At 48.0% G+C, this 54,062-nt stretch carries 74 protein-coding genes, 2 tRNA genes and 1 pseudogene (2 of these 77 only partly in view); 9 read left to right on the top strand and 68 right to left on the bottom strand.

The window, feature by feature from the left end; genetic code table 11:
• The 51 genes and pseudogenes from AB9H23_RS01190 to AB9H23_RS00940 form a co-directional block, all read right to left on the bottom strand.
• Positions 1-1,335 carry the 5' portion of an RNase J family beta-CASP ribonuclease gene (locus AB9H23_RS01190; protein WP_321211691.1) on the bottom strand. The gene continues 18 nt to the left of window position 1, outside the view, so only the first 1,335 of its 1,353 coding nucleotides appear in the window; its start codon is at positions 1,333-1,335; its stop codon lies beyond the left edge, outside the window.
• A 4-nt stretch (positions 1,336-1,339) separates the two neighbouring features.
• Entirely contained in the window at positions 1,340-2,386 is a 1,047-nt protein-coding gene (gene fni / locus AB9H23_RS01185; protein WP_370005040.1) for a type 2 isopentenyl-diphosphate Delta-isomerase, read from the bottom strand.
• A gap of 160 nt (positions 2,387-2,546) precedes the next feature.
• Complete coding sequence (locus AB9H23_RS01180) at positions 2,547-3,341, bottom strand: isopentenyl phosphate kinase (RefSeq protein WP_370005038.1); 795 nt, start codon at positions 3,339-3,341, stop codon at positions 2,547-2,549.
• A gap of 29 nt (positions 3,342-3,370) precedes the next feature.
• Complete coding sequence (mvk, locus tag AB9H23_RS01175; RefSeq protein ID WP_370005037.1) at positions 3,371-4,288, bottom strand: mevalonate kinase; 918 nt, start codon at positions 4,286-4,288, stop codon at positions 3,371-3,373.
• 10 nt (positions 4,289-4,298) lie between these two features.
• On the bottom strand, positions 4,299-5,141 hold the full coding sequence (locus AB9H23_RS01170; protein ID WP_370005035.1) for an MEMO1 family protein: 843 nt from the start codon (positions 5,139-5,141) through the stop codon (positions 4,299-4,301).
• Positions 5,142-5,150: 9 nt separating this feature from the next.
• The gene (gene rpsB / locus AB9H23_RS01165) at positions 5,151-5,747 is read right to left on the bottom strand and encodes a 30S ribosomal protein S2 (protein WP_013295352.1); all 597 of its coding nucleotides are present in this window, start codon (positions 5,745-5,747) and stop codon (positions 5,151-5,153) included.
• A gap of 24 nt (positions 5,748-5,771) precedes the next feature.
• Positions 5,772-7,022 (bottom strand): phosphopyruvate hydratase, encoded by a 1,251-nt coding sequence (gene eno / locus AB9H23_RS01160; RefSeq protein ID WP_160323334.1) that lies wholly within the window; start codon positions 7,020-7,022, stop codon positions 5,772-5,774.
• A 51-nt stretch (positions 7,023-7,073) separates the two neighbouring features.
• Positions 7,074-7,253: a DNA-directed RNA polymerase subunit K gene (locus AB9H23_RS01155; RefSeq protein WP_013295350.1), complete on the bottom strand. Its 180-nt coding sequence runs from the start codon at positions 7,251-7,253 to the stop codon at positions 7,074-7,076.
• Positions 7,254-7,303: 50 nt separating this feature from the next.
• Positions 7,304-7,426, bottom strand: a tRNA-Pro gene (locus tag AB9H23_RS01150).
• Complete coding sequence (locus AB9H23_RS01145) at positions 7,427-7,594, bottom strand: DNA-directed RNA polymerase subunit N (RefSeq protein WP_370005032.1); 168 nt, start codon at positions 7,592-7,594, stop codon at positions 7,427-7,429.
• 59 nt (positions 7,595-7,653) lie between these two features.
• A complete protein-coding gene (locus AB9H23_RS01140) occupies positions 7,654-8,055 on the bottom strand; it encodes a 30S ribosomal protein S9 (RefSeq protein WP_300479401.1) in 402 nt (133 codons plus the stop codon).
• Between the two features lie 16 nt (positions 8,056-8,071).
• A complete protein-coding gene (locus AB9H23_RS01135; protein ID WP_013295347.1) occupies positions 8,072-8,494 on the bottom strand; it encodes a 50S ribosomal protein L13 in 423 nt (140 codons plus the stop codon).
• 11 nt (positions 8,495-8,505) lie between these two features.
• The gene (locus AB9H23_RS01130) at positions 8,506-8,871 is read right to left on the bottom strand and encodes a 50S ribosomal protein L18e (RefSeq protein WP_013295346.1); all 366 of its coding nucleotides are present in this window, start codon (positions 8,869-8,871) and stop codon (positions 8,506-8,508) included.
• A 3-nt stretch (positions 8,872-8,874) separates the two neighbouring features.
• Positions 8,875-9,669, bottom strand: coding sequence for a DNA-directed RNA polymerase subunit D (locus tag AB9H23_RS01125; protein ID WP_370005029.1), 795 nt, complete (start codon positions 9,667-9,669; stop codon positions 8,875-8,877).
• 1 nt (position 9,670) lies between these two features.
• Positions 9,671-10,063 carry a 30S ribosomal protein S11 gene (locus AB9H23_RS01120; protein ID WP_013295344.1) on the bottom strand — a complete coding sequence of 131 codons (393 nt, stop codon included), beginning with the start codon at positions 10,061-10,063 and terminating at the stop codon, positions 9,671-9,673.
• Between the two features lie 17 nt (positions 10,064-10,080).
• A complete protein-coding gene (rpsD, locus tag AB9H23_RS01115; RefSeq protein WP_013295343.1) occupies positions 10,081-10,596 on the bottom strand; it encodes a 30S ribosomal protein S4 in 516 nt (171 codons plus the stop codon).
• 16 nt (positions 10,597-10,612) lie between these two features.
• Entirely contained in the window at positions 10,613-11,062 is a 450-nt protein-coding gene (locus AB9H23_RS01110; RefSeq protein WP_013295342.1) for a 30S ribosomal protein S13, read from the bottom strand.
• An 89-nt stretch (positions 11,063-11,151) separates the two neighbouring features.
• A tRNA-Ser gene (locus tag AB9H23_RS01105) sits at positions 11,152-11,236 on the bottom strand.
• A gap of 83 nt (positions 11,237-11,319) precedes the next feature.
• A complete protein-coding gene (locus tag AB9H23_RS01100; protein WP_370005026.1) occupies positions 11,320-12,288 on the bottom strand; it encodes an RNA-guided pseudouridylation complex pseudouridine synthase subunit Cbf5 in 969 nt (322 codons plus the stop codon).
• A gap of 30 nt (positions 12,289-12,318) precedes the next feature.
• A complete protein-coding gene (locus AB9H23_RS01095; protein ID WP_370005024.1) occupies positions 12,319-12,546 on the bottom strand; it encodes a 50S ribosomal protein L14e in 228 nt (75 codons plus the stop codon).
• The gene (gene cmk, locus AB9H23_RS01090; protein ID WP_370005022.1) at positions 12,546-13,064 is read right to left on the bottom strand and encodes a (d)CMP kinase; all 519 of its coding nucleotides are present in this window, start codon (positions 13,062-13,064) and stop codon (positions 12,546-12,548) included. The genes AB9H23_RS01095 and cmk overlap by 1 nt, the downstream gene beginning before the upstream one ends.
• A complete protein-coding gene (locus tag AB9H23_RS01085) occupies positions 13,064-13,330 on the bottom strand; it encodes a 50S ribosomal protein L34e (RefSeq protein ID WP_013295338.1) in 267 nt (88 codons plus the stop codon). Before AB9H23_RS01085 ends, cmk begins: the two co-directional genes overlap by 1 nt.
• Before the next feature lie 18 nt (positions 13,331-13,348).
• On the bottom strand, positions 13,349-13,915 hold the full coding sequence (locus AB9H23_RS01080) for an EMC3/TMCO1 family protein (protein WP_013295337.1): 567 nt from the start codon (positions 13,913-13,915) through the stop codon (positions 13,349-13,351).
• An 18-nt stretch (positions 13,916-13,933) separates the two neighbouring features.
• Complete coding sequence (locus AB9H23_RS01075; protein ID WP_013295336.1) at positions 13,934-14,491, bottom strand: adenylate kinase; 558 nt, start codon at positions 14,489-14,491, stop codon at positions 13,934-13,936.
• 30 nt (positions 14,492-14,521) lie between these two features.
• Entirely contained in the window at positions 14,522-15,892 is a 1,371-nt protein-coding gene (secY, locus tag AB9H23_RS01070; RefSeq protein WP_083772482.1) for a preprotein translocase subunit SecY, read from the bottom strand.
• 17 nt (positions 15,893-15,909) lie between these two features.
• Entirely contained in the window at positions 15,910-16,350 is a 441-nt protein-coding gene (locus AB9H23_RS01065) for an uL15m family ribosomal protein (RefSeq protein WP_013295334.1), read from the bottom strand.
• A gap of 15 nt (positions 16,351-16,365) precedes the next feature.
• Positions 16,366-16,824, bottom strand: a complete 459-nt coding sequence (gene rpmD, locus AB9H23_RS01060; protein WP_013295333.1) for a 50S ribosomal protein L30 — start codon at positions 16,822-16,824, stop codon at positions 16,366-16,368.
• 12 nt (positions 16,825-16,836) lie between these two features.
• The gene (gene rpsE / locus AB9H23_RS01055) at positions 16,837-17,481 is read right to left on the bottom strand and encodes a 30S ribosomal protein S5 (RefSeq protein WP_013295332.1); all 645 of its coding nucleotides are present in this window, start codon (positions 17,479-17,481) and stop codon (positions 16,837-16,839) included.
• A gap of 2 nt (positions 17,482-17,483) precedes the next feature.
• A complete protein-coding gene (locus tag AB9H23_RS01050) occupies positions 17,484-18,062 on the bottom strand; it encodes a 50S ribosomal protein L18 (RefSeq protein WP_013295331.1) in 579 nt (192 codons plus the stop codon).
• A gap of 11 nt (positions 18,063-18,073) precedes the next feature.
• Positions 18,074-18,520 carry a 50S ribosomal protein L19e gene (locus AB9H23_RS01045; protein ID WP_013295330.1) on the bottom strand — a complete coding sequence of 149 codons (447 nt, stop codon included), beginning with the start codon at positions 18,518-18,520 and terminating at the stop codon, positions 18,074-18,076.
• 108 nt (positions 18,521-18,628) lie between these two features.
• On the bottom strand, positions 18,629-18,955 hold the full coding sequence (locus AB9H23_RS01040) for a 50S ribosomal protein L32e (RefSeq protein WP_013295329.1): 327 nt from the start codon (positions 18,953-18,955) through the stop codon (positions 18,629-18,631).
• A gap of 13 nt (positions 18,956-18,968) precedes the next feature.
• Positions 18,969-19,502 carry a 50S ribosomal protein L6 gene (locus tag AB9H23_RS01035; RefSeq protein WP_321211676.1) on the bottom strand — a complete coding sequence of 178 codons (534 nt, stop codon included), beginning with the start codon at positions 19,500-19,502 and terminating at the stop codon, positions 18,969-18,971.
• A gap of 8 nt (positions 19,503-19,510) precedes the next feature.
• Positions 19,511-19,903 carry a 30S ribosomal protein S8 gene (locus tag AB9H23_RS01030; protein ID WP_013295327.1) on the bottom strand — a complete coding sequence of 131 codons (393 nt, stop codon included), beginning with the start codon at positions 19,901-19,903 and terminating at the stop codon, positions 19,511-19,513.
• Positions 19,904-19,917: 14 nt separating this feature from the next.
• Positions 19,918-20,070 carry a 30S ribosomal protein S14 gene (locus AB9H23_RS01025; protein WP_010875659.1) on the bottom strand — a complete coding sequence of 51 codons (153 nt, stop codon included), beginning with the start codon at positions 20,068-20,070 and terminating at the stop codon, positions 19,918-19,920.
• Positions 20,071-20,072: 2 nt separating this feature from the next.
• Positions 20,073-20,579, bottom strand: a complete 507-nt coding sequence (locus AB9H23_RS01020; protein WP_013295325.1) for a 50S ribosomal protein L5 — start codon at positions 20,577-20,579, stop codon at positions 20,073-20,075.
• Positions 20,580-21,307: pseudogene (locus tag AB9H23_RS01015) on the bottom strand (30S ribosomal protein S4e). It abuts the gene before it with no gap.
• Positions 21,308-21,309: 2 nt separating this feature from the next.
• Positions 21,310-21,663, bottom strand: a complete 354-nt coding sequence (gene rplX / locus AB9H23_RS01010) for a 50S ribosomal protein L24 (RefSeq protein ID WP_013295323.1) — start codon at positions 21,661-21,663, stop codon at positions 21,310-21,312.
• Positions 21,664-21,672: 9 nt separating this feature from the next.
• On the bottom strand, positions 21,673-22,071 hold the full coding sequence (locus tag AB9H23_RS01005) for a 50S ribosomal protein L14 (protein ID WP_013295322.1): 399 nt from the start codon (positions 22,069-22,071) through the stop codon (positions 21,673-21,675).
• Between the two features lies 1 nt (position 22,072).
• Complete coding sequence (locus tag AB9H23_RS01000) at positions 22,073-22,393, bottom strand: 30S ribosomal protein S17 (RefSeq protein ID WP_010875654.1); 321 nt, start codon at positions 22,391-22,393, stop codon at positions 22,073-22,075.
• A 10-nt stretch (positions 22,394-22,403) separates the two neighbouring features.
• Entirely contained in the window at positions 22,404-22,685 is a 282-nt protein-coding gene (rnp1, locus tag AB9H23_RS00995) for a ribonuclease P protein component 1 (protein ID WP_370005016.1), read from the bottom strand.
• A 9-nt stretch (positions 22,686-22,694) separates the two neighbouring features.
• The gene (yciH, locus tag AB9H23_RS00990) at positions 22,695-23,000 is read right to left on the bottom strand and encodes a stress response translation initiation inhibitor YciH (protein WP_010875652.1); all 306 of its coding nucleotides are present in this window, start codon (positions 22,998-23,000) and stop codon (positions 22,695-22,697) included.
• A gap of 12 nt (positions 23,001-23,012) precedes the next feature.
• Positions 23,013-23,207 carry a 50S ribosomal protein L29 gene (rpmC, locus tag AB9H23_RS00985; RefSeq protein ID WP_013295320.1) on the bottom strand — a complete coding sequence of 65 codons (195 nt, stop codon included), beginning with the start codon at positions 23,205-23,207 and terminating at the stop codon, positions 23,013-23,015.
• 46 nt (positions 23,208-23,253) lie between these two features.
• On the bottom strand, positions 23,254-24,090 hold the full coding sequence (locus AB9H23_RS00980) for a 30S ribosomal protein S3 (protein WP_370005013.1): 837 nt from the start codon (positions 24,088-24,090) through the stop codon (positions 23,254-23,256).
• Between the two features lie 3 nt (positions 24,091-24,093).
• A complete protein-coding gene (gene rplV / locus AB9H23_RS00975; RefSeq protein WP_370005011.1) occupies positions 24,094-24,555 on the bottom strand; it encodes a 50S ribosomal protein L22 in 462 nt (153 codons plus the stop codon).
• A 12-nt stretch (positions 24,556-24,567) separates the two neighbouring features.
• Positions 24,568-24,978 carry a 30S ribosomal protein S19 gene (gene rpsS, locus AB9H23_RS00970; protein ID WP_074358568.1) on the bottom strand — a complete coding sequence of 137 codons (411 nt, stop codon included), beginning with the start codon at positions 24,976-24,978 and terminating at the stop codon, positions 24,568-24,570.
• Between the two features lie 17 nt (positions 24,979-24,995).
• Entirely contained in the window at positions 24,996-25,721 is a 726-nt protein-coding gene (locus AB9H23_RS00965) for a 50S ribosomal protein L2 (RefSeq protein ID WP_013295316.1), read from the bottom strand.
• A gap of 21 nt (positions 25,722-25,742) precedes the next feature.
• A complete protein-coding gene (locus AB9H23_RS00960) occupies positions 25,743-26,003 on the bottom strand; it encodes a 50S ribosomal protein L23 (RefSeq protein WP_048060727.1) in 261 nt (86 codons plus the stop codon).
• Between the two features lie 21 nt (positions 26,004-26,024).
• Positions 26,025-26,789, bottom strand: a complete 765-nt coding sequence (gene rpl4p, locus AB9H23_RS00955) for a 50S ribosomal protein L4 (RefSeq protein WP_370005008.1) — start codon at positions 26,787-26,789, stop codon at positions 26,025-26,027.
• Between the two features lie 12 nt (positions 26,790-26,801).
• Complete coding sequence (gene rpl3p, locus AB9H23_RS00950) at positions 26,802-27,815, bottom strand: 50S ribosomal protein L3 (protein WP_370005006.1); 1,014 nt, start codon at positions 27,813-27,815, stop codon at positions 26,802-26,804.
• A gap of 29 nt (positions 27,816-27,844) precedes the next feature.
• Positions 27,845-28,645, bottom strand: a complete 801-nt coding sequence (locus AB9H23_RS00945) for a putative RNA uridine N3 methyltransferase (protein ID WP_370005004.1) — start codon at positions 28,643-28,645, stop codon at positions 27,845-27,847.
• Between the two features lie 318 nt (positions 28,646-28,963).
• A complete protein-coding gene (locus tag AB9H23_RS00940) occupies positions 28,964-29,596 on the bottom strand; it encodes an METTL5 family protein (protein WP_370005002.1) in 633 nt (210 codons plus the stop codon).
• Between the two features lie 83 nt (positions 29,597-29,679).
• On the opposite strand from AB9H23_RS00940, the gene AB9H23_RS00935 reads away from it, so the two are divergent.
• Positions 29,680-31,155, top strand: a complete 1,476-nt coding sequence (locus tag AB9H23_RS00935) for an acetyl-CoA carboxylase biotin carboxylase subunit (protein ID WP_321211667.1) — start codon at positions 29,680-29,682, stop codon at positions 31,153-31,155.
• 4 nt (positions 31,156-31,159) lie between these two features.
• Complete coding sequence (locus tag AB9H23_RS00930) at positions 31,160-31,945, top strand: biotin--[acetyl-CoA-carboxylase] ligase (RefSeq protein WP_321211666.1); 786 nt, start codon at positions 31,160-31,162, stop codon at positions 31,943-31,945.
• A gap of 50 nt (positions 31,946-31,995) precedes the next feature.
• On the opposite strand, the gene rtcA is transcribed toward AB9H23_RS00930, so the two are convergent.
• The 6 genes from rtcA to AB9H23_RS00900 form a co-directional block, all read right to left on the bottom strand.
• Positions 31,996-33,000 (bottom strand): RNA 3'-terminal phosphate cyclase, encoded by a 1,005-nt coding sequence (gene rtcA, locus AB9H23_RS00925; protein ID WP_321212129.1) that lies wholly within the window; start codon positions 32,998-33,000, stop codon positions 31,996-31,998.
• Between the two features lie 151 nt (positions 33,001-33,151).
• Entirely contained in the window at positions 33,152-34,288 is a 1,137-nt protein-coding gene (locus AB9H23_RS00920) for a TIGR03576 family pyridoxal phosphate-dependent enzyme (RefSeq protein WP_370005000.1), read from the bottom strand.
• A 12-nt stretch (positions 34,289-34,300) separates the two neighbouring features.
• Positions 34,301-34,822 carry a TIGR00288 family NYN domain-containing protein gene (locus tag AB9H23_RS00915; protein ID WP_048176451.1) on the bottom strand — a complete coding sequence of 174 codons (522 nt, stop codon included), beginning with the start codon at positions 34,820-34,822 and terminating at the stop codon, positions 34,301-34,303.
• 110 nt (positions 34,823-34,932) lie between these two features.
• A complete protein-coding gene (locus tag AB9H23_RS00910; RefSeq protein ID WP_048176449.1) occupies positions 34,933-35,259 on the bottom strand; it encodes a hypothetical protein in 327 nt (108 codons plus the stop codon).
• Positions 35,260-35,370: 111 nt separating this feature from the next.
• Positions 35,371-36,159 (bottom strand): DUF6282 family protein, encoded by a 789-nt coding sequence (locus tag AB9H23_RS00905; protein WP_370005882.1) that lies wholly within the window; start codon positions 36,157-36,159, stop codon positions 35,371-35,373.
• A 5-nt stretch (positions 36,160-36,164) separates the two neighbouring features.
• Positions 36,165-36,761 carry a FumA C-terminus/TtdB family hydratase beta subunit gene (locus AB9H23_RS00900; RefSeq protein ID WP_321211663.1) on the bottom strand — a complete coding sequence of 199 codons (597 nt, stop codon included), beginning with the start codon at positions 36,759-36,761 and terminating at the stop codon, positions 36,165-36,167.
• A 180-nt stretch (positions 36,762-36,941) separates the two neighbouring features.
• Here AB9H23_RS00900 and AB9H23_RS00895 point away from each other — a divergent pair, with 180 nt between their 5' ends.
• Positions 36,942-38,759, top strand: a complete 1,818-nt coding sequence (locus AB9H23_RS00895) for a DUF2070 family protein (protein WP_321211662.1) — start codon at positions 36,942-36,944, stop codon at positions 38,757-38,759.
• A gap of 104 nt (positions 38,760-38,863) precedes the next feature.
• On the opposite strand, the gene AB9H23_RS00890 is transcribed toward AB9H23_RS00895, so the two are convergent.
• Positions 38,864-39,139 (bottom strand): hypothetical protein, encoded by a 276-nt coding sequence (locus tag AB9H23_RS00890; protein ID WP_370004998.1) that lies wholly within the window; start codon positions 39,137-39,139, stop codon positions 38,864-38,866.
• 150 nt (positions 39,140-39,289) lie between these two features.
• On the opposite strand from AB9H23_RS00890, the gene rqcH reads away from it, so the two are divergent.
• Entirely contained in the window at positions 39,290-41,251 is a 1,962-nt protein-coding gene (gene rqcH, locus AB9H23_RS00885) for a ribosome rescue protein RqcH (RefSeq protein WP_370004996.1), read from the top strand.
• Between the two features lies 1 nt (position 41,252).
• Here rqcH and AB9H23_RS00880 read toward each other — a convergent pair whose 3' ends face one another.
• From AB9H23_RS00880 to AB9H23_RS00860, 5 genes are read right to left on the bottom strand one after another with little or no spacing between them, the layout of a single operon-like run.
• Positions 41,253-41,540, bottom strand: a complete 288-nt coding sequence (locus AB9H23_RS00880) for a Zn-ribbon domain-containing protein (RefSeq protein WP_048176442.1) — start codon at positions 41,538-41,540, stop codon at positions 41,253-41,255.
• Entirely contained in the window at positions 41,524-41,892 is a 369-nt protein-coding gene (locus AB9H23_RS00875; RefSeq protein ID WP_013295298.1) for a DUF2073 domain-containing protein, read from the bottom strand. Before AB9H23_RS00875 ends, AB9H23_RS00880 begins: the two co-directional genes overlap by 17 nt.
• A gap of 9 nt (positions 41,893-41,901) precedes the next feature.
• On the bottom strand, positions 41,902-42,522 hold the full coding sequence (locus AB9H23_RS00870) for an Era-like GTP-binding protein (RefSeq protein ID WP_048176708.1): 621 nt from the start codon (positions 42,520-42,522) through the stop codon (positions 41,902-41,904).
• 19 nt (positions 42,523-42,541) lie between these two features.
• Complete coding sequence (locus AB9H23_RS00865; protein ID WP_321211660.1) at positions 42,542-43,234, bottom strand: metal-dependent hydrolase; 693 nt, start codon at positions 43,232-43,234, stop codon at positions 42,542-42,544.
• Complete coding sequence (locus AB9H23_RS00860) at positions 43,234-44,604, bottom strand: hypothetical protein (RefSeq protein ID WP_370004993.1); 1,371 nt, start codon at positions 44,602-44,604, stop codon at positions 43,234-43,236. Before AB9H23_RS00860 ends, AB9H23_RS00865 begins: the two co-directional genes overlap by 1 nt.
• 146 nt (positions 44,605-44,750) lie before the next feature.
• On the opposite strand from AB9H23_RS00860, the gene AB9H23_RS00855 reads away from it, so the two are divergent.
• Positions 44,751-44,930: a class III signal peptide-containing protein gene (locus tag AB9H23_RS00855; protein WP_147671064.1), complete on the top strand. Its 180-nt coding sequence runs from the start codon at positions 44,751-44,753 to the stop codon at positions 44,928-44,930.
• A gap of 16 nt (positions 44,931-44,946) precedes the next feature.
• Here the strand turns inward: AB9H23_RS00855 and AB9H23_RS00850 are convergent, their stop codons facing one another.
• Complete coding sequence (locus AB9H23_RS00850) at positions 44,947-45,495, bottom strand: hypothetical protein (protein WP_370004991.1); 549 nt, start codon at positions 45,493-45,495, stop codon at positions 44,947-44,949.
• 160 nt (positions 45,496-45,655) lie between these two features.
• Here AB9H23_RS00850 and AB9H23_RS00845 point away from each other — a divergent pair, with 160 nt between their 5' ends.
• Both AB9H23_RS00845 and AB9H23_RS00840 read left to right on the top strand, forming a co-directional pair.
• Complete coding sequence (locus AB9H23_RS00845; RefSeq protein ID WP_370004989.1) at positions 45,656-45,841, top strand: Flp family type IVb pilin; 186 nt, start codon at positions 45,656-45,658, stop codon at positions 45,839-45,841.
• Between the two features lie 15 nt (positions 45,842-45,856).
• Complete coding sequence (locus AB9H23_RS00840; protein ID WP_231855303.1) at positions 45,857-46,027, top strand: class III signal peptide-containing protein; 171 nt, start codon at positions 45,857-45,859, stop codon at positions 46,025-46,027.
• 75 nt (positions 46,028-46,102) lie between these two features.
• On the opposite strand, the gene AB9H23_RS00835 is transcribed toward AB9H23_RS00840, so the two are convergent.
• From AB9H23_RS00835 to AB9H23_RS00820, 4 genes are read right to left on the bottom strand one after another with little or no spacing between them, the layout of a single operon-like run.
• A complete protein-coding gene (locus AB9H23_RS00835) occupies positions 46,103-48,223 on the bottom strand; it encodes an STT3 domain-containing protein (protein ID WP_048176432.1) in 2,121 nt (706 codons plus the stop codon).
• A 32-nt stretch (positions 48,224-48,255) separates the two neighbouring features.
• A complete protein-coding gene (locus AB9H23_RS00830) occupies positions 48,256-50,367 on the bottom strand; it encodes an STT3 domain-containing protein (protein WP_370004987.1) in 2,112 nt (703 codons plus the stop codon).
• A gap of 3 nt (positions 50,368-50,370) precedes the next feature.
• Complete coding sequence (gene yjjX / locus AB9H23_RS00825) at positions 50,371-50,898, bottom strand: inosine/xanthosine triphosphatase (protein WP_370004985.1); 528 nt, start codon at positions 50,896-50,898, stop codon at positions 50,371-50,373.
• Positions 50,899-50,913: 15 nt separating this feature from the next.
• On the bottom strand, positions 50,914-51,414 hold the full coding sequence (locus tag AB9H23_RS00820) for a phosphopantetheine adenylyltransferase (RefSeq protein WP_370004983.1): 501 nt from the start codon (positions 51,412-51,414) through the stop codon (positions 50,914-50,916).
• 113 nt (positions 51,415-51,527) lie between these two features.
• Here AB9H23_RS00820 and AB9H23_RS00815 point away from each other — a divergent pair, with 113 nt between their 5' ends.
• A complete protein-coding gene (locus tag AB9H23_RS00815) occupies positions 51,528-53,096 on the top strand; it encodes a radical SAM protein (RefSeq protein WP_370004981.1) in 1,569 nt (522 codons plus the stop codon).
• Positions 53,051-54,062, top strand: partial view of a pyridoxal phosphate-dependent aminotransferase gene (locus AB9H23_RS00810; protein WP_370004979.1) — the 5' portion only. Its footprint extends 149 nt past the window's final position; only the first 1,012 of its 1,161 coding nucleotides appear in the window; its start codon is at positions 53,051-53,053; its stop codon lies beyond the right edge, outside the window. Before AB9H23_RS00815 ends, AB9H23_RS00810 begins: the two co-directional genes overlap by 46 nt.

Here is a 54,062-nt window from a genome sequence, read left to right as displayed (position 1 = left end):
AAATACCTGTGCCTGTCCATTCCTCAAGATGTGTATGTCGTTACCCAGCTTGTAGCCCTCCTCCTCTGCTATCTCGGCGTAGGCCGAGAGCATGCTGAGGTCTCCGTGGGCTGGTATTATGTGCATGGGGTTGAGCATCCTTATGAAGTCCCTGTGGTCCTCCCTACCTGCATGCCCTGATACGTGTGCATTTGTGTAGATCCTTGCACCGCTTGATGCCAGGCGACGCTCCATGAGGTTCCTGTTTGCAACGTTCATGGGGTTGGGTATGACAGGGGCTGATATCACCACATTGTCACCCCTCTTTATCCGGAACTGGGTCTTTGCATTGGCTATCCTGGGCAGCAGAGCATCGGGTTCCCCCTGGTGACCTGTTGTGATGAGGAGGTAATCCTCACGCTTTGCCTCTGCACGTGCAAGGGCCCTGTTAACAGCCTTGGGGCTTCCATATATGCTGGCATTCTCCGGGAGTTTGAGTATGCCCATGGCCTCTGCGAGTCCACAGTATCTCTCCATTGACCTTCCAAGGAGGAGCATCTGCCTGTCGCTCTTTGATGCTATGTCACTTATGGCCTGTATACGCTCCATGTGGGAGGAGAATGTGGTCACTATCATCCCGTTCCTCTCCTCAAGGGGGTTCTTCATTATATCCTCAAGGACTATCCTTGCAACCTTCTCTGAGTGTGTCTTGACCTCCTGCTTCTCGTTGGCCCTGGTTGTTTCAACTATCATTGCAAGGACGCCCTTCCTTCCAAGCTCCCTGAGGCGGTGGTAGTCCGGTGGTGGTGATATCTTCTGGTGGTCGTCGAATTTGAAGTCAAGTGCATAGACTATTATACCCTCTGGTGTGTGGAGTGCTGCTATAACTGACTGTGGTATACTGTGGGTTGACTGTATGAACTCCAGTGTTATCCCAGGGGATATCTGGCACTTCTCCCCTGCATTGAGGACCTGGAGTGTGTTGAGGACATTGAACTTCCTTTCTGCCTTTATGGTCCTCTCTATGAGTGCTATTGTGTAGGGTGTTGCTATTATGGGGGCCTGGTACCTGTGGGCCAGCTTTGCAACTGCCCCTATGTGGTCCAGGTGGCCGTGTGTGAACACTATTGCCCTGACCTTTCCATCAACGTCCTTCATGAGTGTATCATCGGGTATGACACCCCTCTCTATGAGGTCCAGGCTGTGCATCCTTGCAATGTCTGTGTCCTCATGTATGTGAACCCTGTCAAGGTGAATCCCCATGTCAAATATTACAACATCATCCCCCACCTTAACGGCGGACATGTTCTTACCTACTTCCTCGTATCCGCCGATCGCTATTACTTCTACGCTCAAATTATTACCTCCTGGCGTATTTTATTGTTTCAAAGCCCCTTTCATTTAGCCATTCTCTTGTTCGGCCCATTATTATGACCTGTGAATTTTTAAGATCGTCAAGTGTTTCTGCACCTGCAAGGTACATAGCGGTTTTAAGTGCCTCGTTGAACCTTTCAATTACCCTTATAACAGCCCTGTAACCCTGGCCTGCAGCTTCAAGTACCGGGAGTGCTATTCCAGCCATTGTTGCACCTAGGGCTATGGCCTTTGCAGCGTCAAGTCCGCTTCGTATACCCCCTGATGCAATCACCGGTACATTTACTGACTCTGCAACCTCCACGGTGCTTGCAGCGGTGGGTATTCCCCAGTCCCAGAACAGTTCACCCAGGTATCTGTCGTCTGCACGGTAGGTTTCAACTGCGGCCCAGCTGGTTCCGCCTGCACCTGCAACGTCTATGGCCGCCACCCCACATGCTTCAAGTTTTATGGCGTCCTCCGAGGATATGCCTGCACCTGTCTCCTTGACCATTACAGGGACATCCATGGACTTCACAATTGATGATATGGATTCGAGGGCCCCTGTTGAGTCCACGTCGCCTCCTGGCTGTATTGACTCCTGGAGGGGGTTGAGGTGCACTGCAAGTGCATCTGCATCTATCATCTCAACAGCCCTCTCTGCATATTCGATGTGGGAGCTTCCAATGTTTCCCACTAGCATCGCTGATGGGGCCTCTTTCCTTGCTATGGCGTAGGTCTCCTCAACCTCAGGGTGTTCAATACCTGCCCTCTGGCTTCCAAGTCCAAGTGCAATTCCAAGTTCCTCTGCGGCCCTTGCAAGTTCCCTGTTTATTTTGAGGACTGCCGGGTGCCCGCCTGTAATTGCACTTATCATTATGGGTGATGAAAGCTCTTTACCCAGGAAATCCAGGCCTATATCTATCTTTTCCCTGTTTATCTCAGGTATGGCCCTGTGAACTATTTCAATTTCCTCGAAGCCTGTGCTCTTCCTGTACTCCACGTCACAGCTTGTGCACAGGATTAAATGCTCCAGTTTTCTATCCGAAATCATTTTAACGCCCTTCAAATTCCCTTAATTGATAATCCTGAACTATCAGGTTATGATCGTGTCTTATTCCTTAATTGATGATCTGAATCGTTATGATCTGGCCTTCAAATTTTCCCTTAAGTGTAACCCTGAACTATCAGGTTATGATCGTGATATGAATGATTTATTTTCTGATCCTGGTGCCCCTCACAGCCTCTCCACGGAGGGCCCTCAGGATATTTCCAGGTACACCTGCATTTATTATCTCTGATTCTATACCCCTCTCTGCGAGTACAAGGAGTTCCCTCACCTTACCAACCATTCCACCTGTAACGTCAGTATTAACTGTCCCATCAAGGGATTCGAGGTCATCAAGGGATCCTATGACATCAAGAAGCCTTGCATCAGGGTATTTCTTTGGGTTCCTGGTGTAAACTCCGTCCACATCCGTTCCCAGTATGACCCTCTCTGGCCCTAGCCTGATGGAGAAGTGGTTTATGAGCTGGTCACCTGATATCACAGAGAACCTAACGCTGGTGTTTAAGTCAAGGACCACATCACCGTAACTTACAGGGACCATCCCCTCCTCCAGGTAGGATTCTATCATTGAAAGATCAGCATCCCGGATGCGGCCATTTTCTGCCCTCAGGAATGCTGATGGGGGCATGGAGACCGCCGGTATTCCCTCATCAAGGAGCGCATCACAGATGTGTGTGTTGAGTTTCCTGACCCAGTTCTGTGTGAGTGCGGATCCAAATCTCCGCTTTCTGAATTCCTCCTCATCCTTTATTTCAGATCCTATCCTGTATTTTCCTGCGAATGGGTGGCCGAATGACCCGGCCCCATGTATTATCATAAGTGATGATGGTGAAGCGTCTGCAATCTCTGAGGCTATCCTCTGAAGGTTTTCTGAATCTATTTCAGGTTCCTCAGAGTCCTTTCTGGTAATTACACTTCCACCTACCTTGAGAATGATCATCAAGATGCCCCTTTAAGTGATAAGAAGTTTTACCTGATCAGGCCCTCTTCTGAAAACCTGGCCTTCATTGCATTCCAGTTCCTGTTAAGGGCCTCAGCAACATCTTCTGCGCAGCCAGGGCAGTATGCTATTATGCTCCCGCCTCCCCCAGCACCTGTGATTTTGGAGCCGGCTGCACCTGCACTTCTGGCCTCATAGACCATCATTGAAAGTTCCCCTGTGGACACGCCCATGGCGTCAAGGAGCCCCTGGTTTATGTTCATGAGGTCCCCTATGGGTTCCGGGCTGTTACTCAGGAGTGCCCTGTAGGCCCTGAGGGTTATCATCTCAACCGCATCCATGATTCCATCCATGACATCCGGGAACCTGCTTCGGAGCTCCGCGACTCCTGCAACCATCTCTGCAGTGTCACCTGAATGGTCCAGGTGCGCTATTACAAGATCATGAAGCCGCGCATTAACCTTTTCCACATTCCTCTGACTGTCAAGGTACACCAGACCGCCATATGTGCTCACTGTGGTGTCAAGGGGACTTGCGGCTCCCTGGACCTCTAGTTCAACCCTGTGGGCCCTCGCAGCGGTATCCTCAGGTTCTGATTCCCTTCCATGGTATTCATCAAGGGCCCCTATGAGTGCAACTGTGAGTGCTGCTGATGAGCCAAGGCCCGACCCCACCGGTATCTCCATTTCGATCTGGATACTGAGTGGTGACCCGTCATGGTAGAGTTTGAGGGTTTTCCCAACGTAGTCAAGAATACCTCCCCTTGGGCTGGATTCGGACCTGAAATCAACTCCCAGGGATGGTATGGTAACCCGGTTTTCAGATGAATCCCCAAGGGTTACGGTCACCCTTCTATCTATTGCAGCTGCAATCGCCGGTTTCCCATATACAACGGCATGTTCACCAAAAAGAATGGCCTTGGCAGGTGCTGATGCCCGTGACTTCAAGGTTTCACCTTCAGCCTCTCAGGACAAGGGAGGCATAGCCCACAACTGAACTCTGGTCCCCTGTTATATCACCACTCGTGGCATACTTCAGGAGCCTGCACTCACTGGCTCCGAGCATCCTGGATGCTGTGATGCTGGCGGCAACTGGCCCGTAACCGCACATGGTTGCATTGAGTTCTGTGATAACACCGTACATACCTGTATCATCCATTTCGGTTATCCTCTCAATTATCCTGCTGTCAATTGATCCGGCAACATCGGCGGGGCTGTAGTGGGTGAAGTCGGTGCTTGCAATGACAACCGCGTCCCTTTCTGTCCTCTCAATAGCTGCAGCCACTGCATGTCCAACGTCTGTGGCTGTCTCCTGGTCCTGCATCCACATGGTGATGGGGACTATCCTGAATTTATCTGTGAAGTACTGGATGAATGGTACATGGACCTCACAGCTGTGCTCTCCGAGGTGGGCTGTCCCATCAATATCAATGATACCGGATTCCCTTACAATGACCTCTGCAAGTTCACTGTCAATATCCACGACACCGAGGGGTGTTTCCCATGCTCCCCTCTGCATCAGTGAGACGCCTGACCCCATGCCTGTGTGGTTGGGGCAGATTATCACGAATGTTTCAGGTATACCGTCTGATACCAGCTCATGGTAGGCGTGGGCTGCCACAGGTCCTGAGTACATGTAACCTGCGTGGGGGGCGATCACCCCCTTTATTTTCCTGGCGGAACCCCTGACTGGCAGGCCACCTGGCCCCAGTTCATGGTTGAAGCACCACTCAATTCGCCTTCTGAGCGCTGCAGGGTCCCGCTCATAGAAAGCTCCCGCCACTGCAGGTCTTCTTATCATAGAACCACTCTAAATTTTCAGTTCAAATTCAGTGGGAGGCACATCCAGGTCCTCATCCTCCTTGAGCACACCCTTCTCCCTGAGCAGCTGCCTTGCCAGGAGCCAGTAAACAAGGGCTATGGCCTTACGACCCTTGTTGTTGACGGGTATTGCAATGTCAACATTTCCAAGGAGGTTCTCTGTGTCGCAGAGTGCCACGACAGGCAGGCCTATCTGTTTGGCCTCGACTATTGCCTGTGAATCTGATCTTGGATCGGTGGCAACCAGCACCTGTGGTTCAATGAACTTTGCATAGTTGGGGTTTGTCAGTGTACCCGGGATGAACCTGCCTGGTATTGTCCTTGCACCTGTCACCTCACCGAATTTCCTGACAGGCTCCTGCCCATACTGCCTCGTTGATACGGCCAGTATATCATCTGGTTCATACTTTGCAAGGAACTTTGAGGCCGCTATTATCCTGTCATTTGTTTTCCTTATATCAAGGACGTAGAGTCCATCTGATCTTACACGGTAGATGTATTTCTCCATATCAGCTGTCTTCTGCTGTGTTCCAATGTGCAGTCCTGCTGCAAGGTATTTGTCTAGTGGTATCAGTAGTTCTGACAATATATCACCTCAGTAAGTTTGATGTTAAAATGGCAGTTCAGCCATGGTGGAATATGGAATCTCTTCCTGTATGCGTATGAGTTCATTCAGTTTGGCTATCCTCTCGCCGCCTATGGCACCTGTCTTGATGAGTGGTGCGCCGAATGCCACTGCAAGGTGGGCTATTGTATCATCTGTTGTCTCACCTGACCTGTGGGAGACCACAGGGGTGTAACGGTTCTCACGGGCAAGTTTGACTGTCAGGTAGGTGTCTGTGAGTGTACCTATCTGGTTTGGTTTAATGATTATTGCATTGGCGGCACCCATCTCTATGCCCTCTCTGAGTATCTCCCTGTTGGTTACGAAGATGTCGTCACCGCAGATGATGCAGCGGTCCCCCACAAGTGATGTGAGTTCCGCGAAGCCCTCGAAGTCGCCCTCATGGAATGGGTCCTCAACATAGTACATGTCGTAGGTCTCGATGATCTCCCTGACAAACTCTATCTGTTCACCGGTGTCCTTCTGGACCTTCTCCTGTTTGTAGACGTACTTTTCAAGTTCAGGGTCCCAGAATTCACTTGCTGCAAGGTCCAGTGATGGCCTGACCTCAACGCCGAGTTCATCTGTGACCTCCTCACAGGCTGTTACCTGGATCTCAAGGGCATCATGGTTTGATAGGCTTGGCACCCATCCTCCCTCATCACCCTTACCCCCCGTGAAGGAGGGGTCCTTTTTCTGTATTAGTTCCCTTATCTTCTTGTGGACTGCTGCATTTGCAAAAACTGCCTCTGTTATGTCCTCTGCACCCACAGGCACCACAAGGAACTCCTGTATGTCAGGTGCGTTCTCTCCGGCATGGGCTCCCCCGTTTATCATGTTGCCCAGAGGGTATGGTATGGCGGTTGCAAGGTTGCCGCCCAGGAACCTGTAGAGGGGCATGTTGTATGATGATGCAGCCGCCCTGGCGGTTGCCATTGAAACGGCCACCACAGTGTTTCCCCCAAGTGATGAGAGGTTCTCGGTTCCATCAATCTCCTTTAAAACGAGGTCTATGTCCTGCAGGTCAACGGCATCCATTCCTATGAGTTCTGATGAGATTATATCCTCAACCTCTGTTATGATCTCATCAACCCCACCTGATGGGAAGGCGGTGACCTCCCTGGAACCTGTACTTGCACCGCTGGGGGCCGCTGCCCTTCCAAAGCCGTTCCAGGTTATAACATCAACCTCAACCGTTGGGTTTCCCCTGCTATCAAGAATTTTTCTTACTCGAACATCTTCAATTATACTTTCCACAAAAACACCTCACAATAAACTCTATATGGAAAAATAGTGGTTTATTAGAGTTTATTTGTCTCTTCTAACATCCAGTGGCATTACCTTCTTTTCAAGTTCCTTCCTGGCTATATCAACAGGGTCCAGTGACTCCTGAATATCAACCTGGGGCCTTGCACCCATTGATATCTGGAGTGCCCTGGCACCTATCAACCTAGCCCTTTCAAAACGTGTGAGTTTTTTTGACGCCATTTCATTGCCTCCAAGAAAAACTTAAAATAGAGGTTCTTGGATTGTTTTGATGGGACCGCCGAGATTTGAACTCGGGTCTCCAGCGTTCCGGTGCTGACCATCCCCGTTCCAGTTGAAAAGCACTGAAACTTCTTCAATGGCTGGGAGGATGGACCAAGCTACCCTACGGTCCCCTACCATGTCTCAACATGTGAAATTAACATTCGTCTGCAGCAGTACCTCTTAAGACCCAGGTCATCAAGGACCTCCTTGGGGTCCTCTCCGTCAGCCACTCTTTTCTGATACTCATTGAAATAGGCTGATACCGGTTTTCCGCAGCTTAAACATCTTACTGGAATCATACTGAATCATTCTACTCTTTAATTTTATAAAATAAAAATATATAAAGTTATCGCTTGATCTACCTGTAACTCTTCTGTCTCCTTGCACGGGCGCCGCGTCCACCGTACTTCTTGGGCTCTGAACGCCTGGGGTCCCCTACAAGCATTGTCCTGTCGTACCTGACAAATTTCTCCTTGAGGTCCATGTCACCTGTCCATTCCACGAGGCCCCTGGCTATGACCATCCTTGCAGCCTCTGCCTGACCCACGATTCCGCCTCCGACAACCTTGATGTTTATGTCAACATCATTAACGATATCACCGGCCAGCTGCAGTGGTTCCATGATCTTGAGCCTTGCAAGTTCAGGGGTGTAGAGTTCCACAGGCACCTTATTGATCCTCACTCTACCCTTACCTTCGCTGATGGTTCCCCTTGCAATGGCGGTTTTCCTTTTGCCGCTTGTGTGAATAACCTTCCTCATGATTACACTCCCTAAGTTAGAATTTAGCGCCCAGAAGTTCTGAGATCTCTCCAAGCTCCATTCCCTTCTTTATGTTACCTGCCCTGGCCTCAGGTATTTCAACCATTTCTTCGTCCTTGAATTCCCTTGGAACGCCAACATATGCCTTCAGTCCCTTGAAGGCCTCTCTGCCCCTTGATTTCCTGTAGGGGAGCATTCCCCTCACTGTTCTTCTGAATATGTCGTCGGGTCTTCTCGGGTACTTTGGACCCATTCTGCGGGGGTTTGATATGCTGGCCCTGTCAATCCTCTGCTTGTACTTGCTGTATGCCCACTGCTTTGAGCCTGTGATTATGATTTTCTCAGCATTGAGGACAACCACTTCCTCCCCTTCCAGGAGTTTCTGGCTGACCACGCTTGCCAGTCTTCCAAGGATATGTCCTTCTCCATTGATGATCATGAGCAACACCTTTATTCTATTATCCTGATGTTCTTTATGGCTGGATTCTCTTCAACGATCTTTCCGAGTGTCAGGCACTCTCCACCAGCGCCCTCTATCTTATCCCTGGCTGTCTGTGAAAACGATAGGGCGACAACCTGAACCTTATGGTCAAGGCTCCCGCTTCCAAGGACCTTTCCAGGTACGACGACGGTTTCATTTTCATCTGTGTACCTGTTTATCTTGGAAATGTTAACCGCGGCCCTGTTCCTTGTGGGTCTTTCGAGCCTCCTTGCAACGTCCTTCCAGATCGCCGCGCCCTCCTGGGATGATTTCTTTCTGAGGTTGCGTATGAGTTTTATGAGATTGGGATTTGTCTTGGTAATCTTCCTAGCCATGGCTTAGCCTCCTTCACAAAATGTTATTACCCTTTCTGCCTTGTCTCTGAGGATGTCACATGCCTTAAGAAGGACATCCTTAGGGTCAACTGATCCGTCGGTCTCTATCCTGAATATGAACTTGCCTTCCTCATATCCCACAACTATGGCCCCTTTATCACATGCCCTCACACAGCTCTTGCACATTGAACAGTTTTCAACGTCAAGTACCTCAGGTTTCCCTGATTCCCCTCCGAGAACTCCCCTTGGACATGCATCCACACATTCCAGGCACTCATCGCATTCCCCTGTGAATGTTATCATCGGGTAGTACTTGTATGCGCATGCTGTTGTGGGCTCCCACTTGGCATGATCCCTTCCCATGCCGAGCTGTGCAACAGCCTCCAGTTCAACCTCATCCTCATCCCCCAGCTTCACAAGGGGTATGTCTGGATATACAGGTTTAACTGCAGGTGTCTCTGATAGAAGATCCCGGGAGTAGACGACACCGGGACCCTTCTTTTTGAGTGCGAATGATACGCTGCATTCGGAGCAGTATTCCTCACAGTCACACTCCTCAGGCATTTTCAGGCCCTCAATGAATTCAGGGTCAGCTTTGAGGGGTACCAGTCCAAGCCTGTGGGCGAGTACCTCATCAAACATCCTGGCGTCGTTCCTGTACATGTTAACGTACTCGATTGCCAGTTTGGGGACCTCCATCATGCAGATCCTCCTTATGGCGTTTATGAATGGAACTGTTACGCCAGTGACCACAAAGACCATTTCGGTATCAGTTTTTTCCTTAAGAGCAATATCCATTTTAGACCCTTCTTCCCCTCTTACCTCCAGGTCTTCCTGTGCCATCATGAGGTATGGGAGTTACATCCTCAATTTTGCCTATCTTCATTCCTGCCCTTGCAAGAGCCCTTATGGCTGCCTGTGCACCTGGTCCCGGTGTTCTTGGGCCGTTTCCACCCGGAGCCCTCACCTTGATGTGCAGGCCGACGATACCCTTCTCCTTTGCATCATCAGCCGCCCTTGTTGCAGCCTCCATGGCAGCGAAGGGTGATGACTCCTGACGGTCAGCCCTCACAACCTTACCACCGGACCACTGTGTGATGGTCTCTGCACCGGTTATGTCTGTAATGGTGATTATCGTGTTGTTGAATGATGAGTAAATATTTGCGATTCCCCATTTTTCCTTTTCAGCCATTTTATCTCTCCCTGAATTTATTCAGCGTCCTGGGCTGCTTCGATCTGTTTTTTCATTGGGGATGATGGGTAGAATCCTATTTTGTCCTCTTCTCCCCTTTTAACTATGTATCCCGGGGCGTCGATTTTCCTGCCGTCGAGGGCTATGTGGCCGTGAACCACCATCTGTCTGGCCTCGTTCACTGTCCTTGCAAGGCCCCTCTTGTGAACCAGTGTCTGGAGTCTCCTCCTGAGTACGTCCTCCACTGTGAGGTCAAGGACGTCCTCAAGGTTTGCGCCCTCGTTGAGTATTCCTGCCCTCACAAGGTGTCCCAGGAGCTGTTCCCTCTCCTTCTTTGTATGCTCACCGGATATACCCAGGAGGTACCTTGCATCCCTCCTGTATCTCCTCACCATTGTTTCTGCCTTCCAGACTTCCTTCTTGTTCTTGAGGCCGTACTTTGCCACGAGCCTGTTTTCTTCCTTTATTCTTTCAGCGTTCCATGGGTGAGGTGGAGTATCATACTTTTTTCTTGCCTTACGTGGGTGTCCCATTTTAACCTCTCCTTATCTACCTTTTCTTCCTTCTCACACCAACTGAGGAGCCCTTCCTGAATGTGGACTTTGTCCTCTGTCCCCTGACAGGTAGTCCAAGTTCGTGTCTTCTTCCCTTGTAGCTTCTTGTTTTCCTCATGCGGTTCAGGTCCTCTCTGAGGCACATGTCAAGGTCTGACTCTATGAGGTGCTTGTCCTCGCCTGTCTCGTAATCGTTACGCCTGTTGATCATCCATGATGGGATGTTATACTTTGCAGGGTTCTTTATGGCCTCTTCAAGCCTCTCTATTTCCTCATCTGAAAGGTAGCCTATCCTCTGGTTAAGATCGTATCCTGCTGACATGATTATTGCCCTTGAAAGAGCCTTTCCAACGCCCTTTATGCTTGTAAGGGCATTTTCCATGGTCTTATTACCATCAATGTCCTTTCTGGCAATACGAACCATATGTTTGAATTCTTCTTCCATTCATTAACCTCCAGTAAGAGTGAATTCGCGGGACGGGGGTTGCGAATTCCAGATAACAGTCGTAGGTGCAACATTGTTGCTTTAACCGACGCCGGGACTGGGATTTGAACCCAGGAGGAGCAAAGCTCCACAAGATTTCCAGTCTTGCGCCTTACCTGGCTAGGCTATCCCGGCATATGATGTATCATTTTAAGTGTATGGACTGAAGCCTATTTAAGTATTGCTGTGTGTGGAATGGCACCACATCTGAAGCACTGCTACAGAGACTGGCGCCACATCCGGGGGTAGGTTCCAGGCTTCATGAAGACCTTACCTGTCTCAATCACAAGGCCACTGTCTGCGGCCGCAATATCAAGGGACGGCATCAGTGCCTCACCAACAGCCACGAGTTCCCCCTTGAGGGTCATCACCGCAACTGTGTCGCCCTTTTTTATGTTATCATCCAGCCCTGCTATGCCCCCACGTGCAAGGTCAGCACCATGACATATTGCATCAACTGCAGAGTCAAGGATGACGGCACGGGGGAGATGGGATACCGCAAACTCCATTGGGAGGATGCATTCCCTCAGGAATCCTTCATCCCCATCCTCAACCCAGAACTGGTAGGCGTCCTTGAGGTCATGGAGGGTTACCAGCCCCTCCTCTGTGAAGGGACCCACACGTGTCCGTCTGAGTTCAGCCATGTGGGCCCCTGTACCAAGGGCCTCGCCCACATCATGGCAGTACTTCCTCACGTAGGTCCCTGCCTCACAGGCTATCCTGAAGAGAACATCCTGCCCATCAATCTCAAGTATATTAACATCGTAGATGGTCCTTACACGGAGCTCCCTTTTAACAGCTGACTTGAGGGGGGGTATCTGGAAGATCTTTCCCTGAAACTCCCCGAGCACCTCCCTAATCCTGTCCTCATCCACCTCCCTGTGAACCCTCATGAGACATACGTATTCCTTGGGGGCCTCAAGGAGGAGCTGCATGACCCTTGTCGCCCTGTTTATGCCGAGAGGCAGGACACCTGTAACCTTGGGGTCCAGCGTGCCCCCATGCCCCACCTTCTCTGCGTGGAGCATGTCCCGAACCCATGCATCCACCTGGTGGGAGGTAGGGCCAGATGGTTTATCAAGGTTAACCACACCATGTGAAATGTGGGTCTCAATGTCCCTCTCATGGGGCGGACACCCATATTTAGGGTCTGTGTTTGACTCCTTTAACTCTATGAATTCTGCCATGAGGGATACCTGCAAAAATAAGAGGTGGGTTTATTCAAGGGATTCAAGTTCCTTCTTTATTTCCTCGATATCATCGGATTTGATCTCTATCTTCTTCTCTGTTGGTTCAAGGTGTCCTATGTTACACCTCCTGTTCTTAACATTGACACCCACAACTTCAACGAAGTTTTTATCGATGATATCAAGTATCACGCATTTTTCACCGGCTTCTCTACCTGCGGTTTTCACACATACTCTTCCAACTTCTATTGCTGCCATTAAATCACCTCGGTAACTTTTAGTATGATTTCAGCCACGCCTTCAGCGTCAAAATGGCTGGTGTTTATCACAATGTCGTATACCTCAAGGTCATCCACATCTATACCGTGAATCTCCCTGTACCTCTGGGCTTCACTGGCCTCACGTATCCTGATCTCATCCCTGACCGTCTCCAGGTCCTTGGATTCCCGGATACTTATTCGCTGTGCCCTCACATCAAAGGGTGCCATCAGCAGGACCTTCAGATCCGCCCTTGCAAAGTGTGCAGAGAGTCTTCCCTCAAGTATGAGGTCCTCGTGTTCATCTGCAAGTCTGGCCTGTCTCCTGTCGATCTCTATGTCTATCTCTGGATTCTCCTCTGCGAGTTTGCTGAACTCCAGTATGTCAAGTTTCCTCTCAGCAGCCATCTGCCTGAACACATCACCTGCAGATACACAGGGTATCCCGGTCCTCTCAGACAGAATCCTGGCAACGGTTGTTGTGCCAGTGCCGGCCAGACCACCGATGGTTATGATCATTATGACCTTGCCTCTTTCTTAAAGACTTTGCGTGCGCAGCTTGAACAGTAGTAACCACCGTATGGTCTGTTGGGTCTCTTCTTGGACTTTGAGAGTTTTCTTATCTCGTAGGGTCTTCCTCTTGGAACACCATGGAGTGGCTTTCCGCAGCCAGCACATACATGCTTTGATGGTTTCTTTCTGCGGTAATGTATAACCGTCCTTCCTCCAGGAGTTCTCTTGAAGATTCTCTTATATGATCTGGATCTGTATCTTAACTCTGGCATTTCAATCTCTCCATAAAGTTACATTCCACCTTTAAGTCCCATGAACTTTCTGAATATCTGGGACATTGCAAAGGAGCATAAGATGTACCAGCCAAGCCATCCTATGGCATAGGATGGGGCGTTTGGTGGCATGCCATAGAACATATGCCACAGGGGGACAAGGAGGACATAGTATGCAATCTGGGGCAATATCACCAGTGTCTTGACTATGTGTGGTTCCTGTCCCATCCAGTAGAAGACAAGGATTATGGGCACGAATGTGACTATCATTGGTTTGAATGACATGGTCATCATTTCGCGCTGTTTGTCCATGAACTCCATCTGTTTTTTCTGGATCTCCTCAAGCGCCTGCATGTCATTCTTCTTTCTTGCCTCCATCATCTCCTGCTGGAATTCCTGCATTTCAGCTTTAAGTTCTTCGAGCCTTTCCTGGTCCACGAGCAACTTGTTTGCCAGTGTGATGATAAAGGCCACTATTGCTGATATCAGGAATACCGTGAGGATGGGGTTCTGTGGATTCGGGTCCATTGCAATGAATGGACCGAATACAGCGTTCAGTGCCCCGTATACGACTTCAAGAACCATTTTTGTTTCCTCTTTATCTTACTCCAGAATGTTCTTCATCTCACTGACTGCAGACTCAAGCTGGTTGTTGTGGTTCTTAACAATCTTAACTGTTGCGCCTGTGAGGGTGGCGTAGGCCATTGCAGCCGCCCTGTTCATCTGCTGATGGAGGTCGATCTCCTGCAGGGATTCCATATCCCTGTTTCTGGAAGTATCACTAATTCTTCTTGTGAAGATCTCCTCTGGATCAGCCTCCACAAGCACAAACATGTCAGGTTCCAGTTCCTCAAGAACCCATACTGGAAGACCTGGCAGAAAACCAGCAGGCGTCTTTATGGTGCAGTGTGTATCGACGATTATATTATTTTCCAGTGACCTTTCTCTTATACTTTTCGCAGCCGCCCTCTGTATCTCCTTCTGAACTCCAGGTTCAAGGGTTCTCATCTGATCCCTGTTTTCAACAAGTCCCTTTTCACGGGCTATTTCAAGCATGACATCCCCGTAATTCACATTGAGATAGTCAAGCTCCCTGAGGGTGTTCTCAAGGACCGTCGTGCTTCCTGAACCGGGTATACCTGCAACTACAACAACCTTCATTGTACCACTCCCATGGATTAAAAGATTATCCTAATCTCCCAGGAAGCTTCTGAGTATGGGGTGCATATCCATCAGCTGCTCCTGGGCAATCTCCTCATAGAGCCTGTAAACTATACCCACCGTTAGAAGGACACCTGTACCTCCACCAAGAGAACCCGTCAGGTCAGCTACGAATGCAAGGAGCCCCACAAATGCCCCTCCCAGGATCGTTATCGTGGGTATGTAGCGTTTCAGTATCTTCTCGAACTGCCCCCTGCTGCTCCTGAAACCAGGAATCTGCATACCCATCTGGTAAAGCTGTTTTGCAACATGCTTTGGACCTATGTTACTTATCTCAACCCAGAGCCAGGCAAAGAGGATACAGAGCCCTATGAATACAACCGCATAGAACAGTACCTTGAATGGGTCCAGTATGATGGCGTCGATTGAGCGTGGAGCCGTGAGAAGATATGCGAGCCCATCAACCGCCTGCCCATTGCTTACAGTACCAAGTATGGGGTAGCCAAGTTTCTGGAATACGTTCGCCATTAACTGAACATTCAGGAGGAGTGCGCTTGTCAGTATAACCGGCATGTTACTGGCGTATATGAAACGCAGGGGATACTTTCCGACAGCGCCCCTTGAGAGCCTCTTACCCCCTCCCATGGATATGGGTATCTCCACCCTCATACTCTCGGCATAGACAACGACGAGGAAAACTCCAATGAGGGCCAGTACAGGCAGGACGTAGTACTGGAAATCAGGACTCTGCCCTGTGAAGAGGAGGTAGAGGAAACCTGTTATTCTACCGGCGGGTACCCCTGGCTGCGTGGGTGCAGAGAGGGGGTTGAAGGCACCCACAATTATCTCCTGGGATACGCCTGCTGCAATGAAAAGTCCAACACCGCTACCAAAGCCCCATTTGGATACAACCTCATCGAGGAATATTATGAGTATTCCTCCAATTGTGAGCTGCAGTATGAGTATCCAGACAAACTGGGGGGCTGATGGTGCCAGTGACCCTGTCAGTACAAATATCAGTGCCTCAAAGAAGGTGAATACGATGGCAAGGAGTTTCTGCAGTCCCTGGAAAAAGGCCTTATCCTCATGCTTCGAGAGGTCCAGTTTCAGTATCTTACCTCCAACCAGAAGCTGGAGTATGATTGATGCTGACACAATGGGTCCTATACCCAGTGTGAGTATTGAACCGAAGTTTCCTGCAAGAACAGCCCTCAGCTGGGCAAACTGGTCCACAGCCCTTGGGCTTAAACCGTAGAGTGGTATCTGGGCCAGGAAGAAATAGAGGACAAGGATTATACCTGTCCATTTGAGTTTCTCCCTGAATGGTACCCTGTAGCCAGGTGATTTAACCTGTGGCAGGACTGAGAATATGGGCTCAAATTTTTCCTTCAACTGCTCCACTCCTTGTCAATGCTGGTTTACTCTATCACTTCAGCCTTTCCCCCGGCCTCTGTGATCTTCTCAACGGCACTCTCAGAGAACTCAAGGGCCTTAATGTGGACGGGTCGTGTGATCCTTCCGCTTCCAAGGACCTTTTCGAAGCCAAGGTCCCTCACATCCAGAACCACCATTCCGTCCTCTTCAGATGCGATTCCCTTCTCAAGGAGGCCAGGAATCCTTTCGTCGATGTAGGCAAGGTTAACTGTTTCCAGCCTCTTTATGAGTTTCTGGGGCCTTTTGAAACCGTACTTTCCAAAGTGTTTTGGGTCGTACTTGACGATCCATGTCCAGTGGTGTTTGTGTCCACCGGCCTGTCCTCTACCTCCGCGGTGACCTGCTCCCCTTCTCTTCTTGGAGCATCCTCCACCGACGGTACGTGAGCCCCTCATCCTTGTGATCTTTCGTCTTTTTCGGATCATGAGTAATTCCTCCGCTTAGATCATCCTCTTCAAGAGGTCATTTATCTTCTCGCCACGGTATCCGAGGCTTCCGCCCTCATTGAAGGCCTTTTTTATGGCCTCATATCCCTTTCTCGGGGGGTGTAACCTGAACACAGGTTTTATTCCTGCGTCCTCAAGTTTAACCTCACCCCTGAAGACAGCCCCTGCAAATTCTTCCACTGAATCATACTCTGTGTTTTCCTTTATGTATTCATCGGTTAACCTTTCCCCTCCGATGATTCTTGCCCTCTTGGCTATCATGGCTGTCAGGGTTTCCTGGTCAATTTCACCCCAGGTTATGTAGTCCTTGGCCTTCTGGAGCATGCCAAGGTGGCTGGGTGTGTCCTCAACCAGTACTGCGTGGTTTATCCTGTTGAGTCTTAACATCTCCATGGTGTCAGCTATGTCCCTTCGGACACCCGCTGATCCCCTTACCCTTACTACTGCGAACATCTGAAATCACCTTCAGGTACTGCAAACACCCAGGTTTTTAAGGTCCTTTTCGCTTGCCTTTACCTTGCTCAGCTGTTTGAGGGCATCGAAGGTTGCCCTGGCAAAGTTGACTGTGGTCTGTGTCTGTCCACGTGTATGTGACCATACATCATCTATACCTGCAAGCCTCATTATGGTCTTGCCAACGTCACCTATTGCAAGTCCAACACCACCCGGTGCTGGTATGAGGGTTACGCGGACACTTCCACTCTTGCCTGAGACCTTGAAGGGTACCGTGTGTTCCCTTCCACAGACACATCCCCAGTCACCGCAGCCTCTCCTGACCTTTATAAGGTTGAATTTTGCATCGTCAACTGCCTTCCTGATTGCAGGTCCAACCTCTCTGGCCTTGCCCTGTCCGAGTCCAACGTATCCGTCCTTGTTGCCCACTGCAACTATGACCCTGAAGTTGACCTTCCTTCCTGATTTGTGCATCCTCTGGACAAGGTTAACGTCAATGACCTCCTCCTCGAGGTCAGGAAGCAGTGCATCGATTATCTCAAGTTCCATTATTGGGTGTCCCTCTTCAAAGATCTCATCGATACTTGTTATGACACCCTCCTTCACAAGGCGTCCAAGGTTGGTCCTTGGCTCCCATTCCTCCATGTTGAAGTTCATAATCATACCTCTTCATCTATCCTGTTTTTTATTTCTTCAAAGTGTTCAGGCAGGTCCTCAGGGGAAAGACCCCTTTCAAGGTACCTTGAAAACCTCTTCTTGCGTTCTTCCTCGTCAAGGGATTCTGCATATTCCTTTATGTGCTCGCCCCTTATCCTTGATTCGTCGGGAAGTACTGATTCACCGTGTGGTACTTTGAGCCCTGCGTCAACAGCCCCTTTAAGTGCTGCGAATACCTTTGAACCCCTTATGGCAGGTCTGAGTCCTATGTCAAGGACAGCTTCCTCTATACCTGCCTTCAGAGCCCTTTTACCGCAGAGGTATCCTGTCAGGTATGCTGCTGCTGTATTGCTTGTGCCTCCAAGCCATCCCATTTTCTGGAGCTGCTTTGAGTGGGCTGAGACCAGTGTTTCGTCCCCATCCATTCCCACGTTGATTATCTGTGCAATAACATGATACGTGGTTATTCTGACAACAAGCCTGGATTTGCCTGTTTCCACCATCTTATAGCGGGCCCGGTAATCAGTTTTACCTTCCCTTCGTCTTCTAAATGCCATCTTGTATCTTGGTCCATGTGCCAATCAGATCCCTCCTACCTGAGCATGTCGTGGTCCCGGGCATAGGTTTTCATGTAAGATTTGCTCTTGAAGGCTCCGCCCTTTGCCATCTTGTAGAGTTTACGATAGGTGCTCTTGTTTATTTCACGGTTGTCCCTCATCTCCCTGAGGTCCTTCCTCAGAGCCCTTATCGTGGTCATCCATTCCTCTTTCCTTGGTTTTCTGGCGCCCTTAGCACCTTTTATGCTTCCAGGTCCTCTTCTTCTTCCCTTCTTTTTTTGCTGGGCTATCTTTTTTGACCTGTAACTGCTTATGCCCTTTTTTGGTTTAGCCTTTATTGCGCCGTCCTTTATTAGCTGCTTTACACCGTCCCTGGTTATTGCCCTTGAGACCTCATCGATCCTCTCAGGGTCAATCCATATCCTGTTAACCCCTACTTTCAGTATGTCTGCAGCTAATCTTTTCTGAGTAGTAAGATTCATTCAAGAAACCTCCTTGTGTTCAGCAATTTGCTGATAGACCCGAAAAATCGGGCATCCCCTTAAAGTGTTTTCCCTGGACTGGAAAATAAGACCCCTTCCAGCCCCATATTATGGATTCAGAACTTTTATGCCAAGTTCCCTTGCCTTTTCAAGCATGAGTGTCTTCTTCCTGGCACCCACAGTTGATGCTATCCTTGCAGCCTGTTTTTCAGGGTCCAGTTCCTCAAGTTCCCTCATGCTGGAAACAAGGATGTCCTCATATCCTGATGGGTGGAGACCCCTCTGGTCCCTTGGCTTCCTGTAGCCAATCGCAGGCATTGCAGGTTTGCCCTTTTCATATTTTCTCATTTTACTTGTTTTACCCCTGGGCCTCCTCCATTTTTCCCCCAGTTTTTTGTATCGGGCGTATTCCTGTCGTTTAAATTTTTTCCTCATCGAATCACCATCCCTATTCCTTGCTCACAAGGTATATGCCGTCCTGGAAAACCCTTGGGTCCCTTCCCTTAATCTTGGTGGCCTGTTCAAGGTTCGCCATTGTCTGTCCCACGTGTTCCTTGTTGATGCCTGTTACTTCAACCTCGTCGCCCTTTACCTGGACCTTTGTATCTCCCACTATCTTTGCGGTCCTTGGGTGGCGTTCCCCGAGGAAGTTCTCTATTAAAACCTTATCCCCTGCCACCTTCACACTCATTGGAAAGTGGGCGTACACTATCTTCATGCGGTAGGTGAATCCCTCGGTGACGCCCCTTATCATGTTGTTTATATGGGCCTTAACTGTCCCTATCATTGCCTTGTCCTTTTTCTTTGGGAATTTAACCTCAAGGACCACCTTATCGTCCTCAACGGCCATTGATATCTCTGAGTGGTTAAATTTTCGGGAGAGTTCACCCTTTGGACCCTTAACCTTAACTTCACCATCGATGGTGACGTTAACATCCTCAGGGATGGGTATTTCTTCCCGGATCATAGCTGCTAGAACCATGTTATCACCTAGTAGACGTAAGCCAGCAGTCTACCGCCGATACCCCTGTCTTTGGCCTCTTTATGGGTCATTATTCCCTCAGGGGTTGATACGATTATTATCCCGAAGTTCTTAGCTGGCAGATATCTTTTCTCAAATTTTTCGAATTCGTCCTTCTTAACAGCGTGTCTGGGTTTTATAACCCCACACTGGTTTATGTTTCCTTCAAGTTCAACGATGAATTTTCCGGCCCTGCCGTCGTCAACGTATTCGAATTCCCCGATGTAGCCTTCCTTCTGCATTGTTCTCAGCACGCGCCCTATGAGCTTTGATGCAGGGGTTATCCTGCACTTAACATTACCCCTTATCTCATTGTTCCTTATGTTGGTCAGGGCGTTTGCGAGAGGATCCATAAGAGTCACAGTAAACACCTCTTTCAGTTGTACTTTTTAAACCCGATTTTAGGTGCGAGTTCCCTGAAGCACTGCCTGCAGAGCATTAATCCATATCTTCTGACCAGGGCAGAGTGATCCCCGCATCTTGAGCATTTCCTTGATGCCTTTCCATATTTCCTTGGCAAAACAATCACCTTCAGACTATTTTAACCTGGAATTTTTCCTTCATGAAGTCGATTGCCTCTTCACGGCTGACCCTGTGCTTTTCAGGAACCTTTTTGCGCTGTATCCTTCGTCTGCTTATCCTGTGACCTGGCTTCTCAAAGGTCACAGAAAGGTTCATACCGAATATCCCTATCTCAGGGTCGTACTTCATTCCAGGTATGTCGATGTGTTCCTCGATACCCATTGAAACGTTACCGTATTCATCAAACTGGCTGGCTTTCAACCTGTTTCCTATTCCCTCAAGGAACATTCTGAGTACCTTTTCGGCCCTTTCACCGCGGAGGGTGACCTTGCATGCGATGGGCTGCTTTTTCCTTATACCAAACTCGGGGTTTGTGACCTTTGAGTGGGTCCTCACAGGCTTCTGGCCTGTCATCTCCTCAAGAAGCCTTTCAGCCCTTGCAAGCCTTTCACCCCCTTCACCGACACCTATGTTAAGGGTGACCTTGAATATCCTTACTTCCTCCATGGGGTTCATCTATTTACCTCCTGGAAGTGAGATCACTGACTCGTCCTTTCCAATGACAAACACGTAATCCTTGAGTGTGAGGAATGTCTTCCCTGCTTCGGTCTCAATGACCGCTGTGTTTGGCATTGGTGACCTTGTTATGTTTATCTTCTTGATTCTTCCAATTTCACCTGTGTGGCGGCCCCCTGTTACAAGGCCAAGGCTGCCCTTCTCAAAGGGTATCCTCTCAAGGATTTCCTGTTCAGGCACCGCCAGCTTCACAACATCCCCCACACGGAACTCGTCCTCTGAGAGGTAGTTGCGGCCGTCGTGGAGGTTGAGCTGGGTTTTTCCGCCCCTGATGGTTGTCTTGTTAACTATCTTGCAGAGCTTGAAGCCCGCGTTCTCCTCACCGATGGGGTGTAAGACCAGCCTTCCCCTTTCATCAGGGAGAACCCTGTAGACCTCACCTGTGCGGGGTATGCTCACAACGTCCATGAACCCAACAGGGAATTTGTAGTTCTTCCTTGGCCTTCCGTCCACCAGGACCTCACCGCTGTTTATGATCTTCCTGGCTTCCCTTGCATTGTCTGCAACCCCAAGGATGTCCCTCACAATGATCATCAGGGGTAATGATGCCTCAATTGCATGGGGACCCGGGATGGCTTTACGGTCCACTTGTATTCCTTGGGATGAATGGGCCAGTGACTTGGTGATCTGAAACGTTTAAGGTGCTTTCTTGATGCCATTATCGCCATGTTTATCCCTTCCGTTCTAATATTTTCATTCTCTTCTCATCGTCAAGGTTGAGGTCAATTATTCTGATGTTTGAGGGGTGTATCGGGAAGTAAACTGAGGTTCCGTCCACCTTCTGTATTGTGGCGCCCTCAACGTAGACCCTGTACCTCTTGAGGTCCACCTTCTCGACCTTACCCTCATGTCCCTTGAAGTCACCGCGGAGAACCTCAACCTTATCTCCCTTCCTCACTGGCAGGGACCTTCTACCGTATTCCTCCCTGAGTTCCCTGCTTAGGGCTGCGCTCATCATTTTGCGACGAGCGTGTAATGGTGCTTCATAAATGTATTTCCTCTGCTTTCTGGGTTGTTTTGACATTATATCACCCTATACTATTATGCTGGCTGCACTTCCCACACTGGGCCACCTGTCGGCTGCTTCCTTTGCAACAGGACCCCTTATCTCTGAACCCTTGAGGACTCCCTCTGGGCTCACTATAACTGCAGCGTTATCCTCAAATTTCACCCTCAATCCGTCAGGTCTTCTGTATTCCTTTTTCTGTCTCACAACAACAGCGTTGAGGACTTCCCTCCTCATGTCCACTGTTCCCTTCTTCACAGAGACCACGACCATGTCGCCAACACCGGCTGCTGCGAGTCTCCTGCGAACACCCTTGTATCCTCTGACAGAGATTATCTCAACTTCCCTTGCGCCTGTGTTGTCAACACACTGGAGTCTGGCCCCTACAGGTAAAGCCCTTGTAACCTTGGATGCTATTGCCTTCATCTTACTCTTCCCCCTTCACCTCGACCACTACAAAGTTCTTAGTCTTGCTGAGGGGTCTGCATTCAGCAATTTTCACTGTGTCCCCTACCCTGACATCTATGCAGTCAGGTTTGTGAGCCTTTATCTTGGATTTTCTCTTTTCGTATCTCTCATATTTGCGTATAAATTTGTAGAAACTCCTTTCAACGGTTACTGTCCTTTCTGCCTTGTCACTGACGACAGTTCCTTCCAGTATCTGACCCCTCAATGGGAGGTCCCCGTGGAAAGGACAGTTAGGATCACTACATTTAGATTTAGGTTCTGGAACATCAATGCCGACCATTCTATCACCACTATGGTTTTCTAAATTTCTTCTTTATTCTCTCCTCAGGACGAGCTACCAGAGCTCCACCATCAATCTCAACCACTTCACCCTCTGGTGTTCTGAAATGGAAGACGACTATTCCCTTTGGAACCGTTATCTCCCTGCCATCCTCCAGTTCAATTTTAAGGGTGTTCCTGGTTTCATCCACGACTCTTCCCGATATTCCCTGAATGTCCCTGTGAACACTCCTGGCTATTCTCACAGAAAGGCCAATAAGCTCATGTCTGAAAATGTTACGGGGGGTTATCAATGTAAACCCCTACCTTATCTCTATCGTGTCTGATGAAAAGCCCATATCCGCTAGAACTTCCTTGACCTTCTTCTTATGGTCCCCCTGAAGTTCTATCTGGCCCTTCTTGGCAGTACCTCCACAGGCACATCTTGCCTTCAGTATCTTTGTGAGCTCCTTTATGTCTATATCGTGTTCATCGATGCCCTCTATGATGGTCATCACTTTACCGAATCTTCGCCTCACTGTGTATACCTTTAATGTCTGAACTTCGCGTGCTATTTCCTCACAGACGCAAAGTTCCTCCGGAAGACCGCAAACATCGCAGATTTTCATTTATTTCTCCTTCTATTTTTCATTCATGATGGTGAGAACACGGGCTATTGTTCTTCGGATTTCCCTCATCTTGCCGGGGTTTTCATGGATCCCGGCAGCAGCGCTCTTGGAAATGTATCTGGCGTATTCTGCCTTGAGTTCATCCAGCTTCTTCTGGAGTTCCTCCCTATCCATTTCCCTTATCTCTTCGCTCCTAAGTATCGCCATTTCAATCCCTTTCTATTATTCACTGATATGAATCTGTCCATATATATTACTTTTCAGATTCTTCACCATCTGTGTCCTCTTTCTCTGTTTCTTCCGCTGATTCAAGGTCTTCCTCGAGATCCTCGACCTCTTCAAGATCCTCAATCTCCTCAATCTCCTCGAGATCCTCAATCTCTTCAAGATCCTCAATCTCCTCTATCTCCTCGAGATCCTCGACCTCTTCAAGATTCTCGATCTCCTCAACGGATTCAACCTGTTCTGCAGGTTCTTCTGAGGGAGTTTCAGTTACTTTAGGAGCCTCTATTTCAACCTTGTCTGGAAGTACAACTTCGGGAGGCATTATGCGGACGTATACCCCCAGAACACCTGGTTTGAGCTGCACTGTTGCGAATCCTTCCTTGACATGTTTGGTTGAGGGTTCGCCGCACTTCTTTATGTAGCCGTCTGTGAATTTGGCTGTGGCTGAACGGGCACCCCTTATCTTACCTGAGATGGTAACCTCAACACCCTGGGCACCTGCAGCCATGATCCTCCTCATTGTGGTGTATGCAACCCTCCTGAAGTGCATGCCCCTCTGGAGCATGGCAGCTATCTTGTGGGCCATTATGCGGGGGTTGAGTTCAGGCACATCAACCTCCTTGACCTCAACCTGGGGGTTTTCAAGGTTGAACTTGGTTTTGAGTTTCTGGGTAATTGCCCTCACTGTCTTACCGCCACGTCCAATTACCATACCTGGCCTTTCAGCGTAGACGACAACCATTGTACCCATAGGGGTGACCTGAACATCCATGCCACCGTAGCCTGCCCTTTCAAGTTCCTTTTCAAGGTATTCGTCTATCCTTGTCCTTCTGAGCCCTTCAACGACAAAATCTTTCTCTATCAAAATCTATGCCTCCCCCAGAACTATCTGAACGTGTGTTGTTGGTGTGTTGAATGGTGTGGCCCTTCCAAAGGCCCTTGGAATCCAGCCCCTTATAACTGGCCCGCGGTGGCTGGATATGTGGATTATTCTGAGTTTCTCGGTGTCGAGTCCCTTGTACTCTGCATTGGCCTCGGCATTTTCAAGGACCTTCAGTATCTGACCTGCTGCCTTAACAGGGTAACGGCCGCTGGCCCATCCATTGAGGCCCCTCCTGTGGCCGACCTTCCGGTTGTATCTCTTGAATGCCACCGGCCTCTCCATCCTGATAACCTCCTCAAGGTATCTTTTGGCCTTCTCGAGTTCCATTCCCCGGATCTCCCTGCATATCTCCACAGCGTGCTTTGGTGAAATCTTGAGGTGAGTCGCTGAAGCCCTGGCTGTTTTTGACCTGTCTTCCTCTTTATAAGCGTATTTAACCTTAGCCATTGTCTAGTCTCCTTATTTAAGAGGCACGAACATTGAGGATCTTGTAGCTCCCATACCGGGATCTCCGTGCTCAACCTTCTTCCTTGTAGGTGCAAATTCACCGAAGTAGCAGCCGATCATTTCTGGCTGGATTGTGACCTCCACAAATTCGTTTCCGTTGTGGATGCCGAAGGTCATCCCAACCATCTCAGGCAGCACTATCATGTCCCTGCAGTGTGTCCTGATGACCGGTGGTCTTCCCTCAGTCTTTCCCTCTTTTTTTATCTTCCTTATCTTCTCAAGTACCTTCTTCTGCCTTGGTAGGAATCCCCTCTTGAGGGATCTTCTCTGCCTTGATGGGAACAACTTGATTACATCGTCAAGTGGCATCTCCTGCAGTTCTTCCAAGGTGTAGCCGCGATACCTAAATTCTTTACGTGCCAATAGGTCACCTCCTTTTTTTATCTCCTTTTCCCTGTTCTTCTGGCAGCTATTGAACCAACCTTCCTTCCTGGAGGAGCATGCCTTGAGACAGTTGTTGGCCTACCTGGGTGCTGTCTGTTTCCACCACCATGTGGGTGGTCGACTGCGTTCATGGCAACACCCCTGACTGTAACTGACTTCTTACCCTTGGCCCTGAGGGCATGGTACTTCTTACCTGCCTTGAGGAATGGTTTCTCCCTTCTTCCTCCTCCAGCAACGACACCGACGGTTGCCCGGCACTGTGGGTTGAGTGCCTTGAGTTCACCTGATGGGAGTTCAATAACCGCCTTGTCAGCATCATGGGTGATTAGAGAAGCGTAGGTACCGGAGGACCTCACCAGTTTGCCTCCGTCTCCTGGTCTGTTTTCAATGTTGTATATGGGTGTCCCCTCTGGAATTTCACTGAGTGGGAGTGAGTTTCCAGGTTTGACCTTTGCCTTTGCCCCGCACTCAATCTCTTCATCAAGCATTAAAGCCTCAGGTGCGAGTATGAGGTTCTTCTCACCGTTTTCAAATTTCACAAGGGCAACAGGGGCTGTCCTTCCAGGGTCGTGCATTATGTCAACGACCTTTCCCCTGAGACATCCGTCACTTTCAAGGGAGTCGTATGCACGGTATTTTATTTTGCCCTTGAAGCGGTGGGATGCACTTCTGTAAGTGGGAGTTCCCCTTCCTCTCCTCTGTGATATTAACCTTTTTCCCATCTGAATATCCTCCTCATTATTCTAGAATACTCCCAGTTTAACAGCTATATCCTCTGCACTGTGTTCCTTTGCCAGTTTTATGTAGGCAATCTTCTGGCCCCTTGGGGTTACCTGGGTGTTAACCCTCTCAACCTTAACTGCAAAGAGTTCCTCGAATGCCCTTCTAACATCCTTTTTTGTGCTTTTTCTCATAACCACAAATGCCAGCTCGTTGTTCTGATCTATAAGGTTCATGCTCTTTTCTGTGACATGTGGCTTCATGATAACAGCATATGGATCCATAATTACACCGTCACCTAATTTTTACTGAAAGAGTCCCTCAAGTTTTTCTATTGCTGATCTTGTAAAGACGGTCAGTCTTCCGGGGTGGGTTCCAGGTGCGAGGAGTTCTGCGTTGAGGTTTTCCACGGTAACAACGTCCACACCAGGGTGGTTTCTTGCGCCCAGCGCAATACCTTTATCCTCGCCAACAACTATGAGCGGACCTTTGGGTGTCCTGTACTTCCTTCCCCTCATCTTTCCCTTTCCAGCTCTTATCTTTTTACCTTCCTTTGCCCTCACGATGTCGTCCATGATTCCGAGTTTCCTGAAGACTTCCCTTGTATCTGCTGTCCTTTTGATTCTGGAGAGTTCATCGTCAACCACCAGGGGCACCTGGGGCACATTCTCTATCCGGTGACCCCTTGCCTCCACAAGGTCCCTCCTGGCTGTTGCTGCAACGGCGGACCTTATTGCGAGTCTCCTTTCCTTTCTGTTTATTCTCTCATGGTAGTTCTTCTGTGGCCTCGGTGGGTGGGCCCTTCTACCGCCAACTGCCTGGGGAACGAAGGCTGCCCTTGAACCATTCTTTATACGTGGAACCATTGCAACACCGCGCCCGGCACCATAGGACTTGGCAGAGGTCCTTTTACCTGCCATTGGGTCTGGACCCCATGGCTGTACCCTCGCGGTCTGTGCTGATAGAACAGCCCTCTTTATCACGTCGGGCCTGAACTCCTCATTGAAAATTTCAGGAAGTTCCATTTCATCTATGGCTTCACCTTCTAGGGAATAAACCTTGATCTTCATTTTGAACCACTCTTATACTCCTTGTTTTGATGCTGTGCTGATGTAGTTTATCTGGGGTGCCTCTTCCTGCTTACCTGCAGCCCTTATGGCCTTCCTGAGCACCACAAGCCTCTTTGTTGGGCCTGGAACTGACCCCTTAACCATTACATAATCGTTCCTGACAAGACCGTACCTTACGAATCCACCGCTGGGGTTTACCTGGTCTGCCTCGCTGGCGTCACCGATCTTGAGTATCTGTTTGTTGTACTCGGTCCTCCTGTGGTAACCCATCTGCCCTGCCTGTGGAACTGTCCACATGGTCCTTGATGGTGTCCATGGACCCAGTGACCCTATGTGTCTTCCCTTACTGCTTCTTGCAGCCTTACCATACTGTATCCTTATACCCCATCTCTTAACGGGACCTTGGAATCCCTTACCCTTAGTCACTGCTATGGCATCAACAAATGTTCCCTCGGAGAATATCTCTGATGCCCTCACATCCTTGCCGAGGATTCCCAGTGCGTATTCGAATTTCTCCTCAGGGGTCTTGCCTCCGAGACCGCACTCAAAGACCTCAGGTTTCTTTTTGGGTACGCTTGCAAGTCTGGGGTTTGTGTGTACAATAACCCTGACATCTGCAACGTATTCCATGTTTGACCTTATCCTTTCGATTGCGGCCTCCTGGTCGTAGTCCTCTGCAGGTGGGGTGAGTTTCCTTCTGAGGTCCTCCTTTGTCTCGGTGGCCAGGACCTCTCCAAGGGTCTTAAGGCCCCGACTTGTCCTTTCATAGGCCCTGACAGCCATCACGGTTAGTGGTGGGACCTCAAGTATTGTGACTGGAGTTGAAACCTCCATCCCCTCTGTGGGGGAATTTTTCTGATTATCAACCATCATTACGTGGGTCATCCCTGCCTTGTAACCTGCCAGGGCAAGAAGTCCAGGTTCATCCACCTGGGGCCATGACTTGACCCTGGGAGTTTCCCTTGCCGCCCTTTTTCTTGGACTGAATGCAACTGATCCTTTTCTTGGTTGATGATGTCTAGCCATTTAAGTTTACCTCCTTACATCATTCATATTCATTTTTCATCAATCTGAGTTAGCATGTTGAATACTGAGAGAGTAGCTAAAACAGCCTCTTCGGTCCTTACAGTTTCTGTACACTGTCCAGGAATGGTGTTAACCCACACATCCGCATCGATCTCTGGTAATCCCTTGTAAGGACCTCCAAACAGGATGGCCACCCTGGAGGCGCCCTCCACCTTTGACTTTACTTCATTCAGAATAGAAGTAATGGGCGAAGCATACCTTGATGTTGCCACCACAACATCGGCATCCACTGTTTTCAGGCTTTTTGAGAGGCTCTGTTCGGTGCTCAGAACCTCATATCCCCAGTATCTATCCTCTGGTTCATCTGGCTCTATCAGTATTTCCTTACCCAGCCGGATAACCCTGAAACTCATTACCCTATTTACAGTGAGTTTTTCCCTGCACAGTGCAAGTTTATCTGCGCCAATATCCACAAGAGTTCCTTTTTTTACCCTTTTGACTGTTAATCCCTGTCTGTATTCTCCAGCCACGGGCTTTCCAGTTGGGTGATGAGGAGTTCTCAGAGGTGGGAGTATACCCACATGTTTCAACTCCTTCATTATCGGGAAAACCTTCCTGCGAAGGTACTGGGGGGTATCCATATAGTTCAGGATATCCCTGATAAATCCTGCCTCTCCGTCTGCATCATCGTGATAGATCACTATGCGGTTAACCCCGAATATCGCTGCAGCCCTTCCAATAAGACCCACCTTGTAGGTCTTTATTTTGAGATCCCCTGTCTCTGCCGTCAGCGAATCCGGGATAAATATGGACAAATCTACTCTATTCATTTATTAATCTTTGTCCTAATCTTTTATAAATATTTCCACAATGCAGACTGGGCAAGTAAAACCACAGACCACATCGTATATCCCGTTATACAATGTGAGCGGATCCACCGCAGATTGCAATAGGTACTAAAAATTGTACAGTAACCATATTTAAAGTTTCCGCTGTAGGTTCCACACATAGCGCTGAAATAATCCCATGCTTAAACTCCAGAGGCAGATCCTCAACCAGCAGCCACATGAAACAACAGATCACCCAGAAACAACCCTCACCACCACAACACCCCACCCTCAACCAGCAAAACCCACCAAACCAACAGATCACCCGAAAACAACCCTCACCACCACAACACCCACATTGGAGACCTCCATTCTGTGGAAACTGTAGGTGCGGCGTATCGGGAATTCAACAGGGAGTCTGTGGGTCACCTTCCCCCCCAGACCCTCATAGTAGCGCCTCACAAAGTCCTCAGAGCCTGCCATGTGGAATGAGTACACAACCCTCCCCATGGCTGATGCCGCCTCCATGAAAACCCTGTCGGCACCCCTATCAGCCCTTTCCTGTGAACCAAAGGGGGGATTCTGGATTACAGTATCAACCCCCCCTGTGACCCTAACCAGATCCCCATGATCACGAATATCTGCCTTGATGAACTGGATGTTTCCCAGACCCAGGTCCTCTGCCACACCCTCTGCAACTTCAAGTGCCCCTCCATCCACATCCACACAGTAAACCCTCTCTGCGCCAAGAAGTGCCGCCCCAATACCCAGGATACCCGTACCGCATCCAAGGTCCGCAACGGTTCTTCCCTCAATATCCCCCATGGCCCTGGCTGCCCAGAGGACCTCGGCGGCCACATGTGCCGGGGTGAGGTACTGTTCAAGGCCCGGGTCAGGGTGGGGGTGGGGAGGGATGCGCTCAAGAAGCATCTCAAGGTGTCTCTTTCTCCTCATGGTACCATAACTGAAGGTGGTAGACTTAAAAAGAGTTACCCCAATATAATATATATGTGTTATAAATTTCAGGGTGCAGTCAGATGTTCAGCAAAATCCTCGTTGCAAACCGTGGTGAAATAGCAATAAGAGTTATGCGCGCATGCAGGGAGCTCGGGATAAAAAGCGTGGCTGTTTACTCCGAAGCCGATAAGAATGCGCTCTTTACAAGGTACGCCGATGAGGCATACGAAATAGGTAAACCATCCCCATCCCAGAGCTACCTGAGAATAGACAGGATAATAGATGTGGCCGAGGAAAGCGGTGCCGAGGCCATCCATCCAGGTTATGGTTTCCTGGCAGAGAACCCGGGCCTCGGGGAGGAGTGTGAAAAACACGGAATCAAACTGATAGGTCCCAAAAGTTCCGTCATCGAGGCCATGGGGGATAAGATAACATCAAAGAAGCTCATGAAGAAGGCAGGGGTCCCTGTCATCCCTGGAACCGATAAGGGTGTGAGTGACCCTGACGAGGCCGCTGAGATAGCTGATTCAATCGGCTACCCTGTCATCATAAAGGCTTCAGCAGGTGGGGGTGGAATAGGCATGAGGACCGTCTACGAGGAGGACGAACTCATAAGGGCTATGGAATCCACCCAGTCTGTGGCGGCATCAGCATTCGGGGATCCGACGGTATACATAGAGAAGTACCTTGAAAAGCCCCGTCACATTGAATTCCAGGTGATGGCAGATGAACATGGAAACGTTATCCACCTTGCAGACAGGGAGTGTTCAATACAGAGGCGGCACCAGAAACTGGTGGAGGAGGCACCATCACCCATCATGACCCCTGAACTGAGGGAAAGAATGGGTTCAGCCGCAGTTAAGGCCGCCGAGTATATAGGTTATGAGAATGCAGGGACAGTTGAGTTCCTGTATTCAAACGGGGACTTCTACTTCCTTGAGATGAACACCAGGATACAGGTTGAGCACCCAATAACCGAGGTGATCACCGGTGTGGACCTTGTTAAGGAACAGATAAGGGTAGCCTCAGGGGAGGAACTCTCCTGCAGACAGGAGGACATAACAATAAGGGGCCATGCAATTGAGTGCAGGATAAATGCAGAGGACCCCCTATCAGATTTCGCCCCGAACCCCGGTAAGATCACAGGTTACAGATCCCCGGGTGGAATAGGTGTCAGGGTTGACAGCGGGGTTTACATGAACTATGAGATACCACCATTCTACGACTCCATGATATCCAAACTCATAGTATGGGGAATGGACCGTCAGGAGGCAATAAACCGTATGCGGCGTGCCCTCAGCGAGTACATCATACTGGGTGTCAGAACCACAATACCCTTCCACAAGGCAATAATGAAAAATGAGGCATTCCAGAGGGGGGAACTTCACACACACTTTGTGGATGAATACAGGCGTGGTATAGACGCTGAGATGCAGAAGATTGTCAAAGAGGACCAGGAGATGGTCGAACGCCTCCACTCAACATTTCTACCACCAAAGAAGGTTGCAGCAATATCTGCAGCCATAGGGGCATACATGCACTCAAGAAGGGGGTGATGGTATGGAGGATTACTATGATCCATGCGAAGTTGAGGTAAAAACCAGGTACATAGGGCATGAAGTGAAATGCTTCGATGAGGTGGACTCCACAAACAATGTGGCCAAGAGGATGGCAGAGGATGGCGCCCCGGAGGGTACAGTTGTAATTGCAAGGACCCAGTCCCGCGGAAGGGGTAGGAGGGGTAAACCCTGGATATCACCCCAGGGCGGGATATGGATGTCCATCATACTCAGGCCAGAGGTTCACCCATCAACGGCCCCCCTCCTAACACTGGTAACCGGTGTTGCAGTTGCCCGGACACTGAAGGAGGAATGTGGACTGGACGTGGGAATAAAGTGGCCCAATGATATACTCATCGGAGATAAAAAGGTATGCGGAATACTCACAGAGGCCCATGCAAGGTTCAATACCCTCGAATACGTGGTTGTCGGTGTGGGGATCGATACCAACGTGGATATCAGCCACTTCCCGGAGGACCTCAGGGAAGGGGCGACCTCCATTAAGAATGAACTCCAGAGGGACATAAAATCCAGTGAACTGATATCAAGGTTCCTTAAAAACTTTGAGGATGTCTATGATTCCTTCAAGGAGGGCAAAATGGATAAAATTCTAAGAGAATGGAGGAAGATGTCAAAGACGATCGGCAGGCGTGTTGAAATAAGGAAGCAGCTGGGTGAGATCGTCCGTGGTGAGGCCATCGGCATAAACAGCGAGGGCGCCCTCATACTGGAACTGGACGATGGAACACTCCGCAAAGTAATATCCGGTGAATGCATACACCTCTGATAGTGGTGGCCCTCCAGGTGCCACCTTTAACCTGATTTTTTGAATACCCATCAGAGGGCCTCGATTATGGCTGGCCCCCCGCGTTCACCATCCACCCTGAATTTCCTTCCTGTTATCTTTTCTGCAAGCATTATATTGGTCTCTGCGTGAAGTGTGAGTTCACAAGTTGAAACTCTTGAATTTCCTGCGATGGCCATGTAGGGGATGATCTGATCGCCCATGTACCTGTCAAGGGCTCTGCCAGATTCTATGAAACCCAGAAGTTCCTCTGCGGCTTCCGCCCCAACCAGTTCCGCCCTCTTTCCTGGTTTTCCCAGTGAAGTGGCACCGAGCCTTGTGTTACCCTCGGCCCAGAGTGTGATACCCGAGCCCCTTCCCAGTGAACCGGAGGCGTCCTCAACACGTATATCAACATCGAGTCCTGTTCTCTCAAGGATCTTTCTGGCTGATTCCGCCTGCCTCTCAGCAACATGGATCGGAAGGTTCCTGGAGTGGGAAACACCCCTTATACAGTGAATTTCTGCACCTTCAAGTACCAGGGGTCTGAGGGTGGATGGCTCAATGGTTGCATTGACCACACCCCCACCCTCGGGATAGTAGCCCCTCTCAATTAACTCAAGTTTTGCGGTGTAACCCATCATACCAAGGATGGGGAGCGTCACCTCCCTGAGGTAGTCTGCTGTGGGTGCCCAGAGGACATCGGTGCCGCCCCTCACGGTTAGATCCAGTTCCCCTCTGGAGGCTGTGGAAGCGATCATTATGGCCTGGAGGACAAGTCCCGTGCTTCCAGCGGTTTTTATGTCAAATTCAAATTTCCCGCCTTCAACACGTCCCGGTGAAAACTCAAGTTCCATTGACCCGAGTTCATCCCCCCTGAGTCTGCCATTGCTTATCTCTGCAATTGCCCTCACAGCAGTGAGGTGCTGGTGTGACAGTCCCTTCCTTGGCCTGCGGGCCCTGATATTGTATATCCGTATCCTGCATGATTCCAGGGCTACAAGGGCTGTGGAAACCCTTACAACGGCTCCCCCACCCTCGCCCTCTGATCCATCAATAACTATCAGCCTGACACCTCCCTGATAAACTCAGAATCTTTCAGATGTGCCCATTTTCGGTTTTTGTGCTAAACTGTAAAAATTTCATTTGATAAAAAAAATTATTCCTGGCATTGAGAAACCATTCAGCGCATGAAGGCCCACAAAAACCTCATGACCCTAAGATAAGTTTCTCCATCATTTTCCTGTCGCTGATGATGCCAGAAAGTTTATCCACTGCGTCCTCAATTGCCTCCCTCAGAAGTTCAGGCTCAAGCCTCTCTGCGTCCCTTGATGCCAGGTCAAACCTCAGTGTCTTTGATGCCCCTGGCATCCCCACAGCGGGTATGGTTATTATTCCATGGTCAGAGAGGAGCATCATTGAAAGGGCCACGCCGATTTCATCACCGGTGTATGTGGAATCATAGAGTTCCTCCAGTGAATCAGGTTTTATCATGATACCCGTGGGTGTCTCCTCCACCTTAAGGTCCCTCAGAGCCTCAAGAAGGTACCCCTTCCTCTCAAGGGCGTTGAGAATTTCAGATGGGTCAAAGCTCTCCAGTGCCCTCACCATTGCAGCGATAAGTGGTGGCTGGGCCTCAAGTCCGAACCGGTAGGCCCTTGATTTAACCCGCTCCACAAGGTCAGATCTTCCTGCGAGAAGACCCCCCCTTGGCCCGTGCATCAGTTTATCTGTGCTTGTAACTGCAAGGTCTGCTCCCAGGTCACATGCCCTCTTCTGGTTAAATAGAACCGTCCTCAGCCTGGCGCCTGATGCATCATCCACAAGTACCGGGACCCCAGCAGAGTGGGCTCTTTCAATTACATTCTGGAGTTCCGATTCATCAACCACCCTGTGGTCCATTGTCGAACCTGTCACAACCACGAGAGATGTGTTTTCGGGTATATCCTCGGTGAAGTCATCTGTCTCATGGTACCTGGCTGCTGCCAGTTGGGTGCTTGCCGGGATGGATGGGTGGGATGGGAGCTCGGGGAGGTAGTGCACAACCAGTGAACCTTGCTCTGCAAGTTCCAGGATGGATGCAAGTATTGCGCTACTTGTCCTGTTAAAGGCGGCCACCATCTCACCGCCCATGTGCTTTCTGCCAGCTATCTGGAGTCTCTCCTCAAAGACCGCAGGTCCCACGTACGTCTCAAGAAGACCAATATCCTCCATCTCAAGGGGAAAGCCCCCTGAAAGACCTGTGAGATCATATATTCCCTCACGGCCCCCGCTGGCAATACGCTCCCCTATTATCTGGAGGGCATGTTCCCTGCGCCTAACCTCATTCAGGTGATCATGGAACATCAAATCACCAATTCAATCGGTTTCCCCTGCAACATGCCCCTTCCTTGGCCTGCCATTCTCTGGTTTCAGGATTATGGCATGGTCCGCAGAATTCTGAAGTGCAGCACTGAAACCTGGCTCGGCGCCTATCACAATTGTATCCTTACCATTTTCCTTTGCCTTGTTTATTATTGGTAGAAAATCAGCGTCACGTGTCATAAGGGCTATTATATCAATATTAGGGTTGTATATCAGTTCCATGGCCTCAACAGCCATGTAGACATCGGTATCTCCAGCCACGACAATTGGTGTAAAGCCCTGGTTCACAATGGCCTCTATCAGTTTATCAGAGGCGTACTGGTTCAGAAGAACCTTTCCAACACGCATATTCCCGTATTCAGACATTATCTTCCTTACAAGGTCCAGGTTCAGACTGAATTCCTTTCTGAGCATGTTCGGCCCATCCACAAGAAGGCCAATGTTCTTTTCACCGCCCTCCTTTTTCTTGATGGGAATGTATTCCTTAAGGGAAGTCAGTTTTTCAAAACTTCGCATGGTATTGAATCCTCCACTAAAAAAATTTAATCATAATAATTATTGAAGTTATTATAAATAAAGTTAAAGTTTCTTAAGTCTGGTGTAGTCCCCCCCAAAAAATCCCAGGATCATTCGATCTCAAGGGATAGCTCATCCTCAAAGAGCTCCCTTACAACCTCAAGGGATTTATCGTCGAGCTGTGTGATGGCCCCCTCGCCGCCCTCATTGTAGTAGTACTCTGCGTTCACTATTCTGCCCTCATCATTGAGGTAAAGGAAAAGCCCGTCATAGTACCTTTCAGGGTTGCCTGATGGGAGAAATATTTCAATCCTCACAAGGATTTCAGAACCACATATGTTGTTATAGAAGTTCTCACGTTCATCATCATTCTTCAAAAGCTTTTTAAATTGATTTATTCTCTTTTTAAGCTCCTTTTCAATCTTTTTATCGGACATCATATCACTCGCACAGTTATAAAGGTTGATTTCACCCTTAATCCAATTTCTCATATATAATTTTTGATAGCAGAAAGATAACGTTAATAAATCTGATTTTCTTAAAAAACGTCAGGATATCAGTTCAAGGGGGTTATCCCGGCACATCATCGTTATATCTGAGTGGGAAAATCCATGCTCCCCCATGAGGTATATGAACTGCTTCATGCCGGCAATGGGGGATGGATTGTGGCCCTGCCCGAAGTCAGTGGCCATTATGCACCTTTCAGCACCAACATACCTCACAGATTCGACTATGCGTTCAAAGTCAAGCCCATCATGGCGGGGCATGCAGGCCACAAGGCAGTGCTCAAGGTAAGCATGCCTTGACATCTCCCTCTGCTCCTCCAGGGTGGCACCCACAACACCCGTCAGTGGATGGTTGATGATAATTTTATCGACACCATAATCTGCAGCAAGGTCAAGCACATGGAATATCTCAGGGGGCTTCAGGTGCCCGGTTCCCAGGACCATGTCATGTTCAGCAACAGCAGAAATAACACCATCAAGGTCACCCTCAGCCCTCCCGGCCGAAACCGTGGGTAACCAGACGAACCTTCCGCCCATCATGGCTGCGGCATGGACCGCATCCGGGTTGAGGCCCCCCACCGAAGTGTTCAGTGCAACGCCCCCAATGACCCTCATCCCTGTAACCTCAGAGGCCAGCGCCGCCCTCCCTGAGGTGGGTTCAGTGTGGCTCTTTATCACAACAGCCTCCATACCCTCCCTGAGTGCGGCGGAAGCAAGTTCAATGTCATTCATGAATCTATCCCTCACATCGGGGGCTGTGTGGATATGGGTGTCCACAAGTCCATTGAGTTTAATGTTCTCAGAGAGGCTGAAGTCAAACATTCCGCTCACACAGCTCAATCGAGTATCCTCTGGACCTCAAGGTCGTATTCATCATCTGAGGTTTCATAGAGGCTTCTGCCAGCGGAGTCCATGGCAACTATGAGGGGTCCGAATTCCTCAACCTCAAGCTCCCATACAGCCTCAGGCACCCCCAGGTCCAGCCAGTGCACTGCTGCTATACCTTTAACTGCCGAGCCATAGAGTGCCGCACAGCCCCCCACGGCTGCAAGGTAAACAGCGCCTTTTTTTCTGAGGGCATTCCTGGTTCTATCATCCATTCCCCCCTTACCTATAACCGCCCTCACACCCATCTCTATAACCTCTGGCTGGAAGGGGTTCATTCTCCCGCTTGTGGTGGGCCCCACAACCACGAGTCGTGCAGGTGGTTCAGTTATCGACTCAGCGCTGGTATCAGGTTCCTCTTCAAACCTTATTATGGGTCCTGCATGGAATATAACAGAGCCCTCAATATCAAAGGGGGCTCCCCTCTCAATTATCCTTTTATGGGCCCTGTCACGGGCCGTGAATATCTTTCCTGTGATGTAAACGATGTCACCAGCTTTAAGTTCGGTTACCTCATCTGAAAGTGGTGTTTTAAGTTTTATCTCCATAAAAACATCTCCCGTGCTGTATAGAGCAATCAGTGGGATGAACTGCGGAACGACATGGATCTTAATCAGTAGAGTTAGACTCCATAGCATGCCAAGAGTGATGCTGCTGAATAAATTTAATATGGATCAAATTTTTAAATATCTTTCTCCAGTAGATCCCAGAACTAGTTGAGGTAGAATATGTCAAGCACAAAGAATGTGACTGATCTCTCAAAGTACATCATGACCCTCCCGAAAACCGAAATATCACTCCTCTCAATGATATTTATAAGCTTCGTTGTGGGTGCTGTGGGGTTTATAATCGATATGGTCCCTGGGATAAGCGTACTCCATGACATACTCTATGGGGGAACCAATGGTGTGCTTGTCCTTGGATTTTCATCAATAATGGCCGGTGCCATCACCCAGCCATGGGTCAACTCGCTGGGTGGTAGAAGGATGAAGATGAAGCAGTCCATGTTCCTGGCATTCTTCTCCATGATGATCTTCTCCCTCATCTACCTTGGGGGGTGCCTGGCATCATCCCTACTGCAGAGCGATCTCATACTCAACTCCATAATACTCGCCTCTGCTGTTATATTCGCCTTCCGCCTGCTGGTGATCTGGGGAACCTCAAACATAAGCTTCACAAATTCAACCCTGATATCCTCTGTGCAACCAGTTCTCATAGTGAGCATGAACATCGTTGTGGCATTCCTGAGCCTCGCCACAAACATTGGCTACTTCAGTGTGATAGGATTTCTACTGAAGATACTTGTTGCCTCAGCAATGCTCATACTTGCCATCTACTCATTTGTCATGGTGGTTGAGTCACCCATGAGAAAGAACCTTGGGGTCGGCTCACTGGAGTTCCTGAGCCTCTTTCTCTCACATATAACCGAGGATTCGCCTGAACTTGAAAGCATCTTCAGTGAGATCGGTGAACCCGTGGACACCCTTGCGGGTGTGGTGGCATTCCAGAGGGGCTCTGATATAAAGGCCCTATTCATAAGCCCCTCTGTACACCCGGGCCCAATAGGGACCATAGGCGGTGCCAACATGCCCACCATACTCTCTGAGAGATTTGACACATTCACAATGGTGGCCCATGGCCCTTCAACCCATGACTTCAACCCGGTATCCGTGCGGGAACTGGAAAAGGTTGAGGGTGCCGTCAGGGAGGCACTTGATGGTATGGAGTACCATGAGGGCGCCAGTAAATTCAGGAGATACACCAGAAACAGCGCCACCATCGGGGTCCAGTTCCTCGGCGATGGCATGCTGATCCTTGCAACAATGGCCCCCAGTGGATTCGATGACATAGAATTTGCTGTGGGGCTTTCAATGATGAACCTTGCAGGGGGCCGCTGCGGATCAAAAAATGTGGTTGTTGTGGACTGTCACAACTCATTCCAGGGCGAAACAGGCCGGATACTTGCAGGTAACCCTGAAATGTTCGACCTACTTGATGCTGTGGACTCCATTGAGTGCCCTCCACGCCGCCATAGGCTGAGGGTTGGCTGTGCCCAGAGGAAAATGGATGGACTCTCAAAGGAGGATGGTATTGGCCAGAGTGGAGTTATGGTCATGGTGGTTGAGGCCGGAGAACAGAGGACCGCCTACGTGCTCCTTGACGCCAATAACATGGTCATGGGCTTCAGGGACCAGATACTGGAGGAACTTCTGAAGCTGGACATAGATGAAGCCGAGGTGATGACAACCGACACCCACTTTGTGAACACCCTTTCAGGAGGCCACAACCCCATCGGAAAACACAGAAGGAGTGAGATCATAGAGGAGATCAAAAAGGCGGTTTCAGAGGCGGTTGATGACCTTGAGGAGGTAAGGGCAGGGTGCCGGGTCGTCAGAATAAGGTGTCTGAATACCCTCGGCCCCACCAATTCAACGGAACTTGTATCAACCATAAGTTCAATCGTTGCTGTGAGCCGTGTGATAGCCCCCCTCATATTCGTACTTGCACTTATATTCGTCTTTGCCTGGATATTCTACTGGGCCTGAAAAAAGAGGAATCTATAGAGTTATGGTGGTTGAAAAAGAGGAATCTATAGAGTTATGGTGGTTGAAAAAGAGGAATCTATAGAGTTATGGTGGTTGAAAGGAATCTATGGGGTTATTGTGGTTGAAGTTATGAGTATTGCCCATACAACGAACCAGATGAAGAGAAATGGCACTATACCACTCCAGAGCCACCCCTTGAATCCCCCAACCTCTTCCTTACCGAATAACCTTTCTGCAATATTTCCGACAATCAACAGAATCACAAGGCCCGCGAAGGTGCCGAGTGCCTGATTTTTTCCAAGAACTGCTATTGAACCATTTGAAAGGTAAAATGACACCACAGCAGCCACTATACCTGCAGGAACATGAAGGGCAGTCATTTTAGCATCAGTATCCATATTAAAACCTCCAGAGAGTTTTTATTATATTGATGGTCTTAAAACTTTTCCATTGAACCATGGAAAGATATTATTATAGCATCATTAAATACTTAAAGCCGTCGGACTTCTGTTTCTTGCGAGGTGTTGAATATGAAGACAATGTCAAACGTTGATGTTTTTGCAGTTACCAGGGAACTCAATGATATTCTAACAGGTGCCAGGGTGGATAAGGCCTATCAACCCCTCAGGGACACTGTGATAATCAGATTCCATGTGCCAGGCGAGGGAAGGGTTGATGTGGTTATGCAGGCAGGTGTCAGGATACACAGAACAGAGTATCCCCCTGAAAATCCAAAGATTCCCCCATCATTCCCCATGCTCCTCCGAAAGCACCTCAGGGGTGGAATCGTGAGGGAGGTCCGGCAGCACAGCTTTGACAGGATAGTGGAGATAGAAATCGAGAAGGAGCAGAAATACATCCTCGTGGTGGAACTGTTCTCAAAGGGGAACATAATACTCCTGAACCAGGAAGGGGAGATAATACTGCCCCTCAAACGGAAAACCTGGAGTGACCGTCGAATAGCGTCCCGTGAAAGGTATGAGTACCCCCCATCAAGGGGCCTCCACCCCCTCAGATATGAGATAGGTGAACTTGAGGAGATGCTGAAAAACTCAGACACCGACCTCATAAGGACCCTTGCAAGAAACGGGTTTGGGGGTCTCTATGCAGAGGAGATCATCCTGAGGTCCGGTCTCGACAAGAACAGAGCAGCCAGCACCCTGAGCAGAGATGAGATAGAAAAAATCGACTCTGCAATAAATGAACTCTTCAAGCCGCTGAGTGACCTCAAATTCAACCCCCATATCATAAAGAACGGTGAGGGTGACGTGCTCCCCATTGAACTCATGGTGTACCATGATAGGGAGAGGGAGTACTTTGAAACCTTCAACGAGGCTGCAGACGAGTTCTTCAGTTCAATATTCAGGGAGGAACTCAGGAAGGTCCATGAGGCCGAGTGGGAGAAAGAGGTTGAGAAATTCAGAAAGCGACTCAGGATACAGAGGGAGACCCTCCAGAAATTCCAGGACACAATAGATACCTCAACAAGAAAGGGTGACCTCCTATATGCACACTACTCAGCCGTTGAGGAAGTACTCAGAACAATAAGGGATGCCCGTGAAAAATACTCCTGGAAGGAAATACAGAAGATAATAGCTGATGCCCGCAGTAAGGGAATGGCGGAGGCCCAGATGATTCAGGAGATCGATGGGATGGGAAACATGACCCTCCTTATTGACGGTGAAAGGATAAGGATTGACCCGAAGCTGGGGGTTCCAGAAAACGCAGAGGTCTACTATGAAAAGGCCAAGAAAGCCAAGAGGAAAATAAAGGGCGTGCTCCAGGCAATCGAGAAAACAAAGAAAGAAATTGAGAGGGTTGAGAAGAGAAGGGACGATGCCCTCAGAAACATCATGGTCCCGCAGAAAAGGGTTAAGAGGAAACTCCGCTGGTTTGAAAAATTCCGCTGGTTCATCTCATCAGACGACTTCCTTGTAATTGGGGGAAGGGACGCCGGCACCAACGAGATGGTGGTGAAGAGACATATGGAGCCAAGGGACATATACCTCCACTCAGATATCCATGGGGCCCCATCAGTGGTTATAAAAAGTGAGGGCCGGGAGGTCCCCGAAACAACCATTCAGGAAGCCGCGGTTTTTGCAGCATCATTTTCAAGTGCATGGACCCGGGGTTTCACGTCACTGGATGTTTACTGGGTTCACCCCGAGCAGGTTTCGAAGACTCCCAAGTCCGGGGAATTCGTTGCAAAGGGAGCCTTCATCATAAGGGGCGCCAGGAATTACATAAGGGGTGTTCCCCTTAAGGTGGCTGTTGGTGTGGTGGACCACGATGGGGAAAGAGTGATGTGCGGTCCCCCATCGGCGGTGAAAAAAAGAACAGATAATTTTGTCGTGGTAAAACCAGGTTACACCAAAAAAGAGGCCCTTGCAAAGGCCATAAAATCAAAAATTGATCCTGAGAATCTATTCCAGCTTGAGGACTTTGTAAGGGTCCTTCCACCTGGAAAGGGTGACATTGTTACGGGAGATTAGGTTATTTAACCCTTCTCTTAAGATTCTTCTTGAGCAGGAAGTTTAGATCAATGAAGTATTTGCCCTCCTCATCAGAGACGATTATTGAGTCATCCTCAAGCAGGGAGGTTAGGTTAACCTCATATATACCGTTCTTCCTCACCATTATGGTCTCAATGGGGTCCCCAACCGGTTCAGGGTCCCGCCTGTCGGCCACATACCTGAAGTACCTGCTTCCACATTTTGGACATCCATTCTTTAGTTCCTCTGAAGACCTGAACTTCTCCCCACACTTAATGCACTGATGCACCTGAATCACCGATCTCTGCAATCATTGAGAGGAAGTTTGACTTCCTTTTGACCGTCCGCATGACATTTGCAGGTCCTATTATGGTGAGTCCAACAGTCCTTCTTTTTGAGAGTCCCAGAAATGCCTTCTCATCCTTTTCAAGTGTATATATGTCTATTCCCACAAAGTTTTCAATGTCGATCTCTCTCATTGTGGTCTCTATGAGTTCAGCCTCCTCTGAGGGTGAAAGACTTCCCTCCAGAACCAGTATGTCCCCATCCTTCACACGGTCTATGATCATTGAGATCTTTTCCATGCTGCTTTTATCCTCAAGAGCCTCTGATGAAAGAAAATCCATTTTCAAGCCATCCATTTTAACCCCTCACCTGAATTTTTTAACCATCTGCATGTAAAGGTCCTCTGTGTTTTCACCGTGCAGTGCTGAGATAGGGACAACTGTATGCTGGGGGAAAACCGATATGATCCTCTCCGGAGATGACTCTGGAAGGTCTATCTTATTTGCAACTATGAGGAATGGTATCTTCCTCGCCTCAAGGTTCCCTATTATTGTTATATTCGCCTGTGTCAGAGGGTCCTGTGATGAATCCATGACAAGGAGTACGCCAGTAACATCATCGAGCCATTTTATTGCCTCTATTATCCCCTTGGTGGCCTCCTTGGCCCGTTCCTTGGCCTCCTGCTCTGACAGCCCAAATTCAAGGAAGTTCTTGTAGTCAACCTTTGTTGCTATTCCCGGCGTGTCAATGATGTCAAAGTCAAGCTCCGCCCCATCCCTCTCTATGGTGATTCTTTCCTGTTTATACACCGTTCTTGTCTCGTGTGGTATCTCTGAGGTCAGCCCAAGGGGTTTTCCAAGCCAGTCCTCGCACATCCTGTTTGCAAGGGTTGTTTTACCGGAATTCGGGTGACCGTAGAGTCCTATCTTCAGTTTCTTGTTCCTTCCGAGCAGTTTATCAAGGAAATTGGTGAAAAAATTTGCCATCCTTATCACTTCTTTATGATTAATCTTCATAGACTCCCCCAACCTCAAGGACAACGACCTCTGTGTCAGGGGAGGTTCTCCCTACCATTTCAGCAAAGATCTCCGGGTCCTGTTCAATTACTGGAAAGGTGTTGTAGTGCATGGGAAACACCATTTCAGGTTTTATCCATTCCACGGCGATGGATGCATCCTCTGGCCCCATTGTGTAGCGGTCCCCTATTGGTAGAAGTGCAATTTCGGGCCGGTAAATGGCACCTATAACATCCCTCATATCCGCGAACAGTCCTGTGTCACCTGCATGGTACACCTTCCCCTCAGGGGTTTCAATGATGTAACCGCAGGCGCTTCCACCTGATGTGACCTCCTCTGTGAAGTCTATATCTGATGAGTGCTTGGCATCCACCATCCTTATGGTGATTCCATCAACAGAAACAGTTCCGCCGATGTTCATACCGTTACTTTCAAGCCCCTGCCTTCCAAAGAAAACCGAGAGCTCGTGGTTAGCTATTAAGATAGCACCTGACCTATCGGCTATTTCCATCGCATCGCCCAGGTGATCTGCGTGACCATGGGTTACACAGATGATGTCAGGATTAAATTCCTCCACCGCAGTGCTGCAGACAGGGTTGTTGCTTATGAACGGGTCTATGAGTATCTTTGTGTCCTCTGATGTTATCTCAAATGCCGAGTGTCCAAACCACTGAATTTTCACTAAACTCCCTCCAGGTTGATTTCATCTGAAAGATTCCATGCCTCCTCAAAGAGTTTTTTAATTTCAGATATGGATTTCTTATCCTTGTAGATAACACCAACCTCAAAACTCTCATATATCGGGTCAGTTGATATTATAAGGCCGTTCTTATCATCTGCAACCGCTGCAACGGTATGTATATGGGGCATGGTCCTTATATCAACGTTATTGTCCATTAAGACCTTTATGAGTTCCACTGAGGCCTCATCATCAAGACTGGCCTCCTGTATTATCAGGCGGCTCTCTGTATCCATGAATTTCTTGAGCACCGAGACATCTATGTTCCTTATCCAGGGGTACATGAGGACAACGCTCTCTTCAGCAGCCGTTATGGTCTCCCTCATTGCATCCTGCACATCTGATGCATCAAATGACCATATTATGCTCGGCTCCCTTGTTTCGGCCCTTATCCTGTTTATGGCCCCCTTGAATGAATCCAGTCTGTCCTCCAGGAGGTCCTCAACATCATCCACATTCTCGATGTACTCCTGCTTGAGCTTCTTTAGCCTCTCTGTCACGTAGCTGTTATCTGTCTTTGAGGGTGTTTTTCTGGCCGGGGCGGGTTTTGCTGGTTTCTGTGTTTTCTTTTTAGGTGGTAAACCCCTGCCCTTTTCAGATACATCTTCCTTGCCCTTTCTCAGTTTTGGAAGGCTGAACAGCCTTTTACGGGGAGTTTCAGTACTTTCAGATTTAGAAACGCCTTCTGAAATCATTTCAGGAGATTTCTTTTTGGGAGCAGGTCTTATTGCCTTTTCAGGAGTGATTTTCCTGATAGGGGCTATCTTTGACGGCTCTGAAGCTATGGACTCTGATGCCAATGACCCACCACTAGAGGGTTTTATATCCTTTGATTCCTTCCTGGGTGTTTCGGCTGTGACCGGTTTGGCTCCAGCTGATGTTTCAGGGACGCTCTTTTCCGAAACTTCAGATATCTTTTCTGGTTTTTCTTTAAGGATCGAAGGGATTCTCCTTTTTGAAACCCCCTCAACAGCCTCAGGAGCCTTCAAAGTTGAACGCCCAACACCAACAACCTTCTTCTCAGGAGCCCCCTCAACAGCCTCAGGGGCCTTAAAGGCTGGCTGTCTTTTAACAGGAGCCCTTTTAGCAGGTTTAACCTTCTTTTTAGGGGTTTTTTTCTCTGATGCAGCTTTAATAGATTCAAGATCTATTCTCCCTGCAAATAGAAGGGTGATTATAAGACCAGGTACAAAGAGAATGAGCCCCAGAAAGAACATGAAAATATCTGGTGGTGTTGCAAAGCCAAGGGACATGAAGTAAAGGCCAGCAAATATCATTAAGATTCCAGCAAATGTAACCAGTAAATATATCATTGAATGCCTCCCGCTCCCAGGAATTACTATGGTTTAAATTAATATTTTATTATCTGCATTCATTTATAAAAGGTTTTTTAGGGTGAAAGTTTATATGATTCGGTTTTTATAAAATGCTGTATAAAATATAATTGGGGTGGATTTCAGTGATCATAGTTTTCGATGAATGCGGTCAGGGAGCCGCTGAGTATATACTTCTCTTTGGTGGTGTGATTGTTATTGCTATAGCAACTCTTATTATCTATACAGAGTACATAAAAACAACAAATCCTCTTAATGTGACCACGGACCTCAACAATGTCAGGGAAAGCGTAAACAGCGGATAATAACATGTTTGGATAATCACATGTTCCCTGCCCTGATCTCGAAGTATGTTATAAGGTGCCTGAGCTGCTCAGGGGCATCATCCTCGTCACTCAGGGCATAGGCAAGTTTCTGTGTCATGATACGCTTCTGGTCAGGGTCCAGGGACAGTATTTCATTTACTATCATTCCAAATATACCCTCAGCGTCAACTCCAATCTCGGCTGTTTTAGCCCTGAAGATCTTTCTGAGTTTGTTAAGCGCGGATTCAGATTCATGCAGGTTTTCAGATTCAAGTTTTCTTATTAACAGGTTCATCTCAAGGGGATCCCTCTGCACAAGGCCAAATACTATGCCGTCAGGTTTAAGGGACTGCACCCTATCGACACCATTGTATATGCCAAGGTCATAACCTGTGACGGTTATCCTGCTGGCCTTGAGCAGCTTGAAGATGGCCTCATTTATCGTCTTATCGGTGACACTGAACTCGATTCTGGATCTTATCCTATCCACAATCTCTGCCCTGCTCAGATCACCCTCCTGGAGGATTTCAAGTATTACCCTGTCAATGTTGTACTTCCGCGGCATTTCATCACCTTTGTGATATTATGAACAAAACCCTTTAAATATATTTATATCCATGTGAAATGAATGGTTAAACTGGAAAGGTTATCCGCTAAATTTATAAGTGGTTAACAACATAAGATGAAACAAGCCAAAACTGGTGAATTAATGGAGGTGTGAAAATATGAAATTCCTGAAAGATGAAGCCGGACAGGGTGCAGCTGAATACATACTGCTCTTCGGTGGTGTAATCGTAATAGCAATCGTCGCACTACTAATCTACAGAGCATACTTCAGCAAATCAAACCTCAACGCCGCACAGGACATAAGCGAAGTTAGGCAGAACGCCAGAAGCGGTGCATCAATTTAAGAGCCGATTGAATTGTTGATCGAGGAAGAGGCGCAGATAAGCGCTGAAATGATACTGATTGTAGGAGCACTTCTGGTAATCGTGATAGCCGTAGGCTCCTACATTTTCAACATCTCAGGCTCAATAGCGGGAAATATCAGCGAAGTAATCAACACCGCCCGTGACTCCACGATCAACAAACTTTGAAAATTTTTTTAGATATTTAGTCCTTGAGTGACTCTGCTTTTTTCCTTTAAATTATGGATATTTATTAAAATTAAATTATCTAAGTTCCCATAAACTAACATGTCCATTGGCATAGATTCTTTTAAAGTGTTCTGTACCTTCATTCAAGACAGAAATTTTTATAAAAAGGGAATTTTTAGATTTTTTGTCCACCACCAAAGCTCTATTTTTTTCCATGAAAACTATGAAAACTAGATTACTCTCATTATAAACCCTAAATTCATCTTTATGGTTTTTATATACCAATATAACCTCATAAGGTCTCTTTCCATTCCAAGAAGCGAACCTTTTTTTTAAGTCCAAAGACATGTTATTTGAATAATGTTTTAATGTATCATTTATTGATGTTATCTCGCCTTCTGAATAAACAAATTCCTGAGGTTGAGATTTAGCAAAATTCCAGTATCCATAATAAAAATTCCAGTAGCCACTTTTTATCTCATGGTCACCTGTAAGAATAACAATTCTTTTCTTTGGATAGGGATGCGTGAAATTTAGTAATTGATTCGAAAAGTTAGGATTCATACCATATTTTTCCATTAGAATTAATTTTGCATCTTTTTTATCCATAGAGAGTATCTCATTCAATATAGTGGCTGTCAAAGAAATATTCCCTGTCCTTTTATATAACATTTCTATAGGAATATCCCCACTACAAGATAACATTATTAATATGTTTTTTGAAAGCGTTTCATTATCTGTAGAAAGTGCTCTGCTAATCCAGTAATTCCTTTGAGGAGTTAAGCAGCCCCCATCCATTAAAACTGGGATGCCCTCTGAAGTGAAATAATGACCATAACTCCAATCCATTACTAAAACAGGTGGGGATGAAAATGTTTTATTTATAAAAGCTGCTGCATCTACAAAATCATCGTTTACTGCTGGTCGCAGTTTAAATACCTGGGTTTGAGCTACTGAAATTACAAAAAAGGATGAAATAATTAAAAGTAATATAAAAATTCTAATAAAGTTATTTTTCAATTTAAGAACAGTTCCAATTATTTTGTTGATAGAAATCGATGAAAAGGCTACAAGGGGTATGAATGAAATTATGCCAAATCTTATACTCATAGAATAAGAAATCAGACCCACAAAAAGCCATACTGACATCAGTAGGTAGAAAAATAAATCTGATTTATCCTTCAGGTTTGCTGATAATAAATTTAAGACCACTACAACTACACCCAAAATACCGAAACCTATATTCAAACCGCCTAAAAACCAAACAAACTCAATGAAAGATGGTTTCGAAAGTTCTGAGACTGATAAATTAGCGTTTGGCCAGTTATTATTAAAATTCGATTTTAAAAAAAGCGAAGTGTTGGGGAAATTTAAATAAATACCCGCGCCGAATAATTTCAACATCCCTATAAATAAAATAGAAAACAAAATAAAAACCGCGAAAAATTGAATGAAAGGCGTTGAGCTCTTGTCACTACTTTTAAGAATTAGGACATAGATTAAAGATGTTAGAACTATGATTATAAAAATAAATGCCCAGCCATTCCATGTCAGCGAGAAGAGGAGTAGAAAAACCGCTGCAAGAATGCATTTAATATACTTTTTAAACATATTTTCAGTTCTAATGCCTCCATAAAAAAATAATACTATTATAAGAGGAATTAAAACATTTAACATGTCCGTATCAAAGAAACCAGCTACTGTCCTTGAGAAGTAGATGGGTGTTGTGACCGCCAAAATACCAGCAATAAATGCTGAAATGTCATCAACATGATTTCTCATTAATAAAAATAGCATTATACCCGTAAATGGTGCTATAATTGCTGGCAACCAAAAACATGCCTCGTAGAGGGTTATATTCACAAATAAAGCAAGAAAATTGTAAAAGAAAACAGCCAACCATGCGATGAATGGAGGATAATTTGAGGGTCTTCCTTCTGGATAATATGAATAAATATTCCAGCTGAATTTTCCATTGTACTTATCTCCCAGGTGCCCATTTTTGAAATAATTTAGGGTAACACGATAATTGTAGTAACAATCCGCATCATACATATATGGAAGACCCTGAAAATCCGTCAAATAATCCTTTTCGCTTGCATTAAAGTGATGAAGATTAACGGTGTCAGCCCTTAGAATAAATCCGGTGCAAAATATTATGCTTATAAATAAGAATACCTTAAGAGACTCTTGCATAACACATCCACCATTACTTTAAAATTGTCAATCTATTTTAATTGCCATATGATTACATTGTCATTATTATATAACTTCCTGAAGTATTTGGAATTCTCCTCAAGGAGTACCAGTCTCACGAATAGGGAATCATCAAATCTTCTATCTATAATTATGGCCTCTCCTTCATTTGGAAGGAATATAACAGAAAAACTGCTAGATTCATCCACATCAACCCTTTTCACAGAGTTCCCATCTTTTATTATGAAACGGTAGGGTCTCTTACCCCTCCATAAGCCCCCCTTAATCGATTTCATCATTTCAGACCTCCCTGTATCCACAACTTCATAGAGGGGTCTGGGGGTAACCGAGGTGAAGTTCCATGATCCATAGTAAAGGTACCAGTAACCTATGTACCTCATACCCTCTGTTGTTAGAATAACATAGTTCCTTCTCTCTGGATGGGTGTATTCAATGAGTTTATCTGCAAACCCCCTCTCAAGGCCGTACTTTCTGATGAGAATTTCCTCCGCAGATTTTCTGTCTGTACCAAGGATATCGTTGAGTATCTTAACAGTTAGTGACGTGTTTTCTGTCCTGTTTTCGAGAAGTGATAATGCAGAGTCCCCCGACGATGTGAGCATCGTTAATATCCCAGCAGATAAACTCTCATTATCTGTCTCGAATGCCCTGAAAATCCAGTAGGCCCTCGGGGTATTCTGTGATCCCCCATCAAAAAGAACCGGTCGTTCTGCGGCGGCTGTGATGTAGTGGCCATAACTCCAGTCAGTCACAACAACTGTGCCCTCTCTTGTCCCATCCTTCAGGAAAGCCGCCGCATCCGCGAAGTCATCATTTATAAATGGAACTCTGCCAATCTCAGCAGCCTCGATGGTGGCAACTGAGATTATGAGGGCCAGTAGGAGAATCACAGGGACATCCGTCCTCAAGTTCCATCTACCGCTGATGGTCCTCATATATGAGAAGACAACGCCAATGAATATGCCTGATATGAATGTGAGGGGGGTTATTGCGAGAATACCGAAGCGAACACTGATATAATATGCGGTAAGCCCTGCCAGCATCCATACCAGTGAAAGGGTGAGAATGAATGGGTTGAATGATGGGAGATGTTTCCTCCTCATACCTCCCCTTATGAAGATGCTGATAATCACAAGAGCCCCGAAAACACCGAACCCCAGGTTGAGGGGTCCTGCAGCAGAGAGGAACACCTCAACTGAGGGGTGGCCAAGTTCTGAGACCGACTCATAGATATCTGGCCATGGTCCTGCCGATGATGTTGAGTTAAGGATGCAAAGTGGGTTGATCCCTGAAAGCTGCTGGGGGCCATTGAATAATCCTATTAGAAGAACTGCCAGAAAAACTGGAAGGAAGAGCCTCTTGATGCGCAAAAAATCAAGCGTCCCCATCCTCCATGATATGATTGCATAGATAACGGCCGATGAAAGGGTAACATAGAGCATGAACGACCATCCTGCCCATGAAAGGGAGAAAAGCAGCATGGAAACTGCAAAAAGTAGCCCGGAAGTGATGCATCTATATTTATCTTTGGATTCCACCACACCCGTGTAGAAAAGCACGATTAAAGCTGGCATCAGACAGTTGAACATGTCTGTATCAAAAAACCCTGGGATGGTTCTTGCAAAGTAGAGGGGTGCTGTGACCATCAGTATGCCCCCGGCGAACCCTGCAGCGTCACCAGCATATTTTCTGATGAGGAAGAACATGACAGTACCTGAAAAGGGTGCCACAACAGCCGGCAACCAGAAACAGAGCTCGTAGAGGCTCATATCTGTGAAGGGGTCAAGAAGTCTGTAAAGCATTATCGAAACCCATGATATCACTGGTGGATAGACAGCGGGTCTTCCAGGGGGGTAATAAGAATAGGAGTCCCATGGAATCCCGGCTCTCAGTGTATCCCCCGGATGACCGTTTTTCAGGTAGTTCTCTGTGATGCGGTAGTTGTAGTAGGAGTCCAGTTCGTACATGTAGGGGAGGCCCTGATCATCTGTGAGATATGCCCTCTCAGTCCCATTGAGGTCTCCAAGATGAACCGTGTCAGCTCTAAGGATGAAACCTGTGAAGAATATGAGTACCATCAGAAGGAAGATCTTCACATTTTCATTGAGTTCCAGGAAAAACACCACCTATTCAAGACCATAAAGTGAGGGGTTCATGCGGGGTATCATGGCCATGAGGACGCACTGCTCTGTATTTCCAACACGGTCAAGCAGCCCATGGGAGAGGAAGCTCACAGCACCTCTCTTCCTGCCCAGTTCATCCACACCTGTGAGTTCATCCATAACGTCTCCCACCTCCCTGCCTGAGAGGACCTCCTCAACCACCAGGGGAGGGTATTCAAAGCCTGCGCTCACCCCCAGTGTTACATGATCACCATCATATATGGCGCACCACTGGAGATCCACAAACCCCGTGATTGACCCCGGCACCCTGTGTAGACCTGACTCGATGCCAACACTCAGTTCACAGTTGCTGAAAGCCCCCCTTGCACGGTTGATGGCCCCCTCAACAGTCTCCTCAAGACCTACTGGCTGATCAGATACTCCTGAGTCAACCTCAACACCCCTGACCTCAAGTTCATCGAATATCTTCCCAAGGACATTCGCTGTGGCCTTAACCTTAACTGGATTTGTTGATCCCACATTAACCCTCATGTAAACACCCGGGATTCACTTATTTCTCTTCCTCTTTATGGCATGGCGTATCCTCTCAAGCAGATGGCCCATCCTGTCTATCTCCCCCCTCCTTATCCTTGTGGATGAGATGGGTATACCATCATCTGCAGGCACCATGTCAATGGTTATGATATCAAGTTCTCTGAACCCCTTTCTTTTTCTTATTTCATTTATTTCATGGGCAACCGGCTCGGTCTCCCTGCTCACCACTATGGCATCGAATCGTTCATCGGTAACTGTGGTGCCGTAGGGGTCCTCCAGCCTCATTATATGGTACTCGGTATCCTTATCTGAAAGATACTCCTCAAGGTTCTTCATTCTGACACTGCAGGGTTCTATATCGTCTCCCTTTGCAGATGCAAATTCATCTGATGTTACACCAATCATCACGGTATTCCCTACACGGAACGCCTCATCAAGGAGCCTTCTGTGGCCCTTATGAAATCTGTCAAAGGTGCCTCCAACAGCAACAAGTGAGTACTTCTTCACCTTCATCCTATCATCTTCAGAAGCCAATACCCTAATTATGTTGGAGTTAAATTTATATTATGCGGACAGCCTGCCCGTTATGGCCACTTTAAGTGCAATGACTTTATAAATTATAGATCATGCAGCTTCGGGAATACAATGTCATCATCAAGAACCCCCGGATGGTTGATGTCAGGGTTGCATCCTGTTACCCGGGGCCCTACAGGACCGCCATGTCCTCACTCGGTTACCATATAATCTATCATCTTATAAATTCAAGGGATGATGCATGGTGTGAGCGGGTGATACACCCCTACAAACGAAGCCTTGAATCTGGAAGTCCGCTGAGGGACTTTGATGTAATCAGCTTCACTGTGCACTACGAGGAGGACTATTTCAGGATCCTCCAGATGCTGAGGGATGGTGGTGTTTCGCCGAGGAGGGATGAACGCGATGGTCCCCTTGTAATCGCAGGGGGGCCCTGCATAACATCCAACCCCCTTCCACTCTCAGATTTCATTGATCTCTTCATAATAGGTGAGGCTGAACCTGTGCTCAACAGGTTAATGGATCGGTACCTTGAGCTGGATGATCCCCGCCGTGAGATTGATGAATTCATGGACATAAGAGGTGTTTACATTCCCGACAACCCTGCAGAGAGGGTCATTGTTGAGGATATGGACAGGGCATGCCACCCTGTAAGGCAGATAGTTCCCGTTACAGAGGATAAAATGATGGTTCCCTCCCTGGGGAGGTCATTCCTTCTGGGTGTTTCAAGGGGCTGTTCACGGGGCTGCCGTTTCTGCATGTCCGGCTACCTATACCGCCCCAAGCGTGAGACATCACTTCCCAGGCTCCTTGATGTTGCAGAGAGGGGCCGTCATGCCACGGGTTACAGTAAGGTCTCACTTATAGGTGCTGCTGCCTCTGACTATTCACGTATAGATGAACTCTCCTCCAGACTCGTGGATATGGATTTCATGGTTTCAATGCCGTCACTCAGAATAGAATCACTGTCAGCCCACCTCATGGATACACTGATTGAAGGGGGACTTAAAACAGTTACAGTGGCACCCGAATCAACCCTTAAATTGCGAAGAAAACTTAACAAGCCCATAAGCGACAGCATGGTATTTAAAAAAACAGAGGAGGCTATAAAAAGGGGTTTTCGTGTTAAAATGTACTTCCTTACAGGGGTTCCCGGGGAGTCAGAGGAAGACTTAAAGGACCTGGCGCGCCTCATACGTGAACTCCATGAAATAAGAAGGGGAATGGTGAGCTTCAGCATCAACCCCCTCATTCCCAAGCCGCACACCCCCCTCCAGTGGATGGAATATGACATGAGGAAAATGAAGAGGAAGATCAAACTTCTGAGGAAACTCACAGGCGGGATTCCTGTTAAATTTGGAAGCCCCCGGAGTGGACTCATACAGTATGTGCTCTCCACAGGCGGACCTGAAACCGGAGAACTCATTGAAAGGGCCTCATTCTCAAAGGTACCCCTCAGGGAATGGGAGCTCCACTGCAGCAGGAGAAACCCCGGCGATGCTCTCCCATGGGATAATATCAACCTGGGGCTGAGGGAGGACTTCCTCATGAAAGAATACATTAGGATGGAGGAGGAGAAAGTAACACCATGGTGTGAGGAGTCAGGATGCCATGGATGCATGGATCACTGTTCATGGCAGGAGGAAGGGCGATTAAGATGACAGAATTTGCTTCAAGAATAAGGAACATAAGGCTCTCAGAGATAAGGAAAATGTTTGAAGTTGCAGGTGAGGACACAATAAACCTCGGGATAGGTGAACCTGATTTCAATGTACCTGAACATGTGCGGGAAGCCCTCAAGGAGGCGGTGGATGAGGGAATGACACACTACACCTCAAACATGGGTATGGCTGAACTCCGGGAGGCCATCTCAGAGAAACTCAGAACAGAAAATAGGGTCCATGTGGAACCTGAGTCAATAATAGTAACCGTTGGTGCCAGTGAAGCTATATTCATGTGCACACAGGCCCTTCTTGACAGGGGGGACCAGGCACTGATACCCGACCCTGGTTTCCTATCATACGATGCCTGTGTGAAGCTGGCAGAGGCCATAAGTGTCCCTGTACCCCTCAGTATGGAGGAAGGATTCTCCATGACCCCTGAAAGGGTTGAATCACTGATCACAGACGATACAAGGGTCATAATAATGAACTCACCATCCAATCCAACAGGTAGCGTCATGGGTAAGGATGACATTAAGGGGGTCGCTGAAATAGCAGAGGATAGGGATCTAATCATAATCTCAGATGAAATCTATGAAAAGATCATATATGAGGGAAAACATTACAGCCCCGCCCGTTTCACAGATAATGCCCTTGTGATAAATGGTTTCTCAAAGACCTATGCCATGACAGGACTCAGGATAGGTTACGTTGCCGGCCGTGAGGATATAATTGAGGAGCTTCTTAAGGTTCACCAGTACAATACCGCCTGTGCACCATCTGTGTCTCAGGTTGCTGCCCTTGCAGCCCTCAGGGGCCCCCAGGACTGCGTGAACAATATGGTGGCTGAGTTCAAAAGAAGGCGCGACCTCATGTTCAGGTCCCTCACTGAGATGGGGCTCGAGTGTATTCTTCCAGGCGGTGCATTTTACATGTTCCCACAGGTGGGTGACTCCAGGGGTTTTA

The sequence above is a fragment of the Methanothermobacter sp. KEPCO 2 genome, from assembly GCF_041228365.1.
Classification (GTDB): domain Archaea; phylum Methanobacteriota; class Methanobacteria; order Methanobacteriales; family Methanothermobacteraceae; genus Methanothermobacter; species Methanothermobacter marburgensis.
This window is presented reverse-complemented; position numbering and strand designations above follow the sequence as displayed.

Bases quoted from the DNA above. Each gene is read 5' to 3' on its own strand.
- fni (WP_370005040.1), bottom strand. From the start codon at position 2,386: ATGATTTCGGATAGAAAACTGGAGCATTTAATCCTGTGCACAAGCTGT.
- AB9H23_RS01180 (WP_370005038.1), bottom strand. From the start codon at position 3,341: ATGATCATTCTCAAGGTAGGTGGAAGTGTAATTACCAGAAAGGACTCT.
- AB9H23_RS01170 (WP_370005035.1), bottom strand. From the start codon at position 5,141: ATGATAAGAAGACCTGCAGTGGCGGGAGCTTTCTATGAGCGGGACCCT.
- AB9H23_RS01155 (WP_013295350.1), bottom strand. From the start codon at position 7,253: ATGGCGTCAAAAAAACTCACACGTTTTGAAAGGGCTAGGTTGATAGGT.
- AB9H23_RS01145 (WP_370005032.1), bottom strand. From the start codon at position 7,594: ATGATTCCAGTAAGATGTTTAAGCTGCGGAAAACCGGTATCAGCCTAT.
- AB9H23_RS01140 (WP_300479401.1), bottom strand. From the start codon at position 8,055: ATGAGGAAGGTTATTCACACAAGCGGCAAAAGGAAAACCGCCATTGCA.
- AB9H23_RS01135 (WP_013295347.1), bottom strand. From the start codon at position 8,494: ATGATCATCAATGGAGAAGGACATATCCTTGGAAGACTGGCAAGCGTG.
- AB9H23_RS01130 (WP_013295346.1), bottom strand. From the start codon at position 8,871: ATGGCTAGGAAGATTACCAAGACAAATCCCAATCTCATAAAACTCATA.
- AB9H23_RS01125 (WP_370005029.1), bottom strand. From the start codon at position 9,669: ATGGATATTGCTCTTAAGGAAAAAACTGATACCGAAATGGTCTTTGTG.
- AB9H23_RS01120 (WP_013295344.1), bottom strand. From the start codon at position 10,063: ATGGCTGAAAAGGAAAAATGGGGAATCGCAAATATTTACTCATCATTC.
- rpsD (WP_013295343.1), bottom strand. From the start codon at position 10,596: ATGGGACACCCACGTAAGGCAAGAAAAAAGTATGATACTCCACCTCAC.
- AB9H23_RS01110 (WP_013295342.1), bottom strand. From the start codon at position 11,062: ATGGAAGAAGAATTCAAACATATGGTTCGTATTGCCAGAAAGGACATT.
- AB9H23_RS01100 (WP_370005026.1), bottom strand. From the start codon at position 12,288: ATGGCAGAATTCATAGAGTTAAAGGAGTCAAACACAGACCCTAAATAT.
- AB9H23_RS01095 (WP_370005024.1), bottom strand. From the start codon at position 12,546: ATGGCAGCAATAGAAGTTGGAAGAGTATGTGTGAAAACCGCAGGTAGA.
- cmk (WP_370005022.1), bottom strand. From the start codon at position 13,064: ATGATCATAACCATCGGTGGTCTGGCCGGCACTGGCACAACAACCGTT.
- AB9H23_RS01085 (WP_013295338.1), bottom strand. From the start codon at position 13,330: ATGCCAGAGTTAAGATACAGATCCAGATCATATAAGAGAATCTTCAAG.
- AB9H23_RS01080 (WP_013295337.1), bottom strand. From the start codon at position 13,915: ATGGTTCTTGAAGTCGTATACGGGGCACTGAACGCTGTATTCGGTCCA.
- AB9H23_RS01075 (WP_013295336.1), bottom strand. From the start codon at position 14,491: ATGAAGGTTGTTGTAGTTGCAGGTATACCCGGTTCAGGAAGCACGACG.
- AB9H23_RS01065 (WP_013295334.1), bottom strand. From the start codon at position 16,350: ATGATCCGAAAAAGACGAAAGATCACAAGGATGAGGGGCTCACGTACC.
- rpmD (WP_013295333.1), bottom strand. From the start codon at position 16,824: ATGTTCGCAGTAGTAAGGGTAAGGGGATCAGCGGGTGTCCGAAGGGAC.
- rpsE (WP_013295332.1), bottom strand. From the start codon at position 17,481: ATGAACTTCAACATGGAGGAATGGGAGCCAAGGACCAACCTTGGACGC.
- AB9H23_RS01045 (WP_013295330.1), bottom strand. From the start codon at position 18,520: ATGAATCTTACTACTCAGAAAAGATTAGCTGCAGACATACTGAAAGTA.
- AB9H23_RS01040 (WP_013295329.1), bottom strand. From the start codon at position 18,955: ATGAGGAAAAAATTTAAACGACAGGAATACGCCCGATACAAAAAACTG.
- AB9H23_RS01035 (WP_321211676.1), bottom strand. From the start codon at position 19,502: ATGGTTCTAGCAGCTATGATCCGGGAAGAAATACCCATCCCTGAGGAT.
- AB9H23_RS01020 (WP_013295325.1), bottom strand. From the start codon at position 20,579: ATGAACCCCATGGAGGAAGTAAGGATATTCAAGGTCACCCTTAACATA.
- rplX (WP_013295323.1), bottom strand. From the start codon at position 21,663: ATGTCAAAACAACCCAGAAAGCAGAGGAAATACATTTATGAAGCACCA.
- AB9H23_RS01005 (WP_013295322.1), bottom strand. From the start codon at position 22,071: ATGAAGGCAATAGCATCCAAGGTTACAAGGGCTTTACCTGTAGGGGCC.
- AB9H23_RS01000 (WP_010875654.1), bottom strand. From the start codon at position 22,393: ATGGTCGGCATTGATGTTCCAGAACCTAAATCTAAATGTAGTGATCCT.
- yciH (WP_010875652.1), bottom strand. From the start codon at position 23,000: ATGAAAATCTGCGATGTTTGCGGTCTTCCGGAGGAACTTTGCGTCTGT.
- rpmC (WP_013295320.1), bottom strand. From the start codon at position 23,207: ATGGCGATACTTAGGAGCGAAGAGATAAGGGAAATGGATAGGGAGGAA.
- rplV (WP_370005011.1), bottom strand. From the start codon at position 24,555: ATGGCTAAGGTTAAATACGCTTATAAAGAGGAAGACAGGTCAAAAACA.
- AB9H23_RS00965 (WP_013295316.1), bottom strand. From the start codon at position 25,721: ATGGGAAAAAGGTTAATATCACAGAGGAGAGGAAGGGGAACTCCCACT.
- AB9H23_RS00960 (WP_048060727.1), bottom strand. From the start codon at position 26,003: ATGGATCCATATGCTGTTATCATGAAGCCACATGTCACAGAAAAGAGC.
- rpl4p (WP_370005008.1), bottom strand. From the start codon at position 26,789: ATGAAGATCAAGGTTTATTCCCTAGAAGGTGAAGCCATAGATGAAATG.
- rpl3p (WP_370005006.1), bottom strand. From the start codon at position 27,815: ATGGCTAGACATCATCAACCAAGAAAAGGATCAGTTGCATTCAGTCCA.
- AB9H23_RS00945 (WP_370005004.1), bottom strand. From the start codon at position 28,645: ATGAATAGAGTAGATTTGTCCATATTTATCCCGGATTCGCTGACGGCA.
- AB9H23_RS00940 (WP_370005002.1), bottom strand. From the start codon at position 29,596: ATGAGGAGAAAGAGACACCTTGAGATGCTTCTTGAGCGCATCCCTCCC.
- AB9H23_RS00935 (WP_321211667.1), top strand. From the start codon at position 29,680: ATGTTCAGCAAAATCCTCGTTGCAAACCGTGGTGAAATAGCAATAAGA.
- AB9H23_RS00930 (WP_321211666.1), top strand. From the start codon at position 31,160: ATGGAGGATTACTATGATCCATGCGAAGTTGAGGTAAAAACCAGGTAC.
- AB9H23_RS00920 (WP_370005000.1), bottom strand. From the start codon at position 34,288: ATGTTCCATGATCACCTGAATGAGGTTAGGCGCAGGGAACATGCCCTC.
- AB9H23_RS00915 (WP_048176451.1), bottom strand. From the start codon at position 34,822: ATGCGAAGTTTTGAAAAACTGACTTCCCTTAAGGAATACATTCCCATC.
- AB9H23_RS00910 (WP_048176449.1), bottom strand. From the start codon at position 35,259: ATGTCCGATAAAAAGATTGAAAAGGAGCTTAAAAAGAGAATAAATCAA.
- AB9H23_RS00900 (WP_321211663.1), bottom strand. From the start codon at position 36,761: ATGGAGATAAAACTTAAAACACCACTTTCAGATGAGGTAACCGAACTT.
- AB9H23_RS00895 (WP_321211662.1), top strand. From the start codon at position 36,942: ATGTCAAGCACAAAGAATGTGACTGATCTCTCAAAGTACATCATGACC.
- AB9H23_RS00890 (WP_370004998.1), bottom strand. From the start codon at position 39,139: ATGACTGCCCTTCATGTTCCTGCAGGTATAGTGGCTGCTGTGGTGTCA.
- rqcH (WP_370004996.1), top strand. From the start codon at position 39,290: ATGAAGACAATGTCAAACGTTGATGTTTTTGCAGTTACCAGGGAACTC.
- AB9H23_RS00875 (WP_013295298.1), bottom strand. From the start codon at position 41,892: ATGGATGGCTTGAAAATGGATTTTCTTTCATCAGAGGCTCTTGAGGAT.
- AB9H23_RS00870 (WP_048176708.1), bottom strand. From the start codon at position 42,522: ATGGCAAATTTTTTCACCAATTTCCTTGATAAACTGCTCGGAAGGAAC.
- AB9H23_RS00860 (WP_370004993.1), bottom strand. From the start codon at position 44,604: ATGATATATTTACTGGTTACATTTGCTGGAATCTTAATGATATTTGCT.
- AB9H23_RS00850 (WP_370004991.1), bottom strand. From the start codon at position 45,495: ATGCCGCGGAAGTACAACATTGACAGGGTAATACTTGAAATCCTCCAG.
- AB9H23_RS00845 (WP_370004989.1), top strand. From the start codon at position 45,656: ATGAAATTCCTGAAAGATGAAGCCGGACAGGGTGCAGCTGAATACATA.
- AB9H23_RS00835 (WP_048176432.1), bottom strand. From the start codon at position 48,223: ATGCAAGAGTCTCTTAAGGTATTCTTATTTATAAGCATAATATTTTGC.
- yjjX (WP_370004985.1), bottom strand. From the start codon at position 50,898: ATGAGGGTTAATGTGGGATCAACAAATCCAGTTAAGGTTAAGGCCACA.
- AB9H23_RS00820 (WP_370004983.1), bottom strand. From the start codon at position 51,414: ATGAAGGTGAAGAAGTACTCACTTGTTGCTGTTGGAGGCACCTTTGAC.
- AB9H23_RS00815 (WP_370004981.1), top strand. From the start codon at position 51,528: ATGCAGCTTCGGGAATACAATGTCATCATCAAGAACCCCCGGATGGTT.